Source organism: Mesorhizobium sp. RIZ17 (genome assembly GCF_051127865.1).
Classification (GTDB): Bacteria; Pseudomonadota; Alphaproteobacteria; order Rhizobiales; family Rhizobiaceae; genus Mesorhizobium; species Mesorhizobium humile.
Map to the genome: position 1 here is coordinate 5,465,868 of NZ_CP147861.1, position 54,865 is coordinate 5,520,732.

Sequence of the window (54,865 nt, forward strand, 5' to 3'; positions counted from 1 at the left end):
TCTGGCGATTGTACCGGTTCTTCGCGAGCTGACCGGGAGCGCTGCCCGATGAAACGGCTGGCCATGTCCCGGCGGTTTGGCCGAGAAAGATGAAGCTGGTTTCGGTGCGGCCGCCGAAGAATAGGTCAGGGCTCCTGCCTGAGGCGCGGCTGCGTCACGGCGTCGGCCAAAGCCGCAAGAACGCGTTCCTCGCTGACACCGCGTGTATCCTGGACCCAGCTCGGCGTCGAAATTGGCGGCTCGAGATAACGCACATGGTCGTTCACCGGGCCGGTCTCATAGGACCGGTTCGATCCGAAGATAAGCACGCATGGCCCGCCCAGGGCAGCGGCGGCATGGCAAAGCCCGCCATCAACGCCGAGGAAGACGGTCGAGGCGGCGATCTGGCACATGGCGTCGGTGATATCGGGCGTCGAGGTGAAATCGATCGCCTCCGGAAGCGCAGCCCGGATCTGGGCGGCGGCCTCGCGTTCCCGCGGGCCGCCGATGAGCCAGACCGACCAGCCGCGCCGGGCATGATCCTTCGCTACCGAGATGAAACGCTCCGCCGGCCATGAGCGGAAATTGGTGAAAGCCGAGGTGTAGAGCGCCAGCGCCGGCCTAGCCGGATCGATGCCTTGCCGGGCACGCCAATCCGAAAGCTCCTCAGCCGAAACCGTCATTTTCGGTGCAGGAAGCTGCATGCCGTCGGCAGGCTTCTCGCCCAGCATCGCGATCGCGCAGACTTGCTCGAACAATCTCGTCTTGCGCGGACCGAAAGCCACGAAACTCTTCAGCCAGCCGGTGGGCAGGCGGTTGATGATGCCGAACTGGAATTCCCGCGGATAGCCGATGCGCTCAGGTATGCCGGCCAGCCATGGTACAAGCGCCGCCTTAGTGCTGCTGGTAAGCATATAGGCTGCCTGGTAATTCTCCTTGCGAAGCTCACGCGCCAGACCTGCCCGTTCTTTCAGCCCGGGCTTCCAGTGTTTCTCGACGAGCCAGGTCTTGCGAATATGCGGCATCAGCCGCGCCAGCGGGGCGGCGAGTGGCGAAGTGGCGACGTCGATCGGATGCCCGGGAAACCTTTCGGCAAGGACCTGGATTGCCGAGTGGCAGCGGATGAAGTCACCGATCGCCGGCAAGCAGAAGACGAGGATGGGACGCAACAAGCGCTACCTTTTCGATCCGGAACAACCGCCAAAAGCGGACATGACGGTGATTTGTCACGGAAGCGCTTCGCCATCAAGGATGCGGGCATAGAGTTCCAGATAGGCCTTCGCCGTCTTCTCGATCGGGAACCTGTCGGCAGCCGACTGGCGGCATCGTTGTGCCGACAGACTTCCAATCTCGGCAAGACCGCGCCCGAACTCCTCGTCGCTCTCGAAGAAGCGGCCGGTATCGGCATCGACGGTCTCCACGAGCGCGCCGCGCGGTGTGGTGAGCACGGGCGTGCCGCACAGCATGGCCTCGACCTGCGCCATGCCGAACGGCTCCTCCCAGGAGATCGGGTTGAGGAATGCCTTCGATTCACCCAGCAGGCGCAACTTATCCCGGCCATCGACCATGCCGTGAAAGCGATACCGAGCCGAAAGGCTCTTGAAGAAGACGCCTTCGCGGCGGGTTTTGCTGCGGCCAAGCAGCTTCCAGCGCGACCCGCCGGCGATATCGAGCGTGAAGTCGAATTTCTTCGCCAAGTGCACCGCCCGGTTCAGCCCCTTTCCGGCGCGCGCGATGGCCGCCATGAAGAAGAGGTGGTCGTTCTTCGAGGGCGCCAGCCGGTAGGCGTCGACCGGAAACCCGTTATAGACGAAGGTTTTGCGCCCATGCAGTTCGGCATGGCGGGCGCTGAGGAAGTTCCAGTTGGACTGCGGCCGCGGATAGTCCGGAAGATGGCCGTGTTCGGTGTTGAGTGTCGGGAAGGGGACTTCGACCTTCCAGGCATGGAGGTTGACGATCTCGGTATCCTGCGGGATCGCAGCCCGGCATTCGGCGTCGCTGACCGCATGCCGCACTTCGCACATCGGATGCGACGATCCCGGCGCGGCAATCAGGACGACGTGGTGTCCGAGCCTGACCAGTTCGGTGACCAGCCATTCGACCTGGCGCTGCGTTCCGCCATAGCCCTTGGCCGGAATCAGGCTCTGGGCTGCAAGGGTTATCCGCATTTCTTGTCGGTGCAGCTTGTCACAGCGGGATGTTGTCGTGCTTCTTCCAGGGGTTCTGCATGTCCTTGTTGCGCAACATGCGCAACGCCCGCGCGATACGGCGCCGGGTCGAATGCGGCATGATCACCTCGTCGACATAGCCGCGTTCGGCGGCGACGAACGGCGACAGGAAGCGATCCTCGTAAGTCCTTGTATGGGCAGCAATTTTCTCAGGATCGCCGATATCCTTGCGATAGATGATCTCGACCGCGCCCCGGGCGCCCATCACCGCGATCTGCGCCGTCGGCCAGGCATAGTTCATGTCGCCGCGCAGGTGCTTCGACGCCATCACGTCATAGGCGCCGCCATAGGCCTTGCGGGTGATGACGGTGATCTTCGGCACGGTCGCCTCGGCATAGGCAAAGAGCAGCTTGGCGCCATGCTTGATCAGCCCGCCATATTCCTGTGCGGTGCCCGGCAGGAAACCCGGCACGTCGACGAAGGTGACGATCGGAATCGAAAAACAATCGCAGAAGCGCACGAAGCGCGCCGCCTTGCGGCTGGCGTCGGAATCGAGCACACCCGCCAGCACCATCGGCTGGTTGGCGACGAAGCCCACCGTGCGGCCCTCGACACGGCCGAAGCCAGTGACGATGTTCTTGGCAAAACTCTGCTGGATCTCGAAGAAATCGCCTTCGTCGGCGACCTTCAGGATCAGTTCCTTGATGTCATAAGGTTTGTTGGCATTGTCTGGAATCAACCGGTCGAGTGACATGTCGTGATCCGTGACCGACTGGTAGCACTCGATCTCGGGAATCTCGGCCGTGTTGGATGCCGGCAACAAATCGACAAGCCGGCGCATCTGCAGAAGCGCCTCGACGTCGTTGTCATAGGCGCCATCGGCGATGGAGGATTTGGTGGTGTGGACGGACGCGCCGCCGAGGCTTTCGGCGGTCACCGTCTCGTTGGTCACCGTCTTCACCACGTCCGGCCCGGTGACGAACATGTAGGAGGTGTCGCGCACCATGAAGATGAAATCGGTCATGGCGGGCGAGTAGACGTCGCCACCGGCGCAAGGCCCCATGATCAGCGAAATCTGCGGGATGACGCCGGAGGCGAGCACGTTGCGCTGGAAGATCTCGGCGTAGCCGCCGAGCGCCGCCACGCCTTCCTGGATGCGCGCGCCGCCGGCATCGTAGAGGCCGATGATCGGCGCGCGATTGCGCAGCGCCATCTCCTGGACCTTGATGACCTTTTCGGCATGCGCCTCCGACAGCGAGCCGCCGAACACGGTGAAATCCTTGGCGAAGATATAGACCGGGCGCCCGTTGACGGTGCCCCAGCCGGTGACGACGCCGTCGCCGGCGATCTTGGTCTTCTCCATGCCGAAATCGGTCGACCGGTGCTCGACATACATGTCGAACTCCTCGAACGAGCCCTCGTCGAGGAAGATCTCGATACGCTCGCGCGCGGTGAGCTTGCCCTTCTTGTGCTGCGCCTCGATGCGGTCCTTGCCGCCGCCCATGCGGGCAGTCTCGCGGCGGCGCTCGAGTTCCTTCAGCACGTCTTTCATCGCCAGTCCCCAAAACGGATAAGTGATGTGTGGTAATGGCGGGGGCAGGGCAGCGCAAGCACCCTTGTTTTGCTGCATTGCAACATGACGCCCTTGCATTTCACAGCGAACTGGGCCATATGCGGCGGTATAGGCGCTTGGGCCGGGATATCCGGCCTTCTCGACGAATGAGACTGGTTGCGTCTGTTTTCCCTCTTTCCGGCAAATCGGCCCAGGTCGATCGGCAAGCTGGCGAAAAAGCCCCGTGGCATGATGCCTGCGGGCACGACAGCGCAGCCGCGCGGACAATCATGTCCGCCGCCTTGTCGTTCCATGACAATTTATTCGACGGCAGATTGCGCCCTGCCGGCATCGATGTTTGCGGCCAGAAGCCGCGTGAAAGAAGATTATTTTGACCAACGAAAACAATGCGGAACTGAACGGTTTCGCGGCACTTGGAATATCGGGTGCGCTGCTCAAGGCGACCCACGCGGCCGGCTTCACTGATCCGAAGCCGATCCAGACGCAGGCGATCCCGCCTCAGATGGAGGGCCGTGACATTTTCGGCATCGCCCAGACCGGCTCGGGCAAGACAGCGGCCTTTGCACTGCCGATCCTGTCGAAGATCATCGGCCTCGGCACCAAGCGCCGGCCGAAGACGGCGCGTGCGTTGATTCTGGCGCCGACCCGCGAGCTCGCCGTGCAGATCGAGGACACCATCAAGATCTTGGCCAAGGGCGCGCATGTCTCGACCGCGCTGGTGCTTGGCGGCGTCTCGCGCTTCAGCCAGGTCAAGAAGGTTGCCCCCGGCGTCGACATTCTGATCGCCACGCCCGGCCGCCTGACCGACCTGGTGCGCGAGGGCGACCTCATCCTCGCCGACACCAAATGGCTGGTGCTGGACGAAGGCGACCGCATGCTCGACATGGGCTTCATCAACGACGTCAAGCGCATCGCCAAGGCGACCGCGCCGGACCGCCAGACGGTGCTGTTCTCGGCGACCATGCCGAACGAAATCGCTGAACTGGCAAAGGGCCTGTTGAAGAATCCGATCCGCGTCGAAGTCGCGCCGCAGAGCACGGCGGCGGCCGAGATCGTGCAGAGCCTGATCCTTGCCCGCACCAAGCAGAAGCGCCAGGTACTGTCCAAGATGCTCGCGGACGAGGCGATGAAGTCCGTCATCATCTTTTCGCGCACCAAGCACGGCGCCGACCGGGTGACCAAGGACCTCGATCGCGACGGCTTCAAGGCTGCCGTGATCCATGGCAACAAATCGCAGAATGCCCGTCAGAAGGCGCTCAATGATTTCCGCGACGGCTCGGTTCGCATCCTGGTCGCGACCGATATCGCGGCGCGCGGCATCGACGTGCCCGGCATCAGCCATGTCGTGAATTTCGACCTGCCGGACGAAGCGGAAAGCTATGTCCATCGCATCGGCCGCACCGGCCGCAACGGCAGGGACGGTATTGCGATCACGCTGTGCGATCCCTCGGAAAATGCCAAGTTGCGGCAGGTCGAGCGCATCATCCGCATGAAGCTGCCGGTCGTCGCAGACCATCTCGGCAGCGCGGATCCGCAGCGCGACCCCAGGGAAAAGACCGATCGTCATTTCGAACCGGCCAACGACCGCGAGCATCACGGCGCCCGTCGCGATGGCCGCCGCCCCGGCAACGGTGGCGACAACAAGCGCTTCGGCGGTAAGCCGCAGGGCGAACGCGCTCCGAAGCCGCATGGCGAACGCCCGGCTGCCGCCAAGCCGAATGGCTCGAGCAAGCCTGACGGCTTCAAGCGCTTCAAGGGCAACAACAAGCGCCGCTTCGGTGGCAAGCGTCCGGCGACCCGGGCTGCTTGAGCCCAGCAGGACCACAGGAACAGAAACGGCCGGAGCATCGCTCCGGCCGTTTTCATTTCACCGTGTCGATTTCACTGGCCCGACTTCACTGACTTGACTGTTGCTGCATCAGCGCCTTCACCCACACCACGATACGCTGGGTAAGAAAGGCCGTAGTCTGCGGCGACAGCACATCGCCGGCAATGACGTGATTGTCCGGATCGCCGGTGTCGTCGACCGGCACCAGCTCGTGCGGACCGCCCCAGCGCCCGGCGATCTCGCGGGTACGGTCGGGCCGCACCACCTTGTCGGAATCCGAGAAGATGAACAGGGCAGGGATCGTCGCCTTCTCGACAGGCGCGGCATAGGCGAGCTCGGTGAGCGCGGCCATCGGCAGCACTGCTTTCATGGGGTATCTGGTGGTCCAGAATTTTTCGTGAAGCGCGTTGCGCGCCGGGAAACTGCGCTCCTTGCCGCCAACAAGCTCGGCGAGCTGCCGGCCCCAGGGCATGGTCAGCAACTCGGCACCGGAGGCCTTGACGCCGAAATTGGGTGAGATGAACGCGATCGCGGCGACGCCGTCCGAAGCGCCCGGTTGGGTTGCGGCCCATGCCGCCAGCGAGCCGCCAGTCGAGGTCCCGATGACGATCACCTTGTCGCCGATGGCGCGGCCGATGGCCAAGGCCTCCTCATAGTCGTTGATCCATGCATTGACGCTGCCCTGCGCCATCGCCGCGCCGTCCTGGCCGTGGCCGGTCAGCCGCGTGTAGAAGAGGTTGGCGTCCAGTTCATCCGCAACGTCGTCCGGCAAGGGGCGAACCTCGCCCTTCGTGGCGGAGAAGCCATGGATATAGACGATGGCCAGGGGCGTCTTGGCATGGACCATCGGGTTTGCCCAGATGATCTCCTTGTCGAGACCTTCGCGGATGTTGGGGACGGCAGCCTCTTCGTGCGCCAGATAGGCCTGCGGATCGTCGCCGATCGCCGACGGATTGAACCGGATTGTTGTGTCGACCGGCACGCGCGGACCAAGGAAGAAACCGGCTACCAGGACGACTGCAAGGCCAAGCACCGCAAGCACGATCCGCCGCCCCATTACAGTCTCCAAGCAATGATTCTCAACCTATGGCCGTACCTGCCGACAGGCAATCGCCGTTCGCCGGCTTATACCGCCTTGTCGCGGGATGGACCTTTTTCGCCGAGCTGCCTGCGATCGAAATGCAACGGCCGCGCCCACCAGTGGGTCGTGAGCCCGATGACGAAGCGGCCGATCGGCCGCGGCAGCAGGCCAAGCAGCTTCAACGGCCAGCTTATGTGGTACGGGAAGGTGACTTCGAAACTGCCCTTCCTGATGCCGCGCGCCATGCGGCGTGACGCGCGATGCACGGGCATGAGGCCCGGCATCGGCAGCTTGTTCTTTTCGGTCAGCGGCGTGTCGATGAAACCCGGATTGATGACCTGGACGCGGATATTCATCTTGTCGAAGTCGTATTTCAGCGACTCCGCCAGGATGTTGATCGCGGCCTTGGTGCCGCCATAGGCTGCCGTGGTCGGCCAACCGGAATAGGCGGTGACCGATCCGACCAGGACGACATGGCCGCGTCCGCGCACGCGCATATGCTCGACGACGGGCACCACGCCGTTGACGATGCCGAAATAGTTCACGGCGAAGGAGCGATGGAAATCGCGCACCACCAGGTTCTCGCCCGGGGTGGCGATGTAGTTGCCGGCGTTGAAGACGGCAAGCACGATGGGCCCCATCTGCTGTTCGATGGCGGCGGCCGTGCGCGCCATGCCATGTTCGTCGGTCACGTCGCAGGGAAAGGACTTCACATGTCCCGACATCTGCGCCGTTTCGACGATCAGCGTGTCGGCCGGATCTTCCGGCAGCGACGTCACCGCGACGGCATAGCCTTGATTGGCGAGATCCTTGGCCAACGCCCGGCCAAGGCCACTGCTTCCGCCCGTGATCCAGGCGACACCGTCTTTCGGATTGGCCCGGTAAAGTGCCATGGGATGTCCTGCGAATGTTCTGGTTTGCTCTAGCGGTGGAGAAATCGGTTGAAAAGAGCGGTTTTGCACCTGACGTTGAAATGATCGCGAGCATTGCACCATCCGGAATGCGACTGGACCAGGCAAAATCTTGCCTTGAAACCGCGGCGTCCGGTTTTTAGGGTCTCGCCGCACACATGAAGGAATCTCGCATGCCCCGTTCTGTGATCGAAGCGATCGGCAACACGCCCCTGATCCGGCTCAACAAGGCCTCGGAAGCGACCGGTTGCGAGATCCTCGGCAAGGCCGAGTTCATGAATCCAGGGCAATCGGTGAAGGATCGGGCGGGCCTGTTCATCATCCGCGATGCCGAACAGCGTGGGCTCCTGAAGCCCGGCGGGCTTATCGTCGAAGGCACTGCCGGCAACACCGGCATCGGCCTGACGCTGGTCGCGAAGGCGCTCGGCTACCGCACCGTGATCGTCATTCCTGACACGCAGAGCCAGGAAAAGAAGGACGTGATCAAGATTCTGGGCGCGGAGCTGATCGAGGTGCCGGCCGTGCCCTACAAGAACGCCAACAATTACATAAAACTGTCGGGCCGCCTTGCCGAGCAACTGGCGCGCTCCGAACCCAACGGCGCGATCTGGGCCAACCAGTTCGACAATGTCGCCAACCGCGATGGCCATGTCCGCACGACCGCGCAGGAAATCTGGGCCCAGACCGGTGGCAAGATCGACGGCTTTGTCTCGGCCGTAGGCTCCGGCGGCACGCTCGCCGGTGTCGCGCTCGGGCTCAAAGGCAAGAGCAAGGACGTCAAGATCGCGCTCGCCGATCCGCTGGGCGCCGCGCTCTACAGTTTCTACACCAGCGGCGAACTGAAATCGGATGGCAACTCGATCACCGAGGGTATCGGCCAGGGCCGCATCACCGCCAATCTCGAAGGCTTCACGCCGGATTTCTCCTACCAGATCCCGGACGAGGAAGCGTTGCCGATCATCTTCGACCTGATCCAGGAGGAGGGGCTCTGCGTCGGTGGTTCGACCGGCATCAACATCGCCGGCGCCATCCGGTTGGCGCGCGAGCTCGGACCTGGCCATACCATCGTGACAATCCTTGCCGACTACGGCACGCGCTACCAGTCCAAGCTCTTCAATCCGGAATTCCTGCGTAGCAAGAACCTTCCGGTGCCGGGCTGGATGGAAGAAAAGGCCGACATTTCCGTGCCGTTCGAAAAGGTGGCGTGATGGCGCATAAGACCGAGGCGCTGTTTCGCGACGACGCCTATCAGAAGACGGCCGAGGCCGAGGTCGTCGCGATCAACGACCGTGGCGGCATCCTCCTCGACCGGACGATCTTCTATGCAACGTCCGGCGGGCAGCCGGGCGATATCGGCATGTTCGAGCGGACCGACGGCGGCCGCATTGCGATTGCCGCCACCATCACCGGCGAGACCAAGGATGAGATCATCCATGTGCCGGCACCGGAGCAGGCGCTGCCCGCTGTCGGCGAAAGGCTGAAGCTCTTGATCGACTGGGAGCGGCGGCACCTTTTGATGCGCATGCATTCCGCCTGTCACCTGCTGACCGTGGTCTGTCCGTTTCCGATCACCGGAGCAGCGGTCGCCGAGGATGACAGCCGCGTCGACTTCGACATCCCCGACGCCGGCTTCAGCAAGGAGGATGTGACCGCAAGGCTGATGGAACTGGTGCGCGCCGACCATCCGATCTTCACCCGGCTGATCACTGACGAGGAGCTCGCCGCCAATCCCGGCCTGGTCAAATCGAAGAACGTGCGGCCGCCTGTCGGCACTGGCAAGATCCGCCTGGTCTGCATTGGCGACAATGGCGCGATCGACAGCCAGCCATGCGGCGGCACGCATGTGAAGTCGACTGGCGAGGTCGGTGAGATCCACATCGGCAAGATCGAGAAGAAAGGCCGCGAGAACCGGCGCTTCCGCATCCGCTTCGGACCGATGCCGGCGAATTGACGCTCAAAGAGATCGAGCATGATGTCGCCCGAAAACCGCTTCACACTTTTCGGCATCATGCGATAAGGCGAGGCGGGCAGGGAGAACAAAAAATGGCGCAGGACAGTCCTTTCATCGTCGACGCCGATTGGCTGGAAAAGCGGCTTGGCGAGCCCGGCCTCACCATCATCGACGCTTCCTGGTATCTGCCTGCGCAAAAGCGCGACGCCCGCGCCGAATACGATGCCGCCCATATTCCCGGCGCGCGCTTCCTCGACCAGGATGCGGTTTCCGATCCGGATTCGAAACTGCCGCACACATTGGCCTCGCCGCAGCACTTCGCCCAATATGTCGGCGCCATGGGCGTTTCGGCCGACGACACCATCGTCGTCTATGACGGCCCAGGCCTGTTCTCGGCGCCGCGCGCCTGGTGGATGTTCCGCGTCATGGGCGTCTTCCAGGTCTACATCCTGAACGGCGGCATCGACCGCTGGAAGGCCGAGGGGCGCCCCGTGACGGCTGAGCCGACAAAGATCGCGCCAAGCGTCTTCCACGCCGATTTCGACGCGGGCCGGGTTGTCGGGCTCGACGAGATGCGCAGGATCGTCGGCGGGCGGGAGAGCCAGATCGCCGACGCGCGTTCGGCCGGCCGCTTTGCCGGGACCGATCCGGAGCCGCGCCAAGGCGTCCGTTCGGGTCATATGCCTGGCGCGCATAATGTTCCGATCACGGCGCTTGCGGAGAATGGCGAGTTGCTGCCCAAGGACCGCTTGCGCAAGGTGATCGAGGGTGCCGGCATCGACCTGTCCAAGCCCGTTGTCACGTCCTGCGGCTCGGGCATCACGGCGGCGGCGATCACGCTGGCGCTGGAGACGCTCGGCCATACCGACAACCGGCTTTATGATGGTTCCTGGACAGAATGGGGCGGTCTCGGCGACACGCCGGTGGTGACGGGGTAAGAATGATGAAAAACGGCGCGCTGCAAGATATCGATGTCACGGTCACATTCCTGGAGATGCATGCGCCTCCGGCGGTTTCGCCGCCAATCCCCTACAACCGCCAGATCGCGCTGCTGAAGACGAAAGACATCCCACTCCATTTCTACCGCTATCTGATGGATCGCGTCGGACGCAAATGGCACTGGGTCAATGTGCTGAGGCTGAGCGACGAGGAGCTTGCCGCCGGCCTGCACCGCGAGGATCGCGACATCAGGGTGCTCTATCTGGACGGCGCCCCCGCCGGCTTCTTCGACCTCAAGCCGCATCTGCCGGACGAAGTGGAGCTCGCCTATTTCGGCATGATGGAGCATGCGCATGGCCAGGGCATCGGCCGCTGGTTCCTTGGCGCGGCGATCTCGGCGGCCTGGGCGCATGGACCAAGGCGCGTCACCGTGCAGACCTGCACGCTCGATCATCCGGCGGCTCTTCCACTCTACCAGAAGCTCGGCTTCACGCCGGTGGCGCAGAAGAAGGAAGTGGTGCATCCGCTGACCTTCGCCGAGCGGTCGGCCAGCGTCATGCGTGGCTAAGCTGTTCAAGCAGAAGCCGTAACGGCCACCGGCTGAACACTTCGTTCATCGCCGCTTCAGACTGTCTTTGCCATTGTCCCGGCCGCATTGCGAGGCCGAGCTTATAGGAGAAAGACATGTTGAGCCGACGTACATTCGCCGTAGCCATGATCGCGGCAATTGCCATGCCGAGCCTGGCGTCCGCGCAGGCGACCACGCCTTCGGCCGCAACGATCGAGCGCCAGCTCGACGCCGCGCCCAGGCAAAAGCTGCGCCCGAACGAGCGCGTCACAATTCGCGAGTTCAAGCGCCGGCCCGATCTGCGGCGCATGGCGCGCTCGATCGACATCCAGTCGATCAATTTCGAGTTCGGCTCGGCCGCCATTGCCCCTTCGCAATACGGCAAGGTCGAAATCATTGCCGACGCGCTCCACCGCATCCTGCGGCGCGACCGCGGCGCCCGCATCCTGATCGAGGGTCACACCGACGCCGTGGGTTCTTTCGGTTCGAACCAGCTCCTGTCCGAACGCCGCGCCGCATCGCTCAAGCGCACGCTGGTGGGTGAGTTCGGCGTGCCGGCCTACGCGCTGGACACTGTCGGCTATGGCGAGGAATTCCTGCTTGTGCCCACACAGCAGGAGAACTGGCGCAACCGCCGCGTGACGCTGCGCCGCTTCGACGATTTCGTGCGCTGAAGCGAGCCAATAATGCCGACAACGGAGCCCGGTCTGTTCAAAGCGGCCGGGCTCTTTCACATGCGCGCGGCGTCAGTCAGGAATCGGGTGGGAGACACCGTCGCGCAGGCATAATTTCCGGAAATCGACACCGGAGATTTGCCATGAGCATCCAGTTCAAAGCCTTGCCGACCGAAGCCGTGCGCGCCCTGCAGCGGGGAGGGCCCGATGCCTACGGCCGCGCTCCGGAGCACCAAGTCTCCGACGGCGACGGCGTGCCCTGCAGGCACTGCATGAAGAACGTCGCCGCGGGCGAAGGCTACCTGGTCGTGGCTTACCGGCCGTTCCCGGAACTGCAGCCTTATGCCGAGACCGGCCCGATTTTCCTGCATGCCGAGGAATGCGAGCGCGCCGCCGAGGGCGATGCGCTGCCGGAGATGCTTGCAAGCAGCGACTATATCGTCAGGGGCTACGGCGAGGACGATCGCATCGTCTATGGCAGCGGCGCTGTCACGCCGACCGGCGAGATTGCCACCCGCGCGCGGACGCTGTTTGGGCGCGACGACATCGCCTACATCCATGTCCGCTCGGCCCGGAACAATTGCTATCAATGCCGCATCGAGCGGGCATGACCCAAAAAAAAGCCCGCCGATGGTCTAGCGGGCCGTTGGAGGGTCTGACAGAAGCTGTCGGCCAGTGCTGTCCGGGCCGGACTAGTCCGACCCGGCAGGCTCAGGCCGCCAGTAACGGTTCGTCTCTAGGCGTCTTTCTTGCCGAGTGAATGTGAAGCATTTCACACAACGGCGCATATTGGCGGGAGGCGAGAAAAGGCGCATTTCAAGACTGTCGTATTCCCGTCGCACTCCTTTGCTAGAAAGCAGTTGTTGATGATTTGCCGACCGCGGATGGACCGGCGGCAGTCGCGACATTCGAGGAAGCGGGGCTTTTGCTCCGCTTTTTTGTTGCCCGGATTTCTTGGCGCGACCAGTTTGCGCGCAAGAAAAAGCCCGCCGGAATGACCCGGCGGGCGACTGAAGGAAATCTCTGCGAATTTATCAGGCGGCAAGAACCGCCTTCGGCTCGACCATTTCGTAGCCGAGGGCCTCGGCGACGGCGCGGTTGGTGATCTTGCCCTTATGGACATTGAGACCGTTGCGCAGGTGATGGTCGTCGACCAGCGCCTTGAGGCCCTTGTCGGCAAGCTGCAGGCCGTAATGCAGCGTCGCGTTGTTGAGCGCGTGCGCCGAAGTGACCGGCACGGCGCCGGGCATGTTGGCGACGCAATAGTGGATCACGCCGTCGACCTCATAGGTCGGATCGGCATGCGTCGTGGCATGCGAGGTCTCGAAGCAACCGCCCTGGTCGATCGCAACGTCGACAAGGACCGAACCCTTCTTCATGCCGGAAAGCATTTCGCGGGTCACGAGCTTGGGCGCGGCGGCGCCCGGGATCAGCACGGCGCCGATGACGACGTCGGCCGAGAAGCATTCTTCCTCCAGCGCTTCGACGGTCGAGTAGCGCGTATGCACGCGGCCGCCAAAAATGTCGTCGAGCTGGCGCAGGCGCGGGATCGAGCGGTCGATGATGGTGACGTCGGCGCCGAGGCCGGCCGCCATCTTGGCCGCATGCAGGCCGACGACGCCGCCGCCGAGCACGGTGACCTTGCCGGGCAGCACGCCGGGCACGCCGCCAAGCAGCACGCCGCGGCCGCCATTGGCCTTCTGCAGCGCCGTCGCGCCGGCCTGGATCGACAGGCGGCCGGCGACTTCCGACATCGGGGCGAGCAGCGGCAGGCCGCCGCGATCGTCGGTCACGGTCTCATAAGCGACCGCGGTGACGCCCGAGGCGAGAAGACCCTTGGTCTGCTCCGGATCGGGAGCGAGGTGGAGATAGGTATAGAGGATCTGGCCGTCGCGCAGCTGGACCCATTCGTTGGGCTGCGGCTCCTTGACCTTGACGATCATGTCCGACTTGGCGAACACGTCGGCGGCCGTCTTGGCGATAGTCGCGCCGGCGGCGCGATAGGCGTTGTCGTCGGCGCCGATACCGGCTCCAGCACCGGTCTCGACCAGCACTTCATGGCCATGCGCGACATATTCGCGGACCGAGCCGGGCGTCAGGCCGACGCGATATTCATGGTTCTTGATTTCCTTGGGGCAGCCGACACGCATCTTTTTCTTCTCCTGTCCGCGCCCTTCAAGGGGCGCTCTCCCTGTCATTGGTGCATGCCAATGGCTCCGAACTCGGACGTGGACACGCAGTAACCGCAGTCAACCACGAATCGTTCCGTATGTGTTTGCGAATGCACTTGCGGCAACGGTCGCTCTTCGATAATCGTTGCGCGAAATCCCTGGAAATTCGCAGGAACCACGAAAAATGCCGCTCGACAGGATTGATATCGCCATTCTGGAGACTTTGCAGAAGGATGGCCGGATTCCCAACGCGGCGCTTGCCGAGAAGGTCGGCCTTTCCCAATCGGCCTGTTCGCGCAGGCTCGACAATCTGGAGAAGTCCGGAACCATCCGCGGCTATCATGCGCGGCTGTCCAATTCCGCGCTCGGCCACCAGATGACGGCGATCGTGCACATATCGCTGTCGGGGCAATTCGAGAAGACGTTGTCGGATTTCGAGGCGGCGATCAAGCGCTGCCCGAACGTGCTTTCCTGCCATTTGATGTCGGGCGAATATGATTACATACTGCGCATCGCGGCGAAGGATCTCGTCGACTATGAGCGCATCCACAAGGAATGGCTGTCGGCCATGCCGCATGTGACGAAGATCAACTCGTCCTTCGCGCTGCGCGAGATCGTCGATCGCACGGCGGTCGGGCTACGGCCCGAGATGGCCTAGCATCCGGACATAACCAGCAGGAGGCAGCGGCCGCGATATGACAGAAAGAATCACCATGGCCGAGTCATTGCCGGCAACAGCCGTCGTCCGCGTCTCGCGCGCCAGCTTCGACCCGAGCCGGTACGTTGAGGTCGACGCCGCGAGCAAGAAGACTTCGGAGTACATAATTCCGGCCATCAGGCGGCTGCCGGGGCTTCTTCATTTTTACGCGGGCGTGTCGCCGAAGGGCTCGATCGTGCAAGTCAGTGTCTGGGACACCGACGAGCATGCGGCGCAGTTGGATCGATTGAAGGAAATGGTGGTCGACGGCCGCAGGGATATGGAGGCGGTGGGCGTGACGTTCACCCCGATTTTCAACTATCCGATCGACTGGACCTGGACCGTTTGACCGGGGCCTGGCCGGCGCTAGGCGGTCATCGCCTCCGTCACCACCTCGCTCATCGGAATGTCGTGCGGCTGCGGGTAGATGGTCGCAATGCGCTGCAGTTCGTAGCCGACGCCGATGACCAGCGGCCTGAACGGCATGGCCGCCAGCGTGCGGTCGAAGAAGCCACCGCCATAGCCCAGCCGATAGTTGCCGGGATCGATGCCGACGATGGGCGAAATGACGATGTCGGGCAGCACCGGATCGCCCTCGGCCGGGATCGGAATGTTCCAGACGCCCTTTTCCAGCCGGTCGCCCGGTTTGTAGGCGCGAAACACCAGCGGCTGTCCCTTCTCGATGACGACGGGCAGCGCGGTGCGGCCACCGCGATCGTTGATCGAGGCCATCCAGCCCCGCAGATCCGGCTCGCCGCGAAACGGCCAGTAGAGGCTGACCATCCGGCCTTCTATGTCTCCGATCAGCGTGTCGAGGCCGTCCGCGATGCGCGCCGACATGGCTACGCGCGCATCGGCTGAGACGGCAAGGCGGGCATTGATGAGCCGCTCGCGCTCGGCCTTGCGCCAGCGTCTGACATCCGTCCAGTCTAAGAGCGGCTCCCGGTATTGCGGGTCGAGTTCATGCATGAAGCAGGGCGGCGAGGCGTATTGCGCCAGCCCTTCGTCGTCGTGGTTGTCGGCCATGCTTGGCTCCTGTCGTTTGTTCGACGCTATACCTGCGCCGGGGCAGTCGCATGTGGATTCACGACGCCGCGCGACGACTCCCGGGCATGGTTATTGCCCGATTCAACGTTGTTGCAGCGCACAAAAACACTTACATCATGGACGGCAATTGCACCTGGCGAGGTGGAATGAAATGAGCGAAACCGAGCATAAAGTCGTTGTCGTCGGCGCCGGCTTCGGCGGCCTCGAACTCACCCGCGCGCTGGCTGGATCTCCGGTGCGCATCACCATGATCGACAAGCGCAACCACCATCTTTTCCAGCCGCTGCTGTACCAGGTGGCGACGACATCACTGGCGACCTCGGAGGTTGCCTGGCCGATCCGGCATCTGCTGCGCAACCGCAAGGACGTCACGACCCTCCTGGGCAACGTCACCGGCGTCGACCGCGCCGGCAAACGCGTGCTGTTCGAGGACGGCGGCTCGGTCCCCTACGACACGCTGGTGCTCGCCACCGGCGCGCGCCATGCCTATTTCGGCCATGACGAATGGGAGCCGTTCGCGCCGGGGCTGAAGACGCTCGAGGACGCCACGACGATCCGGCGCCGCATCCTGCTCGCCTTCGAGCAGGCCGAGCGCGAAACCGACCCCGTCAAGCGTCAGGCGCTGCTGACGCTCGCCATTGTCGGCGGTGGGCCGACCGGCGTCGAACTGGCCGGCACCATCGTCGAACTCGCGCATGACACGCTACGCGGCGAGTTCCGTAACATCGACACACGCCAGGCGCGCGTCGTGCTGATCGAGGCCGGCGACCGGATCCTGGCCAATTTCGCGCCGCAGCTTTCCGACTACGCCCGCAAGGCGCTCGAGCGGCTCGGCGTCACCGTCGAGCTCGGGCGTCCGGTCACCAGGCTCGACGCCCAAGGCGTCGTCTTCGGCGACAGGCATCTGCCGGCAAGGACGATCATCTGGGCGGCCGGCGTTGCCGCTTCGCCGGCGGCCGAGTGGCTGGGGGCGCCGGCCGACCGGGCGGGACGGGTGATCGTCGAACCCGACCTCACTGTGCCGGGCAATCCCGACATCTTCGTCATCGGCGACACCGCGCATGTGCTGCGTCCAGATGGAAAGCCGGTGCCGGGCGTGGCGCCCTCGGCCAAGCAGGAAGGCAAGCATGTCGCCGCGACGATCAAGGCGCGGCTCGCCGGCGACACGGCAACGCGTCCTTTCCAGTACCGGCATGCCGGCGACCTTGCGACGATCGGCAAGCGCGCCGCCGCCATCGATTTTGGCTGGATCAAGCTCACCGGCTGGCTCGCCTGGTGGCTCTGGGGCATAGCCCACATCTATTTCCTGATCGACTTCCGCAATCGCCTGGCGGTCTCGCTTAGCTGGCTATGGATATATTTGACTGGCCAGCGCAGCGCGCGCCTGATCACCCAGGGCGACGACGACAAAAGCTGATTTCCTCGCCGTCGCCTGCTTCATCGACGCGTCACCTTCTCGTGATCGAAAGGCTTTTCCGCGCGCGTGGACTCAACGTGTCTTCAGCGCCATGCTCCATGGCTGGGGCAGGGGTCGTCGCGTTGTCGAAGAGGAGAAGAAAATGTCACGGCTGCCCGTCTCCCGTCGCGGATTTTCCCGCCGCGAATTCCTGGCCAGCGCCGCTGCCGGCGCGACGCTGATCATGCTGCATCCGTTCTCAGCCCGCGCCGCAGCCAACCAGGCGCATCTCAGGATCATGGAGACGACCGACATCCATGTGAACCTGCTGCCTTACGATTACTACGCCGACAAAGCGAACGATACGATGGGCCTGTCGCGCACTGCCTCGCTGATCGACGCGGTGTGCAAGGAAGCCGCGAATTCGATGCTGATCGACAATGGCGACCTGCTGCAGGGCAGCCCGATGGGCGATTACATCGCCTACGAGAAAGGCATGAAGGACGGCGACCTGCACCCCGTCATGAAGGGCATGAACCTGCTCGGCTATGAATGCTCGACGCTCGGCAACCATGAGTTCAACTACGGCCTGTCCTTTCTCGACAAGGTGTTGGCCGGCGCCAATTTCCCCTTCGTCTGCGCGAACCTGATCCGCGGCACCACGCTTGCCACGAACCCGCGCGACGACAAGCTCTATCTCAAGCCCTATGTCATCCTCGACAGGAAGATCAAGGACGGGGCGGGCGCCGAGCAACCGATCCGGATCGGCGTCATCGGCTTCGTGCCGCCGCAGATCATGGTCTGGGACCTGAAGAACCTCGAAGGCAACGTCCAGACGCGCGATATCGTCGAGGCGGCCAAGGCCTGGGTGCCGCAGATCAGGGAAGAAGGCGCCGACATCGTCATCGCGCTCTCGCATTCCGGCATCGATATCAAGCCGGGCGACAAGATGGAGAACGCTTCCTTCTTCGTCGCCGGCGTCGAGGGCATCGACGCGGTCTTCACCGGCCACCAGCATCTGGTCTTCCCCGGCAAGAAGGATTTCCAGGCGCTCACGGGCGTCGACACCGAGAAGGGCACGCTGCAGGGCAAGCCGGCCGTCATGGGCGGCTTCTGGGGGTCGCATATGGGTCTGATCGACCTGCTTCTGGAGCGCGACGGCTCGAAATGGCGGGTGGTCTCGGCCACCTCCGAGGCGCGGCCGATCTATGAGCGCGTCGACAACAAGAACAAGGCGACGGTCGGCGACGACAAGCGCATCATCGCCGCGCTCGAGCAGGACCACGAGGCGACGCTTGCCTATGTCCGCCGCCCCGTCGGCAAGACATCGGCGCCGCTCTATTCCTATTTCGCTCTCGTGGCCGACGATCCGTCCGTGCAGATCGTCAACCAGGCGCAGAGCTGGTATCTCAAGGACATATTGAAGAGCACGGAGTGGAAGGACGTGCCGCTGCTCTCGGCGGCCGCACCCTTCAAGGCGGGGGGCCGCAACGGCGCCGACTACTATACCGACGTTCCGGCGGGCGATATCGCCATCAAGAACGTCGCCGACCTCTATCTCTACCCGAACACGGTGCGTGCCGTCGAAATCACCGGCGCCGATGTGAAGGAATGGCTGGAGATGTCCGCCGGCATCTTCAACCATATCGAGCCGGGCAAAGCGGATCAGCCGCTCATCAACACCGACTTCCCATCCTACAATTTCGATGTCATCGACGGCGTCAGCTACAGGATCGACCTGTCGCAGCCGCCGAAATACGATGCCAAGGGCGGCGTCGCGAACGCCGGCTCCAATCGCATCGTCGACTTGAAATTCGACGGGAAACCGATTGATCTGGCAGCGAAATTCGTCGTTGCCACCAACAATTACCGCGCTGGCGGCGGTGGCAATTTCCCCGACATCAATGCCTCGAAGATCATCTATGAGGCGCCGGACACCAACCGCGACGTGATCGTGCGCTTTGTCATCAGCGAGGGCACGATCAATCCGTCGGCGGACGACAACTGGTCCTTCGCGCCGCTGCCCGGCACCAGCGTCGTCTTCGAGACCGGACCGCGGGCCAAGGATTTCATCACCGACGTGAAGTCCTTGAAGATAGAGCCTGACGACGAGGGCGAGGCAGGCTTCGCCAAATACCGCATCACGCTGTGATCCGGCGCTACCGGCTGTGCGGTCTGGCTAGAGCTGGCCGCGCACCGGGCGCGGCCCTATCGTCTTCCGCTGGCGCCAAAGCGGCCCCGGCAAAAAGCAGTGAACTGGCAAAATCGCGCCTTTGCCACTCTGGTTCCGGCCGTCCACATGCGATAGTTTTAGCCATGCGTTATGTGATCGTCATCGCCGCCATCACCTTCTTCCTGCTCTGGGACGGCCTCTACAATCGCGGTCACTACCTCGACGTGACCGTGCGGGAAGTGTCGCGCATCGTGCGCTACGTTACCGGGTAAGGTCTCGCCGCTTCGCATCGCGGCGCGACATCGTTGCCGGTTGACGCCCTGGCATTGCTCCCACAGAAACACCGCTGAACCGAAGACCAGGGAGGCTGGCTTGATCCGGCACATCGTTTTCTTCAGCGTGCGACGCAGGGAAGATGTCGAGGCTGTACGCTCGGGCCTGCTGGCGCTCGGCAAGATACCTCACTCGAAGCATTTCGAGGTGACGCTCAACACCAAGGTCGATCTGTTTTCCAACGCGATCGATGTCGTCGTCTATGCCGAGTTCGAGGACGAGGCGGCCCTTGCCGCTTACAAGGCGCATCCGATTTACGCGGACACGACCAGCAAGGTGAAGCCGCTGCGCGAACTGCGCTATTCGGCGGATGTCGTGGCCGCGGCCTGAGCCGACAGAGCACGCTCCATTGGTCCGCCGCTCTTGAACCTCAGGCCGGAATGGGGCACACCGCGCCGGCATGATCAAAAGCTCCGCCCATCCGCTCGACCATCTCGTGCTGCCAACCGGAAGCCTTGATGCCGCTCGAACGCGTCTGGCCTCGCTCGGCTTTGTCGTCGCGCCGACAGGCATCCACCCCTTCGGCACGGAGAATGCCTGCGTCTTCTTCGCCGACGGCACCTATCTCGAGCCGCTGGCGTTGGGAAATGAACAGGCGACGGGACAAGCGGTTGCGGCCGGCAATGTCTTCGTAGCGCGCGACCGCCTTTATCGCGAGCGGCTGGGCGAGGAGGGTTTTTCCGCCGTCGTGCTTGGAACCGGCAATGCCGATGCCGACCATACGCGCTTTGTCGAAGCCGGCCTGTCGGCCGGCGACATGCTGGGTTTTTCACGCGCCTTCACCGATGCGAACGGCAAGAGCGATACGGCGTCGTTCAAGCTGGCCTTCGCGGTCGGCAAGGAGGCGTCGGACGCATTCCTCTTCGCCTGCGAGCGCGTCAACGCGCCGAAGATCGATCGCACGGCGCTCCAGGCGCACGCCAATGGCGTGACCGGCATCGTCGAAGTGGTTGCGGTCAGCGGCACGCCTTCTGCGCAGATCGGGCTGATCTCGATCGCCGCCGGCGCGAGTGCCGACGACCTCGGGGCGGGTGACACGGTGCGGCTGCCGAACGCAATCCTGAGCGTCGTCACGCCCGAAACCTACCTGCAGCGCTTCGGCCTTGTGGCCAAGCCGTCGCCGCATTTGCGGTTTGAGGCGATTATCTTCTCGATCCGCGACAAAGCTTCTGCCGCACGCACGCTTGCGGCCGGCGCTGTCGATCACAACATGAGCGACAATGATATCGTCGTTGCGCCGGCGCCCGGGCAGGGTGCCGCCTTCATCTTCCGGGAGATCCCATGAACAAGCCCCTGGCGCCCAATGCATCGGTAACCGTCGGCAACGTCATCTTCGCCAACAATGCGCCGCTGTCGCTGATCGCCGGCCCGTGCCAGCTTGAATCGCGCCAGCACGCTTTCGACATGGCCGGCGCGCTGAAGGAGCTGACGGAACGTCTGGGCATCGGCCTCGTCTACAAGACCAGCTACGACAAGGCCAACCGCACCTCGCTGTCGGCAACGCGCGGCGCCGGCCTCGATGCGGCGATGCCGATCTTCGACGACCTGCGCAAGGAGTTCGGGCTCCCGGTGCTGACCGACGTCCACACCGAGGAGCAATGCGCGATCGTAGCCCCGCATGTCGATGTCCTGCAGATCCCGGCCTTCCTGTCGCGCCAGACCGACATGCTGGTCGCCGCCGCCCGGACCGGCAAGGTCGTCAACGTGAAGAAGGGCCAGTTCCTGGCGCCCTGGGACATGAAGAACGTGGTCGCCAAGATCACCGGCTCCGGCAACCCGAACGTGCTGACCACCGAACGCGGCGCCTCTTTCGGCTACAACACGCTGGTCTCGGACATGCGCGCGCTGCCGATCATGGCCGAGATCGGCGCTCCGGTGATCTTCGACGCGACCCATTCCGTGCAGCAGCCGGGCGGGCAGGGCGGCTCCTCGGGCGGTGAACGTCGTTTTGTGGCGACGCTCGCGCGCGCGGCGGTTGCCGTCGGCGTCGCTGGCGTCTTCATCGAAACCCATCAGGATCCCGACAACTCGACATCTTCGGACGGTCCCAACATGGTGCCTCTCAAGGACATGCCGGCGCTGCTGGAAAAGCTGATGGCCTTCGATCGCATCGCCAAGGGACACTGATCCCGAGAGCTGTCTGCTGACCGACCCTGCGCCGGCTTGTGGTTGCACTAAGCCGGCGCTACGCTCGTTTTCGTAACTGAGCGTCTTGGCAGGAGGAAGCCATGTCCGTTGCCCGCGTCACCGAAATCACGTCGTCGTCCAAGAAGAGCTTTCAGGATGCCATCGAGAAGGGCATCGCACGCGCCGCAAAGACCCTGAAGAACGTCGAGGGCGCCTGGATCCAGGACCAGAAAATCGTCGTCGAGGACGGCAAGATCGCTGCCTACCGCGTCAACATGAAAGTCACCTTCATCCTCACCGACAACTAAGCAGCAAGCCGGAACTTTCGTCCGAGCCCCTCATTGTCAATGTATCGCAACGACAAAGAGGAGCACCACCATGACCACCCCGTCCGGGCACACCGAAGCCATTGCGGCCTCGCGCGTCATCGGCACGTCTGTCTACAACACCGAAGGCAAGAGCATCGGCAGCATCGAGGACGTCATGCTTGACAAGATGTCGAACGGCATCATGTTCGCCGTCATCGGCTTCGGCGGCTTCCTCGGCATGGGCGAGAAGTACCACGCGATCCCGTGGGCGACCCTCGACTATGATGAGGATAAAGGCGGCTACGTCGTGCCGTTCACCAAGGAGCAGCTCCAGGCCGCGCCCGCATATTCGATCGAGGAACTCACCGGCGCTGACGGCGAAGCCGCCCGCGATGCTTCATTCCAATATTACCATGTGAAGCCCTATTGGCACCTGATCGCTTGATCGACAGGTGGAAATCGAAAGGCCCCCGCGAAACGGGGGCCTTTGCGCCTCGACGCTACTGCGCCGCTTGGAGGGTCGATAGTTCTAGCGAACTCTGCTGGGGCTTCTGATCGTCGCATGACGTCAGGAACGCCGCCGCGATCAGGAACAAACTCACAATACCGCTCAACTGGGACATGGCGAAACTCCTCCTGTTTCGCCCCGCGCGAACGCGACCATAGACGAGAGGGCCGCGCGACGCGCATGACTTATGATGACAGAAATTTGCGCTTCGTGAATCCTGGGCGCGGCAATAATTGCAGCCCCGCCGATTGCCTTTTGCTCCGCTTTGGCTAAGAGGGGCGCGACGCTTCAATCGATCAATCGGGGACATCGCAAATGACCGCCATCATCGACATTGTCGGGCGTGAAATCCTGGACAGCCGTGGCAATCCGACCGTCGAGGTCGACGTGGTGCTGGAGGATGGCTCCATGGGCCGCGCCGCCGTGCCGTCTGGCGCATCGACCGGCGCGCATGAGGCGGTCGAAGTCCGGGACGGCGGGCCGCGCTATCTCGGTAAGGGCGTTCAGCGCGCTGTCGAGGCGGTGAACGGCGAGCTGTTCGAGGCGATCGGCGGCATGGAAGCCGAGAACCAGATCCATATCGACCAGACGATGATCGAGCTCGACGGCACGCCGAACAAGAGCCGCCTCGGCGCCAACGCCATCCTTGGTGTGTCGCTGGCTGTCGCCAAGGCCGCCGCGGAAGCCGCGGGCCTGCCGCTCTACCGCTATGTCGGCGGCACCAAGGCGCATATCCTGCCGGTGCCGATGATGAACATCATCAATGGCGGCGCGCATGCCGACAACCCGATCGACTTCCAGGAATTCATGATCCTGCCGATCGGCGCGCCGACGCTGCGCGACGGCGTGCGCTGGGGCTCGGAGATCTTCCACACGCTGCGCAAGAAGCTCAAGGATGCCGGCCACAACACCAATGTCGGCGACGAAGGCGGTTTCGCTCCCAACCTGAAGAGCGCGCCTTCGGCGCTCGATTTCATCATGGAATCGATCGAGAAGGCCGGCTTCAAGCCGGGCGAGGACGTGGCCCTCGGCCTCGATTGCGCGGCGACCGAGTTCTTCAAGGACGGCAATTACGTCTATGAGGGCGAGAAGAAGACCCGCGATCCGAAGGCGCAGGCCAAGTACCTTGCCAAGCTCGCTGCCGACTATCCGATCATCACCATCGAGGACGGCCTTGCCGAGGACGATTGGGAAGGCTGGAAGATCCTGACCGACCTGATCGGCAAGAAGACCCAGCTTGTCGGCGACGATCTCTTCGTCACCAACACGGCGCGGCTGCGCGACGGCATCCGCATGGGCGTCGCCAATTCGATCCTGGTCAAGGTCAACCAGATCGGTTCGCTGACCGAGACGCTCGACGCGGTCGAGACCGCGCACAAGGCCGGCTACACCGCCGTCATGTCGCATCGCTCGGGCGAGACCGAGGATTCGACCATCGCCGACCTCGCGGTCGCTACCAATTGCGGGCAGATCAAGACCGGCTCCCTGTCGCGCTCCGACCGCATGGCCAAGTACAACCAGCTCATCCGCATCGAGGAAGAACTCGGCAAGCAGGCACTCTACGCCGGCAAGTCGGTGGTCAAGGGCTGATCCAGCCTGTTCGAACAGTATGGAAAGGGCGGGGCGTTCCCGCCCTTTTTCGTTTCCGGCAGTCCTGCAAACCGGTCGCCCGTAACCGTCCATTAAGCACAATCGGGCGAAATACGACTCATGGCCGCTTGCGTTCGCGGCCGCGAGGGTTCGGGTCATGTGGACACGTCAGCACAAGCAGAGAAACACCGGCAGGCTGATCATCCCCTCGCTTTGCGTGCTCTTCCTGGCCTATTTCGGCTTCCATGCCTATCACGGCGAATTCGGCATCTATTCCAAATATCGGCTGCAGGCGCGGACGGTCGAACTGCAGGCCCAGCTCGATGCCGTGAAGGCGCGCCGGATCGACTTCGAGCGTCGGGTCCAGCTGATGCATGAAGGCACGCTGGAGAAGGATATGCTTGACGAGCAGGCCCGAAAGGCGCTCAATCTGTCCCAGCCCGACGAAATCACCATCATGTTGCCCGCTCCAACGAAATAACCGAACTTCGGTTAATCATCTTTATTTTCAATGATTCTAATCGCTTAGATGCATGCCAGCCATGCATTTTTCAGCATGGCGCAATGCATTCTTGCGTGTTAGCCTCGCGCAAATCGGTGGGGAGACGATCGATCTCCCTGAATGTCCGCGAAGAGACGCCAACAGGGAGTGACGCATGGCCACCGCCGCCAAAAAAGCGCCCGCCAAATCCAGATCCGACAAACAGCCCAATCTGTCAGCGCCCAAGCCGGCGGATTTCACCAAGCAAGAAGAGTTTTCCGCCTACCGGCACATGCTCTTGATCCGCCGCTTCGAGGAGAAGGCCGGGCAGCTCTACGGCATGGGCTTCATCGGCGGCTTCTGCCACCTCTATATCGGCCAGGAGGCCGTCGTCACCGGCATGAAGATGGCGCTGATCGAAGGCGACCAGATGATCACCGCCTATCGCGACCACGGCCATATGCTGGCGATGGACCTGTCGCCGCGCGGCGTCATGGCCGAGCTCACAGGCCGCCGCGGCGGCCTGTCGAAGGGCAAGGGCGGCTCCATGCATATGTTCTCCAAGGAGAAGCATTTCTATGGCGGCCACGGCATCGTCGGCGCGCAGGTGTCGCTCGGCACCGGTCTCGCCTTCGCCAATCGCTACCGCGAAAACAAGAACGTTTCGCTGACCTATTTCGGCGACGGCGCCGCCAACCAGGGCCAGGTCTACGAAAGCTTCAACATGGCCTCGTTGTGGAAGCTGCCGGTGATCTACATCATCGAAAACAACCGCTACGCCATGGGCACGTCCGTGTCGCGCTCGTCGGCCGAGACCGACTTCTCGCATCGCGGCGCTTCCTTCAAGATTCCTGGCATCCAGGTCGACGGCATGGATGTCCGCGCCGTGAAGTCGGCTGCCGACCTCGCCACCGAATGGTGCCGAGCCGGCAACGGGCCGCTGATCCTCGAGATGCAGACCTACCGCTATCGCGGCCATTCGATGTCCGATCCCGCAAAATACCGCTCCAAGGAGGAGGTGCAGAAGATGCGCTCCGAGCACGACCCGATCGAGCAGGTCCGGGTGCGGCTGCTCGACAAGAAGTGGGCAAGCGAGGACGAACTCAAGACCATCGACAAGGAAGTCCGCGACATCGTCGCCGACGCCGCCGAATTCGCCCAGAACGACGCCGAGCCGGATCCGTCCGAGCTCTGGACCGACATCGTACTCTAAGGAGAGGGCAAGGACATGCCGATCGAAATTCTCATGCCCGCGCTCTCGCCGACGATGGAAGAGGGCAATCTTTCCAAATGGTTGAAGAACGAAGGCGACAAGATCGTCGCCGGTGACGTCATCGCCGAGATCGAGACCGACAAGGCGACGATGGAGGTCGAAGCGGTCGACGAGGGCACGCTCGCCAAGATCGTGGTTCCGGCCGGCAGCGAAGGCGTCAAGGTCAACGCGGTCATCGCCGTGCTTGCCGTCGACGGCGAGGACGTCGACAAGGCCGGCGAGGGCATCGGCGAGGAAGAGCCTGCCAAGGCTGAAGCGGCGCCGGCCCCGGCACCCGCCGCGGCCAAGAGTGAGGCCGCCGCTCCTGTCGCCGCAGCCCCGAAGACGGAGATCGCGGCCGACCCGGACATTCCGGCCGGCACCGAGATGGTTTCCACCACGGTACGCGAAGCGCTCCGCGACGCTATGGCCGAGGAAATGCGCCGCGACGGCGATGTCTTCGTCATGGGCGAGGAGGTCGCCGAGTACCAGGGCGCCTACAAGATCACGCAAGGGTTGCTGCAGGAGTTCGGACCGCGCCGCGTGGTGGACACGCCGATCACCGAGCATGGTTTTGCCGGCGTCGGCGTCGGCGCGGCAATGGCCGGGCTGAAGCCGATCGTGGAATTCATGACCTTCAATTTCGCCATGCAGGCGATCGACCAGATCATCAACTCGGCCGCCAAGACCCTCTACATGTCCGGCGGCCAGATGGGCGCACCGATCGTCTTCCGCGGTCCCAACGGTGCGGCGGCGCGCGTCGCCGCCCAGCACTCGCAATGCTATGCCGCCTGGTACAGCCATGTCCCCGGCCTGAAGGTGGTGATGCCCTACACGGCCGCCGACGCCAAGGGCCTGCTCAAGGCGGCGATCAGAGACCCGAACCCGGTCATCTTCCTCGAGAACGAGATCCTCTACGGCCATTCCTTCGACGTGCCGAAGCTCGACGATTTCGTGCTGCCGATCGGCAAGGCGCGTGTCCACAAGCAGGGCAAGGACGTTACCCTCGTCTCCTTCGGCATCGGCATGACCTATGCGGTCAAGGCGGAGGCCGAGCTGCGCGGCATGGGCATCGATGCCGAGATCATCGATCTGCGGACCATCCGCCCGCTCGACTTCGACACGATTATCGCTTCGGTGAAGAAGACCAACCGTCTCGTGGTGGTGGAAGAAGGTTTTCCGCAGAACTCGGTCGGCGACCACATCGCCAACCAGGTCTCGCAGCGCGCCTTCGATTTCCTCGATGCGCCGGTGATCACCATCGCCGGAAAGGACGTGCCGATGCCTTACGCGGCGAATCTCGAAAAACTGGCGCTGCCCAATGTCGGCGAAGTCGTCGAAGCGGTCAAAGCCGTCACCTATCGCTAGGAGACCAAGCGGATGCCGTCTCTCTGGGTTCTGGCCGCCGTCATTGTCCCTACCGTTGCCGTCGCCTTTTTTGTGCGCTCGATGACCGGGAAATTCGATGCGGTTTTGCTGATGCTCAGCGGTGCTGCCTCACTCGTCTTGGCAATTGTTGCGACTGGTTCCGCACAGGTTGATCAGAGCGGTGGCATGATGAGCCTCGAAATGAGCAAAAGCAGCTTCCATTTCGGGGTCTTGCCACCGGTTTTTATCGTCGCCACGCTAACCGTCATGCGCGGCCTGTTCAAATTCATTCAGGAGTGAGCGATGCCAATCAACATCACCATGCCGGCGCTCTCGCCCACCATGGAGGAGGGCAATCTTTCCAAATGGCTCGTGAAGGAGGGCGACAAGGTTTCGCCCGGGGATGTGATCGCCGAGATCGAGACCGACAAGGCGACGATGGAAGTCGAAGCCGTCGATGAAGGCACGGTCGCCAAGCTGGTGGTTCCGGCCGGCACCGAAGGCGTCAAGGTCAACGCGCTGATCGCTATCCTGGCCGGTGAGGGCGAGGATGCAGGCTCCGCGGCCAAGAGCGGTGGCGCTGAGCCAAAGGCCGAAGCTCCGAAAGCGGACGCTCCGAAAGCCGAAGCGCCCAAGGAAGCGCCCAAGCCGGCGGCAGCCGCCACGGCGCCCACGCCGGCGAAAGCCGAGCCTGCTCCCGTCGCCAACGGCCACGCCGCCGGTGATCGCGTCTTCGCATCGCCGCTGGCCCGCCGCATCGCCAAGGATGCCGGCGTCGACGTAACGGCGCTGACCGGTTCCGGCCCGCATGGCCGCGTGGTGAAGGTGGATGTCGAGGCTGCGATCGCTTCCGGCGGCGCCAAGGCCGCGCCGGCTGCGAAGGCGCCCGCCGGCACTCCGTCCGCTCCGGCGCCCGCGCCGAAGCCGATGTCGGACGACCAGGTGCTGAAGCTGTTCGCCGAAGGCTCCTATGAGCTCGTGCCGCATGACAACATGCGCAAGACCATCGCGCGCCGCCTCGTCGAGGCCAAGTCCACCATCCCGCATTTCTATTTGACGCTCGACTGCGAGCTCGATGCGCTGCTGGCGCTGCGCACGCAGCTCAATGCCGCGGCCCCTATGCGGAAGACCGACAAGGGCGAAGCTCCGGCCTACAAGCTCTCGGTCAACGACATGGTGATCAAGGCGATGGCCATGGCGCTGATGGCGGTGCCGGATGCCAATGCGTCCTGGACGGACAGCGCCATGGTCAAGCACAAGCACGCCGATGTCGGCGTCGCGGTGTCGATCCCCGGCGGCCTGATCACGCCGATCATCCGGCATGCCGATGAAAAGACGCTGTCGGTCATCTCCAACGAGATGAAGGACCTGGCCAGCCGCGCCAGGAGCCGCAAGCTGAAGCCGGAAGAATATCAGGGCGGCACGACGGCGGTGTCTAATCTCGGCATGTTCGGCATCAAGGACTTTGCCGCCGTCATCAACCCGCCGCATGCGACGATCCTGGCGGTCGGCGCGGGCGAGGAGCGGGCGGTGGTCAAGAAGGGCGAGATCAAAATCGCCACCGTGATGTCGGTGACGCTCTCGACCGATCATCGTGCCGTCGACGGCGCGCTCGGCGCGGAGCTGCTCGGCGCCTTCAAGCGCTTGATCGAGAACCCGATGAGCATGCTGGTCTAGGACGGGAAAGGCGGTGCGGAAATTCTTCACCGGCCTTTTCGCCTTGTTCTTGCCGTCGGGCGGATCGCGCCGGCGGCCTAGTCGACCGGTGACGGCAGGGGTGTAGCAAAAGCATGAAGACGATTCTCTGCTACGGCGACTCTCTCACCTGGGGCTATGACGCCGGCAGTCTCGGCCGCCACGCGCTCGAAGATCGCTGGCCGAGCGTGCTCGGGGCTGAGCTTGGAGGTGACGTCGAGGTCATCGCTGAAGGTCTCAACGGCCGCACCACGGCCTTCGACGACCACCTGGCCGGCGCCGACCGCAATGGCGCCCGCGTGTTGCCGACGATCCTGACCAGCCATGCGCCGCTCGACCTGATCATCATCATGCTTGGCGCCAATGACATGAAGCCTTGGATTCACGGCAATCCGGTCGCCGCCAAGCAGGGCATCCAGCGCCTGATCGACATCGTGCGCGGCCACGACTACCCGTTCGACTGGCCAGCGCCGCAGATTCTCATCGTCGCGCCGCCCGCGGTGACGCGCACCGACAATGCCGAGTTCAAGGAAATGTTCGCCGGCGGCGACGACGCCTCCAAGCGTCTGGCGCCGCAATATTCAGCACTTGCCGACGAGGCCGGCTGCGGCTTCTTCGACGCAGGCACGGTCGCCGTCACCACGCCGCTCGACGGCGTCCATCTCGACGCCGAGAACACGCGCAACATCGGTAAGGCGCTTGCGCCGCTCGTGCGCGTGATGCTCTCACTCTAACCTTCAGAAAGATCAGGGAGAAAACCCCGTGGCTGAATCCTACGACGTCATCATCATCGGCTCAGGCCCCGGCGGCTATGTGACGGCGGTGCGTTCCGCCCAGCTCGGCTTCAAGACGGCGATCGTCGAGCGCGAGCATCTTGGCGGCATCTGCCTCAACTGGGGCTGCATCCCGACCAAGGCGCTGCTGCGCTCGGCCGAGATCATGCATTATTCGGACCACCTCAAGGACTACGGCCTGAAGCTCGAAGGCGGCAAGGTCAGCCCAGACACATCAGCCGTGGTCGACCGTTCGCGAAAGGTGTCGCTGAGGCTCAACACCGGCGTCGGCTTCCTGATGAAGAAGAACAAGGTCGACGTCATCTGGGGCGAGGCGAAGCTGTCGAAGCCCGGCGAGGTCGTGGTTTCGAAGACGGCCAAGAAGCCGATGGAACCGCAGCCGCCGGTGCCGAAGGGCGTCAAGGGCGAGGGCACCTATACCGCCAAGCACGTCATCCTGGCGACCGGCGCAAGGCCGCGCGCGCTGCCCGGCATCGAGCCGGACGGCAAGCTGATCTGGACCTATTTCGAGGCCATGGTGCCCAAGGAAATGCCGAAGTCGCTGCTGGTGATGGGCTCGGGTGCCATCGGCATCGAGTTCGCCTCCTTCTACTGCACCATGGGCGCCGATGTGACCGTGGTCGAGCTGATGCCGGCGGTGATGCCGGTCGAGGACGCCGAGGTCTCGAAATTTGCGCAGAAGCAGTTCGAGAAGCAGGGCATGAAGATCATCCTCGAAGCCAAGGTGACCAAGGTCGAAAAGGGCGCCAATTCAGTCACCGCGCATGTCGAGATGAAGGACGGCAAGGTCGAGAAGATCACCGCCGACCGCATGATTTCCGCCGTCGGCGTGCAGGGCAACATCGAGGGCCTCGGCCTGGAGACGCTCGGCGTGAAGACGGACCGCGGCTGCATCGTCGTCGACGGCTACGGCAAGACCAATGTGCCTGGCATCTACGCGATCGGCGACGTCGCCGGCCCGCCCATGCTTGCCCACAAGGCCGAGCACGAAGGTGTGATCTGCATCGAGAAAATCGCCAATTTCCCGGGCGTACACGCCATCGACAAACTGAAGATCCCCGGCTGCACCTATTGCAGCCCGCAGGTCGCGTCCGTCGGCCTGACGGAGGCCAAGGCCAAGGCGGAGGGCAAGGACATCCGCGTTGGCCGCTTCCCGTTCAGCGCCAACGGCAAGGCGATCGCGCTCGGCGAGGACCAGGGCTTCGTCAAGACCATCTTCGACAAGAAGACCGGGCAGCTTCTCGGCGCGCATATGGTCGGCGCCGAGGTGACCGAGCTGATCCAGGGTTTTGTCGTGGCGATGAACCTGGAGACCACCGAGGAAGAGCTGATGCACACGATCTTCCCGCATCCGACGCTGTCGGAGATGATGAAGGAGAGCGTGCTGGACGCCTATGGCCGCGCTTTGAACGCATGATAAGTCACCAATCGGTGATAGATTGCCAATCGGTCACAGACGGCCAATTCGTGCTAACGTGGTCGGGCGAGACTCACACGCGGCAGCCGGAGAAAGCTGACGGCAAGGCAGTTCGTATCCGGATGCATTTTCACCTGATCGAGGAGGAATTGGCATATGCATATGAATGGCGTCGGCTGGATCACAGCCATCATCGTCGGCGGCCTGGCGGGCTGGTTCGCCGAGATGGTCATGAAGAGCAATACCGGCATCGTCATGAACATCATCATGGGCATCGTCGGCGCAGTCGTGCTCAACGCGATACTGCAGGCCCTCAATGTCGGGCCCTTCGGCGTCGGCTGGGTAGCCTATCTGATCACCGGCTTCATCGGCGCCTGCCTGCTGATCTTCGTCGGACGGTTGGTGCGCCGCTGATCGCCGGCAAATGTCGCTATGCGAAAAAGGCCGTGGCGGCATGCGCTGCCGCAGCCTTTTTCTTTACCTCGAAAAGTCTTAGATGACGAAAGACAGGCGGCCGTCGAAATAGCGGCCGCGAAGGGTTTGAGATGGTTACAGTCGTAGACACGATCGCCAACCGGCCGCGCCCGCGGCATCCCGAGAAGGCGCACCGGCCCGACCAGGAGGTGCTGCGCAAGCCCGACTGGATCCGCGTCAAGGCGCCGGTTTCCAAGGGTTATGCCGAAACGCGCGAGATCGTGAAGTCGCACAAGCTGGTGACGGTGTGCGAGGAGGCCGGCTGCCCGAATATCGGCGAATGCTGGGACAAGAAGCACGCCACCTTCATGATCATGGGCGAGATCTGCACGCGCGCCTGCGCCTTCTGCAACGTCGCGACCGGCATCCCGAGCGGGCTCGACCCCGACGAACCGGCGCGCGTGGCGCATGCCGTCAAGCAGATGGGGCTGAGCCACGTCGTCATCACCTCCGTCGACCGCGACGATCTGGCTGACGGCGGCGCGCAGCATTTCGCCGACGTCATCCGCGCCATCCGCGCGGCGACGCCCTCGACGACGATCGAGATCCTGACGCCCGACTTCCTGCGCAAGGACGGCGCGCTGGAGATCGTCGTCGCGGCCAAGCCCGACGTCTTCAACCACAATCTCGAAACCGTGCCGTCGAACTACCTGACGGTCCGTCCGGGAGCGCGTTATTTCCACTCGATCCGGCTTTTGCAACGGGTCAAGGAACTCGATCCCTCGATCTTCACCAAATCCGGCATCATGGTCGGCCTCGGCGAGGCGCGGAACGAAGTGCTGCAATTGATGGACGATCTGCGTTCGGCCAATGTCGACTTCATGACCATCGGCCAGTATCTGCAGCCTTCGAAGAAGCACCATCCGGTGATCCGGTTCATCCCGCCGGACGAGTTCAAGTCCTACGAGACCATCGGCAAGACAAAGGGCTTCCTATTGATGGCATCGAGCCCGCTGACGCGCTCCTCGCACCATGCCGGCGAGGATTTCGCCAGGCTGCGCGCGGCACGCGAGGCGCAGCTCGCGAAGGCCAGCTGATTTTCAATGCCGAAATTCGAGGCGACACGCCGCGTCGGGCATACGCCGGAAGAGATGTTCGCGCTGGTGGCGGACATCGAGGCCTACCCGCAATTCCTGCCGCTCTGTGAATCGCTCGCCGTGCGCTCGCGCAAGGAGCGTGACGGCCGCACCATCCTGGTCGCCGACATGAGCATCGGCTACAAGGCGATCCGCGAGACCTTCACCACGCAGGTGCTGCTCAATCCGGCCGAGCATGCCATCGACGTCAAATACATCGACGGCCCGTTCAAATATCTCAGCAATATCTGGCGCTTCGACCCGGCCGAAAAAGGCTGCGAAGTGCATTTCTTCATCGACTACGAATTCAAGAGCCGCATCCTGGGCGCGGTGATGGGCACGATGTTCGACCGAGCCTTCCGCATGTTCTCGGAAGCCTTCGAGAAACGCGCCGACGTTATCTACGGCGCAAAGGCGGGCTAATGCTTGTCGCCCAAAAGTGCGCAGCGGTTTTGGGGAACGACATGCATCAAACGAAGACTTAAAGCGCGTCGCCTGAATCCGTTTCAGCGCGACGCGCTTTAACGTTCGCCGAGCGCCCGCAACCCGAGTTGCAGCGCATGCCGCACCGTTTCGTGCCGGATGAATTCGCGGCCCTTTTGGCCGAACAATTGCTGTTCGGCGGCGATCGGCTGACCGGCAAGCGCTATCCCGAACCAAACGAGGCCGACCGGCTTGTCGGCTGAGCCGCCGCTCGGACCAGCGATGCCGGTGACGGCAAGCGAAAGGCTTGCCCGCGAATGCGCCAGCGCGCCCGCCGCCATCTCCAGCACCGTCTCGCGTGAGACCGCGCCAGGCGCTTCGAGTGTGGCGGCGGAAACGCCGAGCATCTCCATCTTGGCTTCGTTGGAATAGGTGATGAAACCGCGATCGACCACGGCGGAGGAGCCGGCGATGTCGGTCAGCGCGGCGATGATCAGGCCGCCGGTGCAGCTTTCGGCCGTCGCCAGCATGATGCCGCGCTGCTGGCAGGCCTGGAGCAGAGCGATAGCGAGTTCGGCGTTGCTCATGCAGGCACCTCTCCCGGATAGACGACGCTGGCGGTGGCGATCGCGGCGATGCCTTCGCCGCGCCCGACAAAGCCGAGCTTCTCGTTGGTCGTCGCCTTGATCGAAATGCGCTCGGGCGCGATGCCGAGCATGGCCGAAAGCGCTTGCGTCATTGCCGCGCGATGCGGCCCGACGCGCGGCGCCTCGCAGATCAGCGTGATGTCGGCATTGGCGATGCGACCGCCACGCTCGCGCACCAGCTTTGCCGCGTGCTCGACGAAGATCTTCGAAGCCGCACCCTTCCATTGCGGGTCCGAGGGCGGGAAATGCGTGCCGATATCGCCGGCGCCGCAGGTGGCGAGCAGCGCGTCGGTCAGCGCATGCAGCCCGACATCGGCATCGGAGTGGCCGGAGAGCTTGCGGTCATACGGGATGGCGACGCCACAGAGCGTTACATGGTCGCCGGGCTCGAACGCATGCACGTCGTAGCCGTTGCCGGTGCGTATGTCCGGGAAGCGCTGCTGCGCGCTGGAAAGCCGCTGGTCGGCCAATGCGATGTCCCTTGCCCAGGTGAGTTTGACGTTGTCCGGCGATCCGGGAACGATCTTGACGGGTATATGTGCCCACTCGGCGATCGCCGCGTCGTCGGTGAACTCCGTCTTGCCCAGATGATGCGCCTTCTCATGCGCGGCGAGCAGTGGCCAGAACGGAAAGCCCTGCGGCGTCTGCGCCGCATGCAGGCCGGCTCGCGACACCGTCTCGTCGATCATGCCGGTGGCCGATTCCCGCTTCAGCGTATCGGCGACGGGCAGCGCCGGCAGCGCGCCCTGGCGCTCGCCGATGGCCTCGATGGTGCGGTCGATCAGCCCGGTGTCGACGAACGGCCGCACGGCGTCATGCACCAGCACTTTTGCGGGGGCCTGGTCCTTCAGTGCCAGGAGGCCGAGCCGGACGGACGCCTGGCGCGAAGGGCCGCCGATCACGGCGACAAGACGATCGCCATGCGCCTCGGCCGCGCGTTGGAAGAGTTCGGCATCGTCTGCGTGGATGGCCACGACCACGGGGCCGATCATCGGATGCGAGAGAAAGATATCCAGCGTATGCGCGATGACGGCGCGGCCGCCGATGCTCTGATATTGCTTTGGACCCTCGGCCTGTCCGGCGCGCGCGCCACGGCCGGCGGCAACGATCACCACCCCGATCCCGCTGCTTGGGGACGCCGCTTGCTTTTCGCTTGCCTCGCTCATTCCGATCGGTCCTAGAGCCGGATGATTTCAGGTCGATTCGACCTGAAATCTGAATCCGTCTCTAAATCAAAGAAGTAGAGCATGATGTCGGCCGAAAACCGCTCACACTTTTCGGCATCATGCTCTAGTCGCCGTGATGGCCGAAGGCCAGCTTTTTCCAAAATGCGCCTTAATGTGACGTCATTGCGCGTTGCACAATGCCACACTTCTGGCTAGAGAATGTGCAACGATCGAACATGCTTGGTTTTTGTGCATGGCTGAACTGACCACATTGGCATCGCCACTCGATGTCGGCGGCGTGAGAATCCGCAATCGCGTTTTCCTGGCGCCGATGTCTGGCATCACCGACGAGCCGTTCCGGCAACGCGCCCACGCGCATGGCGCGGGGCTGGTCGTTTCGGAAATGGTGGCAAGCGGCGAACTGGCCAAGGGCAGGGCCGGCTGCGACCTGCGCATCCGCCATTCCGGCCTGCCGGTGCATATGGTTCAGCTCGCCGGCCGCGAGGCCGTCCACATGGGCGAGGGCGCGCGCATAGCGGCGGGCGAGGGCGCCGATATCATCGACATCAACATGGGCTGCCCCGCGAAGAAGGTGACCGGCGGCTATGCCGGCTCGGCGCTGATGCGCGACCTCGACCATGCGCTTTCGCTGATCGAGGCGGTGGTCGGCGCCGTGTCGGTGCCGGTGACGGTCAAGATGCGGCTTGGCTGGGACGAAAGCGCGCTCAATGCGCCGATGCTTGCGCGCCGCGCCGAACAGGCCGGCGTCAGGATGGTGACCGTGCATGGCCGCACGCGCTGCCAGTTCTATCAGGGCAGGGCCGACTGGCGCGCCATCGCGCGCGTCAAGGAAGCCGTCTCGATCCCGGTGGTGGCCAATGGCGATGTCGGCTCGGCCGAAGAGGCGGCGACAATCCTCGAACAGTCCGGCGCCGACGCAGTGATGATCGGCCGTGCGCATTATGGCGCGCCGTGGACCGCCGGCGGCATTGCCACAGCCGCCGCCGGTGCAAGCGCGCAAGCTGTTCCGAGAACGCCGCAGGCGCTCGCCGACTACGTCGTCTCGCATTACGAGGACATGCTCTCGCTCTACGGTATCGAAAGCGGCTTGCGCCAGGCGCGCAAGCATCTCGGCTGGTATCTCGACCGCCATGCTCCCGATGCGTCCGCCGAACAGCGCAAACGCATTCTCACGTCCTTCGAGCCGGGCGACGTCGCCGCCGAGCTGCGCCGCGTGCTCGTCGACCGCGCGCAATCGACCAGCCTGCGGAGCGCGGCATGAAGGCAGACGTCCCACAGCCGGCTGGTATGGCGGATGCCGCCAATATCGTGCTCAACACCATTCGCCGCCCGGTCATCATGGTCGACCCCGACGGCTTCATCACGTTCGCCAATGCCGATGCCGAGGACTTCTTCCGCTCCAGCGCGACCATGCTCGCCCGCAACACGCTCTCCAAGCTGGTGCCGTTCGGCAGCCCGTTGCTGACGCTGGTCGACCAGGTACGCGAGCGCCGCGCGCCGGTCAACGAATACCGCGTCGACGTGTCGTCGCCGCGGCTTGGTATCGAAAAGATGGTCGATCTCTATGTCGCGCCGGTGCCGGAGTTTCCAGGCTCCATCGTCGTCATGTTCCAGGAGCGGTCGATGGCCGACAAGATCGACCGTCAGATGACGCATCGCGGTGCCGCGCGCTCCGTCACCGGCCTTGCCGCGATGCTCGCGCATGAGATCAAGAACCCGCTCTCCGGCATCCGCGGCGCCGCTCAGCTGCTCGAGCTTTCCGCCTCCGACGAGGACCGCGCGCTGACCCGCCTGATCACCGACGAGACCGACCGCATCGTCTCGCTTGTCGACAGGATGGAGGTGTTCTCGGATGAGCGGCCGATCGAGCGCTATCCGGTCAACATCCACGTCGTGCTCGATCATGTGAAGGCGATTGCCAAGAACGGTTTTGCAAGGCGGATCAAGATCTTGGAGGAGTATGATCCATCATTGCCTCCGGTCTTCGCCAACCGCGACCAACTGATCCAGGTCTTCCTCAACCTGGTGAAGAACGCCGCCGAGGCGATCGGCGCCGACCCGCAGGGCGAGATCATGCTGTCGACGGCCTTCCGCCCCGGCATCCGCGTCTCGGTGCCTGGGACGCAGGACCGTGTCTCGCTGCCGCTGGAATTCTGCGTACACGACAACGGGCCCGGCGTGTCCGAAGACATCCTGCCGATCCTGTTCGATCCATTCATCACCACCAAGCCGAACGGCTCCGGACTTGGCCTGGCGCTGGTCGCCAAGATCGTCGGCGAGCATGGCGGCATCATCGAATGCGATTCGACACCGCGCGGGACGACGTTTCGCATCCTGCTTCCAGCCTGGAAGGAAGCCGCGCCCGGCGTTGGCGACGAAGCTGAAGGAGACCGCACATGAGCGCTCGCGGCAATATTCTGGTCGCCGACGACGATGCGGCCATCCGCACCGTGCTCAACCAGGCGCTGTCGCGGGTTGGCCACGAGGTGCGCGTCACCTCGAATGCCTCGACGCTGTGGCGTTGGGTGGCGGCGGGCGAGGGCGACCTCGTCATCACCGACGTGGTGATGCCCGACGAGAACGCCTTCGACATGCTGCCGCGCATCAAGAAGGCGCGGCCCGAACTGCCCGTCATCGTCATGAGCGCCCAGAACACCTTCATGACCGCCATCCGCGCCTCCGAGACCGGCGCCTATGAATATCTGCCGAAGCCGTTCGACCTGACCGAGCTGCTCAACATCGTCAACCGGGCGCTCGCCGAGCCGAAGCGGCCGAAGCTCGATGCCCGCGCGGAAGACCAGCCCGAGACGATGCCGCTGGTCGGCCGGTCGGCCGCCATGCAGGACATCTACCGCATGCTGGCGCGCATGATGCAGACCGACCTCACGGTCATGATCAGCGGCGAGTCCGGCACCGGCAAGGAGCTGGTGGCGCGCGCGCTTCACGAATACGGCCGCCGTCGCGGCGGTCCGTTCGTGGCCATCAACATGGCGGCGATTCCGCGCGACCTCATCGAATCAGAACTGTTCGGCCATGAGAAGGGCGCCTTCACGGGCGCCCAGAACCGCTCCAGCGGCCGTTTCGAGCAGGCCGAGGGCGGCACGCTGTTCCTCGACGAGATCGGCGACATGCCGATGGAAGCGCAGACCCGGCTGCTGCGCGTGCTGCAGCAGGGCGAATACACCACGGTCGGCGGCCGCACGCCGATCAAGACCGACGTCCGCATCGTCGCGGCCACCAACAAGGACCTGCGCACGCTGATCAATCAGGGTCTCTTCCGCGAGGACTTATTCTACCGCCTCAATGTCGTGCCGCTGCGGTTGCCGGCACTGCGCGAGCGTTCCGAGGACATTCCCGACCTGGTGCGGCATTTCTTCAAGCAGGGCGCCAGCGAGGGCCTGCAGACCAAGCGCATATCGTCCGGCGGCATCGAGCTCATGAAACGCTATCCCTGGCCGGGCAACGTGCGCGAGCTTGAAAATCTGGTGCGCCGGCTGGCCGCCCTCTATTCGCAAGACGAGATTTCATCGGAGATCATCGAATCGGAACTGAAAACCGGCGAAAGGCCGGTCGTGCCCGACGGTGGCGCGCTCATCCCCGACGATCTGTCGATCGGCCAGGCGGTCGAGCATTTCCTGCAGCGTTATTTCGCCTCCTTCGCCGGCGAATTGCCGCCGGCCGGGCTTTACCAGCGTATTCTTGCCGAGGTCGAGTATCCGCTGGTGTTGGCTTCGATGACGGCGACGCGCGGCAATCAGATCAAGGCGGCGGAGCTTTTGGGGCTCAACCGCAACACGCTGCGCAAGAAGATCCGCGAACTCGGCGTCAACGTCTACAAATCGGCCAGGCAGCCCTAGAGCCGGATGATTTCAGGTCGAATCGACCTGAAATCTGAATCCGGCTCTAAATCAAAGAGATAGAGCATGATGTCGTCCGAAAACCGCTTCACACTTTTCGGCATCATGCTCTAGCGTCACCTCGTCCTTCGGCGAATTTTGTCTGGGAAAGATTATCTTCCCGGCCACACTTGTTGCATAATCGCCACAATGCGTTGCATACATCCGACGCGATGACCGACTCTGTACCGCGACATGGCAGCTGAGGCTCCGACCCTGAACCAACCGCTTTTCAACCAGACTGGCACGCGTGAAGGGCGACGGTTGCTGGCGTTGCCAGGCGTGGTCGCGATTGCCGGAGCGATGATAACGGCGGCCATCTCGTTCGCGATCCTGGTCGGCGCAACGCCGATCGCGCCGACCGCGGACACGACGTGGGCCTTGATCGCGGCCAATGCCGTCTTTGTGCTGTTCCTCATCGCCTTGATCGCCCGCGAGGTGCGCCGGATCGTCCTGGCGCGGCGCCACGGCAGGGCCGCCTCGCGGCTGCATGTGCGCATCGTCGCGATGTTCGCGCTGGTTGCCGCCATTCCGGCCATCATGGTGGCGATCATCGCCTCGATCACGCTCGATATCGGCCTCGACCGCTGGTTCGAACTCCGCACCAAGACGATCGTCAACTCGTCGCTGTCGATTGCCGACGCCTATGTGCAGGAGAACGCGCGCAACCTGCAGGGCACGACATTGTCGATGGCATACGATCTCGATGCCTCGCGCACGCTTTACGGTCTCGACCGAGCCGGTTTCCTCGATCTGTTGAACAAGGAAGCCGTCGGGCGCGGACTGGCGCATGCGGCCCTGATCAAGCCGGACGGCTCGTTCGTCATGAACGCCAAGACCGACGCCGATTTTCCCATGCCCGAGCCGCCCTCGGGTGCTGTCGACACCGCGGCCGACGGCAAGCCGGTGCTGATAGAACCGCGCACCCGCAATATCATGGGCGCCATCATCAAGCTGCGCGAGATCGAAGGGCTTTACCTCTATACCATCCGGCTGGTCGATCCCGACGTGATCAAGGCGCGCCAGATCGTCAGGTCCAACACCGACGAATACCGCAATCTCGAGGACAACCGCCGAACCTCGCAGGTGGCCTTCGCGCTGCCTTATCTGTCGCTCACGCTGATCATCACGCTCTCGGCGATCTGGACCGGCATCGCAGTCGCCGACCGGATCGTGCGGCCGATCCGTCAGCTGATCGGCGCGGCCGACGAAGTGGCGACCGGCAATCTCGACGTTGCCGTTCCCGTGCGCCAGTCCGATGGCGACGTCGCCTCGCTCGGCGAGACCTTCAACAACATGATCCTCGAGCTCAAATCGCAACGCAACGAGCTGGTGTCGGCCAAGGATCTGATTGACGAGCGGCGTCGCTTCTCCGAGGCGGTGCTGGAGGGCGTCACCGCCGGCGTCATCGGCGTCGACCCCTACGGCATCATCACCATCGTCAACCGCTCGGCCGAGACCATGCTGGCGATTTCGGCAAACGCAACGCTCGGCCAGAACCTTTCGGCGGTCCTGCCGCTTGTCGGCCGCGTCTTCGAGATCGGGCGGCAGTCCGGCAAGCCGGTCTATCGCGAGCAGGTGACCTTCTTCCGCACCGGCCTGGAGCGCACCTTCAATGTGCAAGTCACGGTCGAGGCCGGCGACGACGGCGAGGAAGAGAAATCCTACGTGGTCACCGTCGACGACATCACCGATCTCGTCCAGGCGCAGCGTTCGTCGGCCTGGGCGGACGTAGCGCGGCGCATCGCGCATGAGATCAAGAACCCGCTGACGCCGATCCAGCTTTCGGCCGAGCGCATCAGGCGCCGCTACGGCAAGGTCATCACCGAGGACCGCGAGGTCTTCGACCAGTGCACCGACACCATCATCCGCCAGGTCGAGGACATCGGCCGCATGGTCGACGAATTCTCGGCCTTTGCCCGCATGCCGAAGCCCGAGATGAAGACGATAGACCTGCGTGAATCGCTGCGCGAGGCGTCCTTCCTGGTCGAGGTCAGCCGCTCCGACATCGCCTTCGAGCGCGATTTCGGCAGCGAGCCGTTGAAAGGCACTTTCGACAGCCGGCTGATGGCGCAGGCCTTCGGCAACGTCATCAAGAACGCCGCCGAGGCGATCGACGGACTTGATGCGCAACACCGTTCGGACGGCACAATCCGGATTCACGCCGGGCGCCAAGATGGCGCCATACGAATCGACGTTATCGACAACGGCAAGGGGCTGCCGCGCGAGAATCGCCAAAGGCTTCTCGAGCCCTATATGACGACACGCGAGAAGGGCACCGGGCTTGGCCTCGCTATCGTCAAGAAGATCGTGGAGGACCATGGCGGCCGTCTCGAATTGCATGACGCGCCAGCGGATTTCCATGGTGGCCGGGGCGCGATGATCTCGATCATCCTGCCCCCGGCAACGATCGTAGCCGCGCCGCCACGCGGTGAAGGTCGAAGCGAACACGAACGAGAAACTGAAAAGGTCGGTAATGGCGTCTGACATTCTCATCGTCGATGACGAGGAAGACATCCGCGAACTTGTCGCCGGTATCCTGAGCGACGAGGGTCATGAAACCCGCACGGCGCATGACGCCGACAGCGCGCTTGCGGCAATCGCCGATCGCGCGCCGCGATTGATTTTCCTCGACATCTGGCTGCAGGGCTCGCGCCTCGACGGACTGGCGCTCCTCGACGAAATCAAGACCATGCATCCGAACATGCCGGTGGTGATGATTTCCGGCCACGGCAACATCGAGACGGCGGTGTCGGCCATCCGGCGCGGCGCTTACGACTTCATCGAGAAGCCGTTCAAGGCCGATCGCCTCATCCTGGTCGCCGAGCGCGCGCTGGAAACCTCCAAGCTGCGGCGCGAGGTTTCCGACCTCAAGCAGCGCAGCGGCGAGACCTTCGATCTGATCGGCATGTCGTCGGCGATGAGCCAGTTGCGGCAGACCATCGAGCGCGTCGCGCCCACCAACAGCCGCGTCATGATCGTCGGTCCCTCAGGCTCCGGCAAGGAACTGACGGCGCGCGCCATCCACACATTATCGTCGCGCAAGGCCGGCCCGTTCGTCACGCTGAGCGCGGCCACCATCACGCCTGAGCGCATGGAGATCGAGCTGTTCGGCACCGAATCGAACGGCACCGAACGCAAGGTCGGCGCGCTGGAAGAGGCGCATCGCGGCATCCTCTACATCGACGAAGTCGCCGATATGCCGCGCGAAACGCAGAACAAGATCCTGCGCGTGCTGGTCGAGCAGCAATTCGAGCGGGTAGGCGGCACCAAGCGCGTCAAGGTCGATGTCCGCATCATCTCTTCGACCTCGCAGAATCTCGAGGCGATGATCGCCGACGGCCGGTTCCGCGAGGACCTTTACCATCGCCTGGCGGTGGTTCCGGTCATGGTGCCGGGGCTCGCCGAGCGCCGCGAGGACATTCCCTACCTCGTCGACAATTTCATGAAGCAGATCGCGCGCCAGGCCGGCATCAAGCCGCGCCGCATCGGCGACGATGCGCTGGCCGTGCTGCAGGCGCACAACTGGCCGGGCAACGTTCGTCAGTTGCGCAACAATGTCGAGCGATTGATGATCCTGGCGCGCGGCGAAGAGGCAGATGCGCCGATCACCGCCGATCTTCTACCCTCCGAGATCGGCGACGTGATGCCACGCACACCCAACCAGTCGGACCAGCACATCATGGCGCTGCCGCTGCGCGAGGCCCGCGAGCAATTCGAGAAGGACTATCTGATCGCCCAGATCAACCGCTTCGGCGGCAACATCTCGAAGACGGCCGAGTTCATCGGCATGGAGCGCTCCGCCTTGCATCGCAAGCTGAAGTCGCTCGGTGTGTAAGCAATTCCAGGAAAAGTGCGCAGCGGTTTTCCGTCCGGAATTGCGTAAACTCTCTAGACCGACTTGGCCCACGAGATTGTTCATTACGGCAGGGGCGGAATCGCCTAAGAAAGCCGGACATTTCCCTGAGGATGCCCATGCCGCGCATTGCCTATGTCAACGGGCGCTATGTCGTTCATGCCCAAGCCAGCGTCCATATCGAGGACCGCGGCTACCAGTTCGCCGACGGCGTCTACGAGGTCTGCGAGGTGGCGCGCGGCCATATCGTCGACATGCCGCGCCATCTTGCCCGGCTCAAGCGCTCGCTGAAGGAACTGTCGATCGCCTGGCCGGTCTCCGAGGGTGTCCTGCCGATGCTTTTGCGCGAGGTGGTCAACCGCAATGGCGTGGTCAACGGCCTTGTCTATGTGCAGGTGACGCGCGGCGTTGCCAGCCGCGAGTTCGTGTTTCCGCCCGCGGGCACGAGACCTGCCCTGGTCATAACCGCCAGAAAGGCCGATCCGACCGCGGGGGCGAAGCGGGTGGAGACCGGCATCAAGGTCGTCACCGTCCCCGAGAATCGCTGGGACCGCGTCGATATCAAGAGCACGGGCCTGTTGCCCAATGTGCTCGCCAAGCAGAAGGCCAAGGAGGCCGGCGCCCAGGAAGCCTGGTTCGTCGACACCGACGGCAACGTCAAGGAAGGTGGCTCGTCCAACGCATGGATCGTCACCCGGGACGGCGTCCTTGTGACCCGACCCGCCGAGCACGGCATCCTGCGCGGCATCACCCGCACGACGCTGTTCGATGTCGCCGCAAAGCTTGGCCTCAAGATCGAGGAGCGCGGTTTCTCGGTCGCCGAAGCCAAGGCCGCCAGGGAAGCGTTCATCAGCTCGGCGACGACAATCGCCATGCCGGTGGTCGAAATTGACGGCGCGCCGATCGCAAATGGCCATCCCGGTTCCATGACACTTTCGTTGCGGCAGGCATTTTTTGACGTTGCGGAAAAAAGTCCAGCCTGATAACCGCACAACTGGAATTAACCTCAACTATCTCATTCTGCTTGCCATTGTGTCGGCAAGAGGGGGTTTGCGCGCTTGACAGGTGCTGCGTAATTTGGCGCATTGGCACGCAAACCAAGGGGATCGGCGAAAGACAAGAAAAATGGCGGAACGATCGCAAAACCTTCAGGACCTGTTCCTGAATTCAGTTCGCAAGAGCAAAAATCCACTTACCATCTTCCTCATCAACGGCGTGAAGCTGACCGGCGTCGTCACTTCGTTCGACAATTTTTGTGTGTTGTTGCGGCGCGACGGGCACTCCCAGCTCGTCTACAAGCACGCCATTTCCACGATCATGCCGAGCCAGCCGGTTCAGATGTTCGATGGCGAGGAAAGCCAGGGCGCCTGATTGGCACGCGATAAGGACGCGGACCGCAGCGTTCGCGGAAAACAAGGACATCAACTCGGGCCGGAATCCAAGGATCCGACCCGGGCTGTCGTTATTGTGCCGGTGCTCACCCGCCAACCGCGCGGCGACGACGAGTCGAGCCGTCCGCGGCTGAGCCGTTCGGCGGATGCCCGCCACGACGAGGCGGTCGGGCTTGCCAGCGCCATCGATCTCAATCCGGTTCACACGGCGGTGGTGACGGTCGCCGACCCGCGCCCGGCGACGCTGCTCGGCAGCGGCAAGGTGGCCGAGTTCGCGGATATCGTGAAGGAACGCAAGGCGGAGCTGGTCATCGTCGACCATCCGCTGACGCCGGTGCAACAGCGCAATCTCGAAAAGGAACTGAACGCCAAGGTGCTCGACCGCACCGGGCTCATTCTCGAGATATTCGGCGAGCGGGCCCGCACCAAGGAAGGCACGCTGCAGGTTGAGCTCGCCCATCTCAACTACCAGAAGGGCCGCCTGGTGCGGAGCTGGACCCACCTTGAGCGGCAGCGCGGCGGCGCCGGCTTCCTCGGCGGTCCGGGCGAAACCCAGATCGAATCCGACCGTCGCATCCTGCAGGACAAGATCACCAAGCTGAAGCACGAGCTGGAAACCGTGCGGCGCACGCGTGACCTGCATCGCGCAAAGCGCAAGAAGGTGCCATTCCCGGTGGTGGCGATCGTCGGCTACACCAATGCCGGCAAGTCGACGCTGTTCAACCGGCTGACCGGGGCAGGGGTGCTGGCCGAGGACATGCTGTTCGCCACCCTCGACCCCACGTTGCGGCGCGTTCGGCTGCCGCACGGCACGCCGGTCATCCTGTCGGATACGGTGGGTTTCATCTCCGACCTCCCGACGCATCTGGTGGCGGCCTTCCGGGCAACGCTGGAAGAAGTCGTCGAAGCCGATCTGGTGCTGCATCTGCGCGACATCTCCGATCCGGACACGGCCGCCCAGGCCGAGGATGTCGAACGCATCCTTGCCGATCTCGGCGTCGACGCCGCCGACGCGAACCGCGTGATCGAGGTCTGGAACAAGATCGACCTGCTCGATGAGGGCAACCGCGAACGGCTGCTGGCCGAAGGGGCGAGCGGCAGGACGCCACCGATCGCCATTTCGGCGGTGACCGGCGAAGGACTGGACACGCTGAAAGCGCTCATCGAGACGCGTGTGTCGGGCGAGCTGGAAACGATGACGGTGACCTTGAGCCCGGCTCAGCTCGGCCAGGTCGACTGGCTCTACCGCAACGGCGACGTCGTTTCGCGCACCGACAATGAGGACGGCAGCGTCACCCTTTCGCTGACCGCCACACACAGCGCCAGGCAGGAGATCGAGAGCCGCCTGCACCGCAAGAGCGGCGGCTAAGAGGCTGTTTATTTGGCGCTTTTGGCCTGCTGCCAGAGCGCTTCCATCTCGTCGAGCGTCGCCTCTTCCAGCGAACCGCCCGAAGCCTCCAGGGCCTGCTCGACATAGTGGAATCGCGAGCGGAATTTGTCGTTGGTGCCGCTGAGCGCCGCTTCGGAATCCAGCTTGAGATGGCGTCCCAGATTGACCACGGCAAACAGCATGTCGCCGAACTCGTCCTTGATCGGAGCCGCGTCACCGGTGGCCAGTGCCTCGCGCAATTCGCCGATCTCCTCCTCGATCTTGTCGAGGATCGGGGCTGCCTCGCTCCAGTCGAAGCCGACGCGCGCGGCTTTCTCCTGCAGCTTGAGCGCGCGGGTCAGGGCAGGGAGCGCCACCGGCACGCTGTCGAGAAAACCTTTGCCGTGATCTTCCGGATCGAGCCCACGCGCGATGCGGGCAGCGCGCTTCTTGGCTTTTTCGGCGGCCTTGATCTTCTCCCACATGCCCTTGGCCATGCCGGCGCTGCGCGCTTTCTCGTCCCCGAAGACATGCGGATGGCGTCGGATCATCTTGGTGGTGATGGCCTCGACGACATCGCCGAAAGCGAATTCGCCGATCTCCTCGGCCATCTGCGCATGGTAGACGACCTGCAGCAGCAGATCGCCCAGCTCCTCGCGCAGATCGTCGAAATCGCCGCGCGCGATCGCGTCGGCCACCTCATAGGCTTCCTCGATCGTATAGGGCGCGATGGTCGAGAAATTCTGCTCGATATCCCAGGGGCAGCCGGTTTTCGGCGCCCTGAGCGCCGCCATGATCTCGATCAGCCGGGAAATGTCTTTCGAGGGTTTCATCTTGCGAACCCTAGCGCGCAGCACGGCGGGCTACCAATCCCGCCGGCCGGCAAAAGCCTATTGTCCACAGTTGCGCGCGGGCTCTAGTCGAGCACCGAGACGATCGCCTTGGCGAGATCGTCCATGCCATCCTCCGGCAGACCGGCCACGTTGATGCGGCTGTCGCCGACCATATAGACGGCGTGCTCGGTGCGCAGGCGCTCGACCTGCGCCTCGGTCAGCCCAAGCCTTGAAAACATGCCGCGATGGCTGGCGACGAAGTCGAAGCGATCGGAGTTGGACTGCCGGCGCAAAGCCTCGGCGAAAGTGACGCGCAGCCTGAGCATGCGCAATCGCATCTCCTCGAGCTCCGTCTCCCAATCCTTCTTCAGGCCGGCATCTTCAAGCACCATGCGCACCGCCGCCGCGCCGTGATCAGGCGGCATCGAATAGAGCGCGCGCGCCGCCGCCAGCATCTGGCTCATCGCCACATCCGCCTGCGGGCCGTCCTTGGCCATGATCATCGCGGCGCCCACGCGGTCGCGATAGACGGCGAAATTCTTCGAGCAACTCGAGGCGACGACCATTTCCGGAACTTTGCCGGCCAGCAGCCGCAGGCCGGCGGCGTCGGCGTCCAGGCCTTCGCCAAAACCCTGATAGGCAATGTCGACAAAGGGCAGCAGGCCGCGCTCCAGGAGAACGTCGGCGACCTTGGCCCACTGAGCGGCATCGAGATTGGCGCCGGTCGGGTTGTGGCAGCAGCCATGCAGCAACACGACATCGCCGCTGTTGGCGCTCCTGAGCGTCGCCAGCATCTCGTCGAAGCGGACGGTGCCCGAAGCGGCATCGAAATAGGGATAGTCGCGGACCTGCAAACCGGCGGCGCGCATCACCGGCAGGTGGTTCGGCCAGGTCGGATCGGACAGCCAGACAGTCGCGCCGGGACGCGTGCGCTGCAGAAGCTCGGCCACCAGCCTGAGCGCGCCCGATCCGCCCGGTGCCTGCGCCGCCCGGATGCGCGAATGGTCGGCCTTTTCGCCAAAGGCGAGATTGATCATGGCGGTGTTGAAGCTGGTATCGCCGGCAAGGCCGAGATAGGTCTTGGTGTCCTGGCTGGCCAGCAGCCGCTTCTCGGCCTCGCGCACGGCGCGCATCACCGGCGTCCTGCCGTTGATGTCCTTGTAGACGCCGACCCCTAGGTCGACTTTGCCCGGCCGTGGATCGCTGCGGTAGAGGCCGATCAGGGCAAGGATCTTGTCGGCGGGCGCGGGCTGCAGGGTCTCGAACATCGAAAAGGACTCCAATGGCGGCGGAGTGATACGCAAATCGATCCCGCCGCGCCAGCGGTTTCCTCGGAGACGGCGACACGAAAAGAATGCCGGGCAGGGGATTAAATTCCCTACATGCTCCGTAAACAGGACATGAAACGGTCGATGGCACGCTTCGATATTGTCGGGCAGTTGGGATCGCTGCGGCGCTATGCGCGCTCGCTGACGCGCGACAGCACCGAGGCCGAGGATCTCGTCCATGACGCGCTGGTGCGCGCCTATGAGCGGCGCGCGACCTTTCGCTCGGGAGGCAATCTGCGCGCCTGGCTGCTGGCGATCGTGCACAACATCTTCATCGACCGCATGCGCTCGCGCCGCTCCGAGGCGGCGCGCATCGAACAGGCCGGCCACGTCGCCGACCAGAGCGTGCCGGCCTCGCAGGATCATTCGGTGCGCCTGTCGCAGGTCCGGGAAGCATTTCTTTCGCTCCCCGAAGAACAACGCTCGGCCCTGCACCTCGTCGCGATCGAAGGGCTGTCCTATCAGCAGGCCGCCGAAGCCATCGGCGTGCCGCTCGGAACCTTGATGTCGCGCATCGGCCGCGGGCGTGCCGCGCTGCGTGAAATGGAAGAGGGCGCGGCGCCGAAAGCCAAGCCTCATCTCAGGATCGTGGGAGACGATCAATGACCGCCATTGTCGACCCCGTAACCGATGCCGACCTCGACGCCTATGTCGACGATCAGCTGGATGTCGCCCGCCGCATAGAGGTCGAGGCGCACCTCGCCGCGCGCCCGGAAGTGGCCGCGCGTGTAATGTCCGACCTGAGGACGCGCGACGAGTTGCGCGTCGCGCTTGCCGGACCGGTCGGCAGGGCGCGTCCGGCCACGACCGAAGCGGCGCGGCGACTGGAAAGGGCGCTTGCCAGGGGGCGTATCCTCGCCGTGCTGCAGCGGGCAGCGGCCGCGGCCGTGCTGGTCGCGGCGGGCTGGCTGGCCAACGGCATTTTCGGGCCGATCACTGTCACCAAGGTGGTCGCCTCGACGCAGCCACCGGCCTATGTCGAGGATGCGGTCAGGGCGCACCGGACGACTTTGGTGCGCGAGACGATGCCGTCGCAGCAGGAGGCGCCGGGCTACGATGCCGACGAGATCCGCGCCGCCACGGCGATCGTCATGCCGTCGCTGCCCGGCGACTGGAAGATCCGCGACGTCCAGGTCTACCCCTCGCAATTCGGGCCGAGCGTCGAGATGGCGATCCAGACCAAGGACCTTGGCCTCGTCTCGCTGTTCGCCATCAGGCCGGGCACGTTCGATGTCGTGAAGCCGACTGTCGCGCCCGCCGACGACATCTCAACCGCCTATTTCCAGATCGGCGAGGTCGCCTATGCGGTGGTCGGGCGCGGCGACGCCGGCAGCCTCGACCGTGCCGCCGAAAAGCTAGCCAGAACTCTCTATTGAAAACAGACCCACTACCGAGAACCAAGGAGAACCAAATGAACAGCCCCAATCTGGGATACCGAATGGGCACCGGCGTCCAGGCCGGAGCCGTCTATGACGAGGGCCTGCGCAAGCATATGCTGCGCGTCTACAACTATATGGGCCTCGGTCTCGTCGTCACCGGCCTCGTCGCCTTCTTCGTGGCTTCGACGCCGGCGCTCTATGTGCCGATCTTCTCCAGCCCGCTGAAGTGGGTGGTGATGCTGGCGCCGCTCGCCTTCGTCATGCTCTTCTCGTTCAGGATGCAGACCATGTCGGCCTCGGGCGCGCAGGCAATGTTCTGGGCTTTCTGCGCCGTGATGGGCCTGTCGCTTGCCTCCGTCTTCCTGGTCTTCACCTCGACCAGCATCGCGCGCACCTTCTTCATCGCCGCCACGATGTTCGGCGCCACCAGCCTCTACGGCTATACGACCAGGCGCGACCTGACGCAGTTCTCGTCCTTCCTGATCATGGGCCTGATCGGCGTGGTCATCGCCAGCCTGGTCAACCTGTTCCTCGGCTCGACCGCGCTGCAGTTCGCCATCTCGGTGATCGGCATTGCCGTCTTCATCGGCCTCACCGCCTGGGACACGCAGACGATCAAGGAGCAGTACGCCGAGAACTTCGACGCGGAATCGCAGCAGAAGCTCGCCGTCTTCGGCGCCTTCTCGCTCTATCTGAACTTCATCAACATCTTCCATCTGCTTTTGAATTTCACTGGCGAGCGCGAATAAGCCGGACCGTAGCAGGCAACGCTGCTGACCTCGGCTCGGCCGGAGGGAAACCTCCGGCCGTTTTTCGACTCTGCATCAGAGCGTCCACCGGCCAAGGCGACGCGCGGTATGCTTGCCGCCCTTGAGTTCACGCGGCCTTTTGCTAGCCTGTCGTCCAAACCGGCCAGCCGCGAGGACGCAATGGAACAGCTGACGCTTCACGCTGACGGCATCTCGGCGACCATCGTCGGGCAGGGGGCCGAGCTGGTCTCGCTGCGCGATGGCGACGGCACCGAGCTTCTGTGGCAGGCAGGCCCTGTCTGGCGCCGTCATTCCCCGGTCCTGTTCCCGATCGTCGGCCGGGTGAAGGGCGATCAGCTGCGGCATCGCGGCCAGACCTATCCGATGACGCAGCACGGCTTTGCCCGGGACAGGCGCTTTGCCTGGACGGAGCAGGGCACGACCTCCTGCACATTGGTGCTGACGGATGACACCGAGACGCGAACGCACTACCCCTTCGCCTTTCGCCTGGCCATCGGCTACGAGCTGAAACCCCGGCAGCTTGGCGTCACCTTCGAGATAACCAACACCGGCGACGAGCCGCTGCCGGCCTCGATCGGCGCGCATCCGGCGTTCAACTGGCCACTGCTGCCGGAACTGCCCAAGGAGGCCTATTGGTTGACCTTCGCCGACGATGAGCCGGCGCCGGTCCGCCGCCTGAAGGACGGCCTGCTGCTGCCGAACCCGCAACCGACGCCCATGGCGGGAAAGACGCTCCCTCTCTCCGAAAAACTGTTCGACGACGACGCCGTCATCCTCGACAGGCCAGCAAGCACCAGCGTGCGCTATACTGCCGGGCGCGGGCCGGCGATCGAGATGTCGTGGCGGGGGTTCAACGAGCTGGGTATCTGGTCCAAGCCCGGCGGCGCGCCGTTCCTGTGCATCGAGCCCTGGCACGGCATCGCCAGCCCCGTCGACTTCGACGGCGAGTTCGCCGACAAGCCGGGTGTCATGCGGATCGAGCCGGGCGCCCGGCGCCTGCTGAGCTACCGGATCGGTCTCCGCCGGGAGCCGTGAGGCATGGCATACGCCATCAAGGCCGAAATCAGGGACCCACAGGCGGAAACCTTCGTCTTCACCGCCCAGAAGACCATGTATGGCGGCAAACGCATCGCCGAAGCCGACGTCGTCTACCTGTTCGCCAGCGAGAATGAAGGCGGGCAGGGGCTTGTCGCGCGGGGCGTGGTTGCCTCCTCGGAGGCCACTCCAAGACGTCCCGATCTCGAACGGCAGACACCGCGCGTCAGCGTTGTCATCCGTCGCACCGCGCTGGCAACGAGGCGTCTGGGCCGCGATGAGCTCAAGCGCTTCAAGGATTGGCAGGACGGCCGGCCCGAGACCGAGCTCAACTTCAAATTCTACCGCCAGGCGACCAACAAGATCGTCGGCATCTCGGGCGCGACGGCGGCGTTTCTCGAAGGCTTCTTCTAGCCATCTGTCTGCCGCCAAAAGGAAAGCCCGGCGCAAGGCCGGGCCAATCCAGATCGTGCCCGTCGATTGCTCAGTTGGAGAACTTGTAGCTCAGCCGCGCCATGACAACGTCGGCTCGGGCCTTGACCTTGTATGTCTCCGGATTGCTTCCAAGCGAACCGTTGTCAAACACATTGGGACCAGTGCTGGTCTTGGAGCCGAGGTCGATATGCGTGTAATCCACACCTAAGCTGAGCTTGTCGGTGAGAGCGTAATCGATGCCCGCGCCGATCGCATAGCCGTTGTGCCAGTCGTTCTGTTCGTAAGTGACAAGGACATCGTTGTCGCGCGCCTTGAAGCCGACTTCACCGCCGGCGTAACCGCCCTTGGCATAGATCAAGACGCGGTCGAAGGCATAGCCGATCCGGCCTACCACCGTAGCGTAGTGCTGGATTCGCCCGGTCTCGGTATCGCTGTCGGGGAAGTACGGGCTGACGATCGTCTTCCTGATCCCCGTCGCGGTCCATGAGGCTTCACCGCCCACGACGAACTGGTCCCACTGATACTGGGCGCCGACATGCACGCCGCCGGCGATATTGGCGTTGCTGAAATGGAAGCCTTCGGTCCCGGCGGGAACCGAATCGGTAAAGAAGCCGCCACTCGGCTGCGTGACATCGGTGGCCGTTATGTCGCCATTGGCGACGCCGATATGCGCGCCGGCATAGAAGCCGCTCCAGTCATAGGCCGATCCGGCAACCGGGCCAGCCATATCCGCGGCCGAAGCGGCGGTCACGCTAAGTCCGGCCAGCGCGGCAAGTGCAACAAGTCTCTTCACTGAATTCCTCCGATCCACCCAAATCCCATCGGTGACGTAACCATAGTCGAATATTCGAAATAAAGTGTGACGATTTAGCCGCACTGCCTACAAAATCCGCACGATGCACATAACACTTGGTACAACAGTACTCACTAATATAATAGGTGGGACGCGTCTCGACTCGGCGCAAAAATTAAGAAGTAGCCGAGCTTCTACATTTGCCGCGCGATTGCGCCTATCACATTGACGAGAAGCCGCGCCGCGGTCAGCGCCGACAGGTTGTCGATGTCGGAGGGAGGATAGAGTTCGACGAGGTCGAACCCTGCGATCCTGGCTCGCTTGCCGAGGCCCACGATCAGGTCGATCGCCTGCGTGTAGGTGAGACCGCCAGGCGTGCGGGCGGCCACGCCCGGCATGATCGAGGGATCGAGACTATCGCAGTCGAGGGTGACGACGACATGCGCGCCTTCCGGAATGTGGCGCAAAGCGGCTTCGACGCCGTGGGCATGAACCTCGCGGGCCGTGACGAAGCGGCTGCCGAAGCGCCGCGCCGCTTCGATGTCCGCGAGACGCGCGCTGCCGACGCTGCGCAGGCCGACCTGCACCATGCCGGCGACATGCGGCATCTCACTCGCCCGGCGCATCGGGCTCGAATAGCCGTAGCGTTCGCCACGCACCTCGTCGCGCCAGTCGATATGGGCGTCGATCTGCAGAACCCAGACCGGCCTGTGATCGGCAAAGCCGGCGAGGAAAGGGATGGTGGCCGAACAGTCGCTGCCAAGCAGGATCGGTACGGCCGGCATGGACAGCACCTCCCGCGTCTTTGCCTCGATCCGGCTCCTGTTGCCGGCATTGTCATTGATGGCGGTCGCGACGTTGCCAACATCGACGCAGCAGACCGGCCGGCCGGCGAACAGCGGACCGCCTAGATCGAAATCCCAATGCTCGACCAGCGGGGCATCCTCCTGGCTCGCCCCGCGGATGGCGTCGGCTGCCGAGACATCGCCACCACTGTGCTCGCCGGGATAGGCGCTGCAGTGATTGGCTCCGAAGATCACCGCCCTGGGCAAATGCCCGTCACTGAGTTGATCCGGAAGATCGAGAAAGGAAGGCGAGGCGGTCATTTTCTGGATGCCTTTGTTGTTGCGCCGCAGCGCGACGGGCAGGGTAGTTGCTTTAGCCCGGAGTTTTGCGACAATTCTCGTCTCGGCGACAAGATGGGGTGCGGCGATGAAGAGTGTTCTGATGCTTGCGGGGTGCTGGTTGCTTCTTGCCACCCTATCGCCGGCGGTGGCCGATGAGAAACTGCACGCTTCGGACAAGGCGGCGCTTGCCGAATGCCTGAAATATGTCGCCGATTTTCCCGGCGATGTCCCTGGGGTGAACGATACGCCGACGCCGGCCATCCATATCGACAACGCGATCAAGCTCGCCGGGCACGAGCCTGCCTCATGCATTAACTACGTGACAGAGCTGTGCTCCTTCGAGAGCGATGACGGCCGGTCGCAACTGGGACTGATCGATTGCGCCAACCGCGAGGTCAGTGTGTGGGAGGATCGTCTCAACACCACCTATGCGGCGCTGATGGCCAAGGCCGCGCCCAAGGCGCGTGAAGGCTATCGCAAGATGCAGCGCGCCTGGATCGCCTACCGCGATGCGCGGTGCGCGGCGGAAGGGTCCGCCGAAACCGTCAACAGCGATCGTCAGGGCAACATCATCGTCAGCTGCGCGCTTGACGCGACGGCCCGGCAGGCGCTCATCCTCGATGACGAGCTGTCGGATCTGCAGTAATCGGGCCGAGCGAGAGGTGTCGAAGGCTATTATCGTTTCCGGAGGTATGATGCCAAAATTCTCATGGCGGGCAGGGCTCATTTTCGGCCTGTGCGCAACGCCTGTCGCCCTGCTGCTGGCGCTCTTCTCCGCCGGATCAGGGCACGGCGACTGGGTGTTGGCGCGCGCGCTCTATCCGGTACCCATGCTGGTGACACTCTTGACCGACAAAACCGTCACCGGCCTCTCCGTGGGGCTGGCCCTGATACAGTTTCCTGCCTATGGCGCATTCGTTGCCCCCGGCGGCAGCATCCGATGGCTGGCGCTTGGCCTTGCCCATCTCGTCGCGGTCGCAGCTGCCTTCAGCGGACTTCTCGACTATTACTAACGCGAGGACTGTGAATACCATCGGTCCTCCCGACTTCTCACGAGCGAACGCGGATGACCGTCTTTCCGGCCCGTCGCTCAGTCGAATTGAAGGTAGCGATTGCATCTTCCAGGGACGAGACCTTGCCAATGTTGGTCCACAATCTTCCGTCCCTGATCCGCTGAACTATCTCCGAAAGCTGGGCGCGATCAGCCTCGACGACGAAGTCGATCGTCAGGCCGTCGGCAGGTCGAATATCCGTCGGTCCGACGGCAGTCACAAGCATTCCTCCGGCGCGGATCAGCGCTGCCGACCGCTTCTGGACATCGCCGCCGATGACGTCGAACACAAGATCGACGCCGCCGACGTCTTCCAGGCTGTCGTTCCCGAGGTCGACGAATTCATTTGCCCCGAAGTCGAGGGCCTTCTGGCGGTCGGCGGCGCGGCCTGTGCCGATGACATAGGCTCCCGCCTCTCGTGCAAGTTGCGTCACGACCGAACCGACGGCGCCGGCGGCGCCATGCGCAAGCACGCTCTGCCCGGCCTGAAGACGGCCATGCTGGAACAGGCCCTGCCACGCGGTCAGGCCCGAGATCGGCAGGCTCGCGCCAACCGTGAAGTCGACATCGCCGGGCAGCGGCGCGAGGTTGCGTGCCTCCATGGCGACATACTCGGCGAGTGTGCCGTCGCGATGCCAGTCCGACAGGCCGAATACCCGCTGACCGATCGAAAGCCCGGTTGTCCCATAGCCGAGGGCAGTGATCACACCGGCCAGCTCGTGGCCGAGGATCGACGGCGTCCGGTCACGGAAGGCCCGATCGGCCC

58 protein-coding genes (2 of these 58 only partly in view) are annotated in these 54,865 nt (G+C 63.7%); 44 read left to right on the plus strand and 14 right to left on the minus strand.

The annotated features are described in order from the left end of the window. Positions 1 to 52: the end of an NAD(P)H-hydrate dehydratase gene (locus WDX12_RS26605; RefSeq protein ID WP_434725713.1), read on the plus strand. Its footprint begins 1,466 nt before the window's first position; only the last 52 of its 1,518 coding nucleotides appear in the window; its start codon lies beyond the left edge, outside the window; it ends in the stop codon at positions 50 to 52. Positions 53 to 125: 73 nt separating this feature from the next. Here WDX12_RS26605 and waaF read toward each other — a convergent pair whose 3' ends face one another. Genes waaF through WDX12_RS26620 form a run of 3 tightly spaced genes read right to left on the minus strand, consistent with a single transcriptional unit; the run spans position 126 to position 3,699 of the window. Further along, positions 126 to 1,151, minus strand: a complete 1,026-nt coding sequence (gene waaF, locus WDX12_RS26610; protein WP_434722582.1) for a lipopolysaccharide heptosyltransferase II — start codon at positions 1,149 to 1,151, stop codon at positions 126 to 128. A 54-nt stretch (positions 1,152 to 1,205) separates the two neighbouring features. Beyond that, the gene (locus tag WDX12_RS26615) at positions 1,206 to 2,147 is read right to left on the minus strand and encodes a glycosyltransferase (protein ID WP_434722583.1); all 942 of its coding nucleotides are present in this window, start codon (positions 2,145 to 2,147) and stop codon (positions 1,206 to 1,208) included. Positions 2,148 to 2,166: 19 nt separating this feature from the next. After that, on the minus strand, positions 2,167 to 3,699 hold the full coding sequence (locus WDX12_RS26620) for an acyl-CoA carboxylase subunit beta (protein ID WP_434722584.1): 1,533 nt from the start codon (positions 3,697 to 3,699) through the stop codon (positions 2,167 to 2,169). 391 nt (positions 3,700 to 4,090) lie between these two features. On the opposite strand from WDX12_RS26620, the gene WDX12_RS26625 reads away from it, so the two are divergent. Beyond that, positions 4,091 to 5,530 (plus strand): DEAD/DEAH box helicase, encoded by a 1,440-nt coding sequence (locus WDX12_RS26625; protein ID WP_434722585.1) that lies wholly within the window; start codon positions 4,091 to 4,093, stop codon positions 5,528 to 5,530. 85 nt (positions 5,531 to 5,615) lie between these two features. Here WDX12_RS26625 and WDX12_RS26630 read toward each other — a convergent pair whose 3' ends face one another. Both WDX12_RS26630 and WDX12_RS26635 read right to left on the minus strand, forming a co-directional pair. Next, positions 5,616 to 6,605, minus strand: a complete 990-nt coding sequence (locus WDX12_RS26630) for an alpha/beta hydrolase (protein WP_434722586.1) — start codon at positions 6,603 to 6,605, stop codon at positions 5,616 to 5,618. A 68-nt stretch (positions 6,606 to 6,673) separates the two neighbouring features. Beyond that, a complete protein-coding gene (locus WDX12_RS26635; RefSeq protein WP_434722587.1) occupies positions 6,674 to 7,522 on the minus strand; it encodes an SDR family oxidoreductase in 849 nt (282 codons plus the stop codon). A gap of 191 nt (positions 7,523 to 7,713) precedes the next feature. Here WDX12_RS26635 and WDX12_RS26640 point away from each other — a divergent pair, with 191 nt between their 5' ends. From WDX12_RS26640 to WDX12_RS26665, 6 genes are all read left to right on the plus strand, one after another. Then, entirely contained in the window at positions 7,714 to 8,748 is a 1,035-nt protein-coding gene (locus WDX12_RS26640; RefSeq protein ID WP_434722588.1) for a cysteine synthase A, read from the plus strand. Continuing rightward, complete coding sequence (locus WDX12_RS26645; RefSeq protein ID WP_434722589.1) at positions 8,748 to 9,491, plus strand: alanyl-tRNA editing protein; 744 nt, start codon at positions 8,748 to 8,750, stop codon at positions 9,489 to 9,491. Before WDX12_RS26640 ends, WDX12_RS26645 begins: the two co-directional genes overlap by 1 nt. Positions 9,492 to 9,583: 92 nt before the next feature. Further along, on the plus strand, positions 9,584 to 10,429 hold the full coding sequence (gene sseA / locus WDX12_RS26650; protein WP_434722590.1) for a 3-mercaptopyruvate sulfurtransferase: 846 nt from the start codon (positions 9,584 to 9,586) through the stop codon (positions 10,427 to 10,429). Between the two features lie 5 nt (positions 10,430 to 10,434). Then, complete coding sequence (locus WDX12_RS26655; RefSeq protein WP_434725714.1) at positions 10,435 to 10,998, plus strand: GNAT family N-acetyltransferase; 564 nt, start codon at positions 10,435 to 10,437, stop codon at positions 10,996 to 10,998. A gap of 116 nt (positions 10,999 to 11,114) precedes the next feature. After that, on the plus strand, positions 11,115 to 11,672 hold the full coding sequence (locus WDX12_RS26660; protein ID WP_434722591.1) for an OmpA family protein: 558 nt from the start codon (positions 11,115 to 11,117) through the stop codon (positions 11,670 to 11,672). 143 nt (positions 11,673 to 11,815) lie between these two features. Next, positions 11,816 to 12,283: a DUF1203 domain-containing protein gene (locus WDX12_RS26665; protein ID WP_434722592.1), complete on the plus strand. Its 468-nt coding sequence runs from the start codon at positions 11,816 to 11,818 to the stop codon at positions 12,281 to 12,283. 423 nt (positions 12,284 to 12,706) lie between these two features. On the opposite strand, the gene ald is transcribed toward WDX12_RS26665, so the two are convergent. Further along, on the minus strand, positions 12,707 to 13,822 hold the full coding sequence (gene ald / locus WDX12_RS26670) for an alanine dehydrogenase (RefSeq protein WP_127879861.1): 1,116 nt from the start codon (positions 13,820 to 13,822) through the stop codon (positions 12,707 to 12,709). 205 nt (positions 13,823 to 14,027) lie between these two features. Here ald and WDX12_RS26675 point away from each other — a divergent pair, with 205 nt between their 5' ends. Together WDX12_RS26675 and WDX12_RS26680 are read left to right on the plus strand one after the other, a co-directional pair. Next, a complete protein-coding gene (locus WDX12_RS26675; RefSeq protein ID WP_040994689.1) occupies positions 14,028 to 14,501 on the plus strand; it encodes an Lrp/AsnC family transcriptional regulator in 474 nt (157 codons plus the stop codon). A gap of 55 nt (positions 14,502 to 14,556) precedes the next feature. Beyond that, on the plus strand, positions 14,557 to 14,889 hold the full coding sequence (locus WDX12_RS26680) for a hypothetical protein (protein WP_320297943.1): 333 nt from the start codon (positions 14,557 to 14,559) through the stop codon (positions 14,887 to 14,889). A 17-nt stretch (positions 14,890 to 14,906) separates the two neighbouring features. Here the strand turns inward: WDX12_RS26680 and WDX12_RS26685 are convergent, their stop codons facing one another. Then, positions 14,907 to 15,566, minus strand: coding sequence for a 5-formyltetrahydrofolate cyclo-ligase (locus tag WDX12_RS26685; RefSeq protein ID WP_320297942.1), 660 nt, complete (start codon positions 15,564 to 15,566; stop codon positions 14,907 to 14,909). A gap of 172 nt (positions 15,567 to 15,738) precedes the next feature. On the opposite strand from WDX12_RS26685, the gene WDX12_RS26690 reads away from it, so the two are divergent. From WDX12_RS26690 to WDX12_RS26780, 19 genes are all read left to right on the plus strand, one after another. Further along, positions 15,739 to 17,004, plus strand: a complete 1,266-nt coding sequence (locus WDX12_RS26690) for an NAD(P)/FAD-dependent oxidoreductase (RefSeq protein WP_434722593.1) — start codon at positions 15,739 to 15,741, stop codon at positions 17,002 to 17,004. A gap of 142 nt (positions 17,005 to 17,146) precedes the next feature. Then, positions 17,147 to 19,135: a bifunctional 2',3'-cyclic-nucleotide 2'-phosphodiesterase/3'-nucleotidase gene (locus WDX12_RS26695; protein WP_434722594.1), complete on the plus strand. Its 1,989-nt coding sequence runs from the start codon at positions 17,147 to 17,149 to the stop codon at positions 19,133 to 19,135. Between the two features lie 164 nt (positions 19,136 to 19,299). After that, a complete protein-coding gene (locus WDX12_RS26700) occupies positions 19,300 to 19,428 on the plus strand; it encodes a hypothetical protein (protein WP_320297939.1) in 129 nt (42 codons plus the stop codon). A 100-nt stretch (positions 19,429 to 19,528) separates the two neighbouring features. Continuing rightward, positions 19,529 to 19,819 carry a Dabb family protein gene (locus tag WDX12_RS26705; RefSeq protein WP_140829801.1) on the plus strand — a complete coding sequence of 97 codons (291 nt, stop codon included), beginning with the start codon at positions 19,529 to 19,531 and terminating at the stop codon, positions 19,817 to 19,819. A 70-nt stretch (positions 19,820 to 19,889) separates the two neighbouring features. After that, the gene (locus tag WDX12_RS26710) at positions 19,890 to 20,774 is read left to right on the plus strand and encodes a VOC family protein (RefSeq protein ID WP_434722595.1); all 885 of its coding nucleotides are present in this window, start codon (positions 19,890 to 19,892) and stop codon (positions 20,772 to 20,774) included. Further along, complete coding sequence (gene kdsA / locus WDX12_RS26715) at positions 20,771 to 21,616, plus strand: 3-deoxy-8-phosphooctulonate synthase (RefSeq protein WP_434722596.1); 846 nt, start codon at positions 20,771 to 20,773, stop codon at positions 21,614 to 21,616. Before WDX12_RS26710 ends, kdsA begins: the two co-directional genes overlap by 4 nt. Positions 21,617 to 21,717: 101 nt before the next feature. Continuing rightward, positions 21,718 to 21,924 carry a dodecin family protein gene (locus tag WDX12_RS26720; protein ID WP_112099570.1) on the plus strand — a complete coding sequence of 69 codons (207 nt, stop codon included), beginning with the start codon at positions 21,718 to 21,720 and terminating at the stop codon, positions 21,922 to 21,924. A 70-nt stretch (positions 21,925 to 21,994) separates the two neighbouring features. After that, positions 21,995 to 22,369, plus strand: a complete 375-nt coding sequence (locus WDX12_RS26725) for a PRC-barrel domain-containing protein (protein WP_434722597.1) — start codon at positions 21,995 to 21,997, stop codon at positions 22,367 to 22,369. Positions 22,370 to 22,747: 378 nt separating this feature from the next. After that, the gene (eno, locus tag WDX12_RS26730) at positions 22,748 to 24,022 is read left to right on the plus strand and encodes a phosphopyruvate hydratase (protein WP_320297935.1); all 1,275 of its coding nucleotides are present in this window, start codon (positions 22,748 to 22,750) and stop codon (positions 24,020 to 24,022) included. A 157-nt stretch (positions 24,023 to 24,179) separates the two neighbouring features. Beyond that, positions 24,180 to 24,503, plus strand: a complete 324-nt coding sequence (locus tag WDX12_RS26735; protein ID WP_320297934.1) for an FtsB family cell division protein — start codon at positions 24,180 to 24,182, stop codon at positions 24,501 to 24,503. A gap of 175 nt (positions 24,504 to 24,678) precedes the next feature. Continuing rightward, on the plus strand, positions 24,679 to 25,716 hold the full coding sequence (gene pdhA / locus WDX12_RS26740; protein WP_434722598.1) for a pyruvate dehydrogenase (acetyl-transferring) E1 component subunit alpha: 1,038 nt from the start codon (positions 24,679 to 24,681) through the stop codon (positions 25,714 to 25,716). 15 nt (positions 25,717 to 25,731) lie between these two features. Further along, positions 25,732 to 27,123 carry a pyruvate dehydrogenase complex E1 component subunit beta gene (locus tag WDX12_RS26745; RefSeq protein WP_434722599.1) on the plus strand — a complete coding sequence of 464 codons (1,392 nt, stop codon included), beginning with the start codon at positions 25,732 to 25,734 and terminating at the stop codon, positions 27,121 to 27,123. Between the two features lie 12 nt (positions 27,124 to 27,135). Continuing rightward, complete coding sequence (locus WDX12_RS26750) at positions 27,136 to 27,423, plus strand: hypothetical protein (protein WP_434722600.1); 288 nt, start codon at positions 27,136 to 27,138, stop codon at positions 27,421 to 27,423. A 3-nt stretch (positions 27,424 to 27,426) separates the two neighbouring features. Continuing rightward, positions 27,427 to 28,800 (plus strand): pyruvate dehydrogenase complex dihydrolipoamide acetyltransferase, encoded by a 1,374-nt coding sequence (locus tag WDX12_RS26755; RefSeq protein WP_434722601.1) that lies wholly within the window; start codon positions 27,427 to 27,429, stop codon positions 28,798 to 28,800. Positions 28,801 to 28,913: 113 nt separating this feature from the next. Next, entirely contained in the window at positions 28,914 to 29,552 is a 639-nt protein-coding gene (locus WDX12_RS26760) for an SGNH/GDSL hydrolase family protein (protein ID WP_320295574.1), read from the plus strand. Between the two features lie 28 nt (positions 29,553 to 29,580). Continuing rightward, a complete protein-coding gene (gene lpdA, locus WDX12_RS26765) occupies positions 29,581 to 31,029 on the plus strand; it encodes a dihydrolipoyl dehydrogenase (RefSeq protein WP_434722602.1) in 1,449 nt (482 codons plus the stop codon). Positions 31,030 to 31,185: 156 nt separating this feature from the next. Then, entirely contained in the window at positions 31,186 to 31,443 is a 258-nt protein-coding gene (locus tag WDX12_RS26770) for a GlsB/YeaQ/YmgE family stress response membrane protein (RefSeq protein WP_320295576.1), read from the plus strand. Positions 31,444 to 31,574: 131 nt separating this feature from the next. Beyond that, entirely contained in the window at positions 31,575 to 32,540 is a 966-nt protein-coding gene (lipA, locus tag WDX12_RS26775; RefSeq protein ID WP_434722603.1) for a lipoyl synthase, read from the plus strand. Between the two features lie 6 nt (positions 32,541 to 32,546). Then, positions 32,547 to 33,002: a type II toxin-antitoxin system RatA family toxin gene (locus WDX12_RS26780; RefSeq protein ID WP_434722604.1), complete on the plus strand. Its 456-nt coding sequence runs from the start codon at positions 32,547 to 32,549 to the stop codon at positions 33,000 to 33,002. Positions 33,003 to 33,100: 98 nt separating this feature from the next. Here WDX12_RS26780 and WDX12_RS26785 read toward each other — a convergent pair whose 3' ends face one another. Both WDX12_RS26785 and WDX12_RS26790 read right to left on the minus strand, forming a co-directional pair. Further along, positions 33,101 to 33,589, minus strand: coding sequence for a CinA family protein (locus tag WDX12_RS26785; RefSeq protein WP_434722605.1), 489 nt, complete (start codon positions 33,587 to 33,589; stop codon positions 33,101 to 33,103). Next, positions 33,586 to 34,815 (minus strand): bifunctional 2-C-methyl-D-erythritol 4-phosphate cytidylyltransferase/2-C-methyl-D-erythritol 2,4-cyclodiphosphate synthase, encoded by a 1,230-nt coding sequence (locus WDX12_RS26790; RefSeq protein WP_434722606.1) that lies wholly within the window; start codon positions 34,813 to 34,815, stop codon positions 33,586 to 33,588. The genes WDX12_RS26785 and WDX12_RS26790 overlap by 4 nt, the downstream gene beginning before the upstream one ends. A gap of 253 nt (positions 34,816 to 35,068) precedes the next feature. Between WDX12_RS26790 and dusB the strand changes: the two genes are divergently transcribed. From dusB to hflX, 8 genes are all read left to right on the plus strand, one after another. After that, a complete protein-coding gene (gene dusB, locus WDX12_RS26795; protein ID WP_434722607.1) occupies positions 35,069 to 36,097 on the plus strand; it encodes a tRNA dihydrouridine synthase DusB in 1,029 nt (342 codons plus the stop codon). After that, complete coding sequence (locus WDX12_RS26800; protein ID WP_320295582.1) at positions 36,094 to 37,236, plus strand: two-component system sensor histidine kinase NtrB; 1,143 nt, start codon at positions 36,094 to 36,096, stop codon at positions 37,234 to 37,236. Before dusB ends, WDX12_RS26800 begins: the two co-directional genes overlap by 4 nt. Beyond that, positions 37,233 to 38,693, plus strand: a complete 1,461-nt coding sequence (ntrC, locus tag WDX12_RS26805; RefSeq protein ID WP_224509941.1) for a nitrogen regulation protein NR(I) — start codon at positions 37,233 to 37,235, stop codon at positions 38,691 to 38,693. The genes WDX12_RS26800 and ntrC overlap by 4 nt, the downstream gene beginning before the upstream one ends. A 234-nt stretch (positions 38,694 to 38,927) precedes the next feature. Then, positions 38,928 to 41,219 carry an ATP-binding protein gene (locus WDX12_RS26810; RefSeq protein ID WP_434722608.1) on the plus strand — a complete coding sequence of 764 codons (2,292 nt, stop codon included), beginning with the start codon at positions 38,928 to 38,930 and terminating at the stop codon, positions 41,217 to 41,219. Further along, entirely contained in the window at positions 41,209 to 42,570 is a 1,362-nt protein-coding gene (locus tag WDX12_RS26815) for a sigma-54-dependent transcriptional regulator (RefSeq protein ID WP_320295584.1), read from the plus strand. Before WDX12_RS26810 ends, WDX12_RS26815 begins: the two co-directional genes overlap by 11 nt. A gap of 137 nt (positions 42,571 to 42,707) precedes the next feature. Next, the gene (locus WDX12_RS26820) at positions 42,708 to 43,571 is read left to right on the plus strand and encodes a D-amino-acid transaminase (protein WP_320295585.1); all 864 of its coding nucleotides are present in this window, start codon (positions 42,708 to 42,710) and stop codon (positions 43,569 to 43,571) included. Positions 43,572 to 43,713: 142 nt separating this feature from the next. Beyond that, positions 43,714 to 43,959 carry an RNA chaperone Hfq gene (gene hfq, locus WDX12_RS26825; RefSeq protein ID WP_006202172.1) on the plus strand — a complete coding sequence of 82 codons (246 nt, stop codon included), beginning with the start codon at positions 43,714 to 43,716 and terminating at the stop codon, positions 43,957 to 43,959. Continuing rightward, entirely contained in the window at positions 43,960 to 45,348 is a 1,389-nt protein-coding gene (gene hflX / locus WDX12_RS26830; RefSeq protein WP_434722609.1) for a GTPase HflX, read from the plus strand. Positions 45,349 to 45,356: 8 nt separating this feature from the next. Here the strand turns inward: hflX and mazG are convergent, their stop codons facing one another. After that, positions 45,357 to 46,181 (minus strand): nucleoside triphosphate pyrophosphohydrolase, encoded by an 825-nt coding sequence (gene mazG / locus WDX12_RS26835; protein WP_434722610.1) that lies wholly within the window; start codon positions 46,179 to 46,181, stop codon positions 45,357 to 45,359. Positions 46,182 to 46,264: 83 nt separating this feature from the next. Further along, positions 46,265 to 47,449 carry an amino acid aminotransferase gene (locus WDX12_RS26840; protein WP_320295588.1) on the minus strand — a complete coding sequence of 395 codons (1,185 nt, stop codon included), beginning with the start codon at positions 47,447 to 47,449 and terminating at the stop codon, positions 46,265 to 46,267. Positions 47,450 to 47,581: 132 nt separating this feature from the next. Between WDX12_RS26840 and WDX12_RS26845 the strand changes: the two genes are divergently transcribed. From WDX12_RS26845 to WDX12_RS26865, 5 genes are all read left to right on the plus strand, one after another. Beyond that, positions 47,582 to 48,115, plus strand: coding sequence for a sigma-70 family RNA polymerase sigma factor (locus WDX12_RS26845; RefSeq protein WP_434725715.1), 534 nt, complete (start codon positions 47,582 to 47,584; stop codon positions 48,113 to 48,115). Continuing rightward, positions 48,112 to 48,885, plus strand: coding sequence for an anti-sigma factor family protein (locus WDX12_RS26850; RefSeq protein ID WP_434722611.1), 774 nt, complete (start codon positions 48,112 to 48,114; stop codon positions 48,883 to 48,885). Before WDX12_RS26845 ends, WDX12_RS26850 begins: the two co-directional genes overlap by 4 nt. A 35-nt stretch (positions 48,886 to 48,920) precedes the next feature. Next, the gene (locus WDX12_RS26855; protein WP_434722612.1) at positions 48,921 to 49,637 is read left to right on the plus strand and encodes a Bax inhibitor-1/YccA family protein; all 717 of its coding nucleotides are present in this window, start codon (positions 48,921 to 48,923) and stop codon (positions 49,635 to 49,637) included. A 180-nt stretch (positions 49,638 to 49,817) separates the two neighbouring features. After that, entirely contained in the window at positions 49,818 to 50,693 is an 876-nt protein-coding gene (locus tag WDX12_RS26860; protein ID WP_434722613.1) for an aldose 1-epimerase family protein, read from the plus strand. A 3-nt stretch (positions 50,694 to 50,696) separates the two neighbouring features. Further along, positions 50,697 to 51,107, plus strand: a complete 411-nt coding sequence (locus WDX12_RS26865) for a hypothetical protein (RefSeq protein WP_434722614.1) — start codon at positions 50,697 to 50,699, stop codon at positions 51,105 to 51,107. A gap of 70 nt (positions 51,108 to 51,177) precedes the next feature. Here WDX12_RS26865 and WDX12_RS26870 read toward each other — a convergent pair whose 3' ends face one another. Beyond that, a complete protein-coding gene (locus WDX12_RS26870; RefSeq protein WP_434722615.1) occupies positions 51,178 to 51,921 on the minus strand; it encodes an outer membrane protein in 744 nt (247 codons plus the stop codon). A 194-nt stretch (positions 51,922 to 52,115) separates the two neighbouring features. Continuing rightward, a complete protein-coding gene (locus WDX12_RS26875) occupies positions 52,116 to 53,027 on the minus strand; it encodes an agmatinase (RefSeq protein WP_434722616.1) in 912 nt (303 codons plus the stop codon). Between the two features lie 16 nt (positions 53,028 to 53,043). Between WDX12_RS26875 and WDX12_RS26880 the strand changes: the two genes are divergently transcribed. Continuing rightward, positions 53,044 to 53,694 carry a lysozyme inhibitor LprI family protein gene (locus tag WDX12_RS26880; RefSeq protein ID WP_434722617.1) on the plus strand — a complete coding sequence of 217 codons (651 nt, stop codon included), beginning with the start codon at positions 53,044 to 53,046 and terminating at the stop codon, positions 53,692 to 53,694. A gap of 49 nt (positions 53,695 to 53,743) precedes the next feature. Next, a complete protein-coding gene (locus tag WDX12_RS26885) occupies positions 53,744 to 54,061 on the plus strand; it encodes a hypothetical protein (protein ID WP_434722618.1) in 318 nt (105 codons plus the stop codon). A 37-nt stretch (positions 54,062 to 54,098) separates the two neighbouring features. Here WDX12_RS26885 and WDX12_RS26890 read toward each other — a convergent pair whose 3' ends face one another. Then, positions 54,099 to 54,865, minus strand: partial view of an NADP-dependent oxidoreductase gene (locus tag WDX12_RS26890; RefSeq protein ID WP_434725716.1) — the 3' portion only. It continues 151 nt past the right edge of the window; 767 of the gene's 918 nt are visible here — the last part of the coding sequence; its start codon lies off the right edge, out of view — the gene reads right to left on this strand; its stop codon occupies positions 54,099 to 54,101.

What these genes read in the sequence shown, in the direction of transcription:
- WDX12_RS26615 (WP_434722583.1), bottom strand. Translation starts at nt 2,147, where the DNA reads ATGCGGATAACCCTTGCAGCCCAGAGCCTGATTCCGGCCAAGGGCTAT.
- WDX12_RS26620 (WP_434722584.1), bottom strand. Translation starts at nt 3,699, where the DNA reads ATGAAAGACGTGCTGAAGGAACTCGAGCGCCGCCGCGAGACTGCCCGC.
- WDX12_RS26630 (WP_434722586.1), bottom strand. Translation starts at nt 6,605, where the DNA reads ATGGGGCGGCGGATCGTGCTTGCGGTGCTTGGCCTTGCAGTCGTCCTG.
- WDX12_RS26635 (WP_434722587.1), bottom strand. Translation starts at nt 7,522, where the DNA reads ATGGCACTTTACCGGGCCAATCCGAAAGACGGTGTCGCCTGGATCACG.
- WDX12_RS26640 (WP_434722588.1), top strand. Translation starts at nt 7,714, where the DNA reads ATGCCCCGTTCTGTGATCGAAGCGATCGGCAACACGCCCCTGATCCGG.
- WDX12_RS26645 (WP_434722589.1), top strand. Translation starts at nt 8,748, where the DNA reads ATGGCGCATAAGACCGAGGCGCTGTTTCGCGACGACGCCTATCAGAAG.
- sseA (WP_434722590.1), top strand. Translation starts at nt 9,584, where the DNA reads ATGGCGCAGGACAGTCCTTTCATCGTCGACGCCGATTGGCTGGAAAAG.
- WDX12_RS26655 (WP_434725714.1), top strand. Translation starts at nt 10,435, where the DNA reads ATGAAAAACGGCGCGCTGCAAGATATCGATGTCACGGTCACATTCCTG.
- WDX12_RS26660 (WP_434722591.1), top strand. Translation starts at nt 11,115, where the DNA reads ATGTTGAGCCGACGTACATTCGCCGTAGCCATGATCGCGGCAATTGCC.
- WDX12_RS26665 (WP_434722592.1), top strand. Translation starts at nt 11,816, where the DNA reads ATGAGCATCCAGTTCAAAGCCTTGCCGACCGAAGCCGTGCGCGCCCTG.
- ald (WP_127879861.1), bottom strand. Translation starts at nt 13,822, where the DNA reads ATGCGTGTCGGCTGCCCCAAGGAAATCAAGAACCATGAATATCGCGTC.
- WDX12_RS26675 (WP_040994689.1), top strand. Translation starts at nt 14,028, where the DNA reads ATGCCGCTCGACAGGATTGATATCGCCATTCTGGAGACTTTGCAGAAG.
- WDX12_RS26680 (WP_320297943.1), top strand. Translation starts at nt 14,557, where the DNA reads ATGGCCGAGTCATTGCCGGCAACAGCCGTCGTCCGCGTCTCGCGCGCC.
- WDX12_RS26685 (WP_320297942.1), bottom strand. Translation starts at nt 15,566, where the DNA reads ATGGCCGACAACCACGACGACGAAGGGCTGGCGCAATACGCCTCGCCG.
- WDX12_RS26690 (WP_434722593.1), top strand. Translation starts at nt 15,739, where the DNA reads ATGAGCGAAACCGAGCATAAAGTCGTTGTCGTCGGCGCCGGCTTCGGC.
- WDX12_RS26695 (WP_434722594.1), top strand. Translation starts at nt 17,147, where the DNA reads ATGTCACGGCTGCCCGTCTCCCGTCGCGGATTTTCCCGCCGCGAATTC.
- WDX12_RS26700 (WP_320297939.1), top strand. Translation starts at nt 19,300, where the DNA reads ATGCGTTATGTGATCGTCATCGCCGCCATCACCTTCTTCCTGCTCTGG.
- WDX12_RS26710 (WP_434722595.1), top strand. Translation starts at nt 19,890, where the DNA reads ATGATCAAAAGCTCCGCCCATCCGCTCGACCATCTCGTGCTGCCAACC.
- kdsA (WP_434722596.1), top strand. Translation starts at nt 20,771, where the DNA reads ATGAACAAGCCCCTGGCGCCCAATGCATCGGTAACCGTCGGCAACGTC.
- WDX12_RS26720 (WP_112099570.1), top strand. Translation starts at nt 21,718, where the DNA reads ATGTCCGTTGCCCGCGTCACCGAAATCACGTCGTCGTCCAAGAAGAGC.
- WDX12_RS26725 (WP_434722597.1), top strand. Translation starts at nt 21,995, where the DNA reads ATGACCACCCCGTCCGGGCACACCGAAGCCATTGCGGCCTCGCGCGTC.
- eno (WP_320297935.1), top strand. Translation starts at nt 22,748, where the DNA reads ATGACCGCCATCATCGACATTGTCGGGCGTGAAATCCTGGACAGCCGT.
- WDX12_RS26735 (WP_320297934.1), top strand. Translation starts at nt 24,180, where the DNA reads ATGTGGACACGTCAGCACAAGCAGAGAAACACCGGCAGGCTGATCATC.
- pdhA (WP_434722598.1), top strand. Translation starts at nt 24,679, where the DNA reads ATGGCCACCGCCGCCAAAAAAGCGCCCGCCAAATCCAGATCCGACAAA.
- WDX12_RS26745 (WP_434722599.1), top strand. Translation starts at nt 25,732, where the DNA reads ATGCCGATCGAAATTCTCATGCCCGCGCTCTCGCCGACGATGGAAGAG.
- WDX12_RS26750 (WP_434722600.1), top strand. Translation starts at nt 27,136, where the DNA reads ATGCCGTCTCTCTGGGTTCTGGCCGCCGTCATTGTCCCTACCGTTGCC.
- WDX12_RS26755 (WP_434722601.1), top strand. Translation starts at nt 27,427, where the DNA reads ATGCCAATCAACATCACCATGCCGGCGCTCTCGCCCACCATGGAGGAG.
- WDX12_RS26760 (WP_320295574.1), top strand. Translation starts at nt 28,914, where the DNA reads ATGAAGACGATTCTCTGCTACGGCGACTCTCTCACCTGGGGCTATGAC.
- WDX12_RS26770 (WP_320295576.1), top strand. Translation starts at nt 31,186, where the DNA reads ATGCATATGAATGGCGTCGGCTGGATCACAGCCATCATCGTCGGCGGC.
- lipA (WP_434722603.1), top strand. Translation starts at nt 31,575, where the DNA reads ATGGTTACAGTCGTAGACACGATCGCCAACCGGCCGCGCCCGCGGCAT.
- WDX12_RS26780 (WP_434722604.1), top strand. Translation starts at nt 32,547, where the DNA reads ATGCCGAAATTCGAGGCGACACGCCGCGTCGGGCATACGCCGGAAGAG.
- WDX12_RS26785 (WP_434722605.1), bottom strand. Translation starts at nt 33,589, where the DNA reads ATGAGCAACGCCGAACTCGCTATCGCTCTGCTCCAGGCCTGCCAGCAG.
- WDX12_RS26790 (WP_434722606.1), bottom strand. Translation starts at nt 34,815, where the DNA reads ATGAGCGAGGCAAGCGAAAAGCAAGCGGCGTCCCCAAGCAGCGGGATC.
- dusB (WP_434722607.1), top strand. Translation starts at nt 35,069, where the DNA reads ATGGCTGAACTGACCACATTGGCATCGCCACTCGATGTCGGCGGCGTG.
- WDX12_RS26800 (WP_320295582.1), top strand. Translation starts at nt 36,094, where the DNA reads ATGAAGGCAGACGTCCCACAGCCGGCTGGTATGGCGGATGCCGCCAAT.
- ntrC (WP_224509941.1), top strand. Translation starts at nt 37,233, where the DNA reads ATGAGCGCTCGCGGCAATATTCTGGTCGCCGACGACGATGCGGCCATC.
- WDX12_RS26810 (WP_434722608.1), top strand. Translation starts at nt 38,928, where the DNA reads ATGGCAGCTGAGGCTCCGACCCTGAACCAACCGCTTTTCAACCAGACT.
- WDX12_RS26815 (WP_320295584.1), top strand. Translation starts at nt 41,209, where the DNA reads ATGGCGTCTGACATTCTCATCGTCGATGACGAGGAAGACATCCGCGAA.
- WDX12_RS26820 (WP_320295585.1), top strand. Translation starts at nt 42,708, where the DNA reads ATGCCGCGCATTGCCTATGTCAACGGGCGCTATGTCGTTCATGCCCAA.
- hfq (WP_006202172.1), top strand. Translation starts at nt 43,714, where the DNA reads ATGGCGGAACGATCGCAAAACCTTCAGGACCTGTTCCTGAATTCAGTT.
- mazG (WP_434722610.1), bottom strand. Translation starts at nt 46,181, where the DNA reads ATGAAACCCTCGAAAGACATTTCCCGGCTGATCGAGATCATGGCGGCG.
- WDX12_RS26840 (WP_320295588.1), bottom strand. Translation starts at nt 47,449, where the DNA reads ATGTTCGAGACCCTGCAGCCCGCGCCCGCCGACAAGATCCTTGCCCTG.
- WDX12_RS26845 (WP_434725715.1), top strand. Translation starts at nt 47,582, where the DNA reads ATGAAACGGTCGATGGCACGCTTCGATATTGTCGGGCAGTTGGGATCG.
- WDX12_RS26850 (WP_434722611.1), top strand. Translation starts at nt 48,112, where the DNA reads ATGACCGCCATTGTCGACCCCGTAACCGATGCCGACCTCGACGCCTAT.
- WDX12_RS26855 (WP_434722612.1), top strand. Translation starts at nt 48,921, where the DNA reads ATGAACAGCCCCAATCTGGGATACCGAATGGGCACCGGCGTCCAGGCC.
- WDX12_RS26860 (WP_434722613.1), top strand. Translation starts at nt 49,818, where the DNA reads ATGGAACAGCTGACGCTTCACGCTGACGGCATCTCGGCGACCATCGTC.
- WDX12_RS26865 (WP_434722614.1), top strand. Translation starts at nt 50,697, where the DNA reads ATGGCATACGCCATCAAGGCCGAAATCAGGGACCCACAGGCGGAAACC.
- WDX12_RS26875 (WP_434722616.1), bottom strand. Translation starts at nt 53,027, where the DNA reads ATGACCGCCTCGCCTTCCTTTCTCGATCTTCCGGATCAACTCAGTGAC.
- WDX12_RS26885 (WP_434722618.1), top strand. Translation starts at nt 53,744, where the DNA reads ATGCCAAAATTCTCATGGCGGGCAGGGCTCATTTTCGGCCTGTGCGCA.